At 69.8% G+C, this 56328-nt stretch carries 53 protein-coding genes (2 of these 53 only partly in view); 21 read left to right on the top strand and 32 right to left on the bottom strand.

Annotated elements, in window-relative coordinates; all coding sequences use genetic code 11:
- The 4 genes from hisB to GGR12_RS13145 form a co-directional block, all read right to left on the bottom strand.
- Positions 1-729: the 5' portion of an imidazoleglycerol-phosphate dehydratase HisB gene (gene hisB / locus GGR12_RS13160; RefSeq protein WP_183204833.1), read on the bottom strand. It extends 615 nt beyond the left edge of the window; only the first 729 of its 1344 coding nucleotides appear in the window; its start codon is at positions 727-729; its stop codon lies beyond the left edge, outside the window.
- Positions 730-818: 89 nt separating this feature from the next.
- A complete protein-coding gene (gene hisD / locus GGR12_RS13155; RefSeq protein ID WP_183204832.1) occupies positions 819-2126 on the bottom strand; it encodes a histidinol dehydrogenase in 1308 nt (435 codons plus the stop codon).
- Positions 2126-3007 (bottom strand): ATP phosphoribosyltransferase, encoded by an 882-nt coding sequence (gene hisG / locus GGR12_RS13150; RefSeq protein WP_183204831.1) that lies wholly within the window; start codon positions 3005-3007, stop codon positions 2126-2128. Before hisG ends, hisD begins: the two co-directional genes overlap by 1 nt.
- A gap of 9 nt (positions 3008-3016) precedes the next feature.
- Positions 3017-3328 (bottom strand): YerC/YecD family TrpR-related protein, encoded by a 312-nt coding sequence (locus GGR12_RS13145; protein WP_183204830.1) that lies wholly within the window; start codon positions 3326-3328, stop codon positions 3017-3019.
- Between the two features lie 135 nt (positions 3329-3463).
- On the opposite strand from GGR12_RS13145, the gene GGR12_RS13140 reads away from it, so the two are divergent.
- A complete protein-coding gene (locus GGR12_RS13140; protein ID WP_183204829.1) occupies positions 3464-3832 on the top strand; it encodes a BlaI/MecI/CopY family transcriptional regulator in 369 nt (122 codons plus the stop codon).
- A 2-nt stretch (positions 3833-3834) separates the two neighbouring features.
- Positions 3835-5478, top strand: a complete 1644-nt coding sequence (locus tag GGR12_RS13135) for a M56 family metallopeptidase (RefSeq protein ID WP_183204828.1) — start codon at positions 3835-3837, stop codon at positions 5476-5478.
- A gap of 43 nt (positions 5479-5521) precedes the next feature.
- Here the strand turns inward: GGR12_RS13135 and ileS are convergent, their stop codons facing one another.
- The 8 genes from ileS to GGR12_RS13095 form a co-directional block, all read right to left on the bottom strand.
- Positions 5522-8437, bottom strand: a complete 2916-nt coding sequence (ileS, locus tag GGR12_RS13130; protein WP_183204827.1) for an isoleucine--tRNA ligase — start codon at positions 8435-8437, stop codon at positions 5522-5524.
- 158 nt (positions 8438-8595) lie between these two features.
- Positions 8596-9567: a bifunctional riboflavin kinase/FAD synthetase gene (locus tag GGR12_RS13125; protein WP_183204826.1), complete on the bottom strand. Its 972-nt coding sequence runs from the start codon at positions 9565-9567 to the stop codon at positions 8596-8598.
- A gap of 13 nt (positions 9568-9580) precedes the next feature.
- Complete coding sequence (locus tag GGR12_RS13120) at positions 9581-10042, bottom strand: MaoC family dehydratase (protein WP_183204825.1); 462 nt, start codon at positions 10040-10042, stop codon at positions 9581-9583.
- Between the two features lie 29 nt (positions 10043-10071).
- Positions 10072-10941, bottom strand: a complete 870-nt coding sequence (locus GGR12_RS13115; protein ID WP_183204824.1) for a TIGR01459 family HAD-type hydrolase — start codon at positions 10939-10941, stop codon at positions 10072-10074.
- A complete protein-coding gene (locus GGR12_RS13110; protein WP_183204823.1) occupies positions 10938-11282 on the bottom strand; it encodes a hypothetical protein in 345 nt (114 codons plus the stop codon). The genes GGR12_RS13115 and GGR12_RS13110 overlap by 4 nt, the downstream gene beginning before the upstream one ends.
- 646 nt (positions 11283-11928) lie before the next feature.
- Positions 11929-12276, bottom strand: coding sequence for an endonuclease domain-containing protein (locus GGR12_RS13105; RefSeq protein WP_183204822.1), 348 nt, complete (start codon positions 12274-12276; stop codon positions 11929-11931).
- Positions 12277-12411: 135 nt separating this feature from the next.
- Positions 12412-13170: a 2'-5' RNA ligase family protein gene (locus tag GGR12_RS13100; protein ID WP_183204821.1), complete on the bottom strand. Its 759-nt coding sequence runs from the start codon at positions 13168-13170 to the stop codon at positions 12412-12414.
- Between the two features lie 86 nt (positions 13171-13256).
- Entirely contained in the window at positions 13257-14165 is a 909-nt protein-coding gene (locus GGR12_RS13095; protein WP_183204820.1) for a cation diffusion facilitator family transporter, read from the bottom strand.
- A gap of 154 nt (positions 14166-14319) precedes the next feature.
- Between GGR12_RS13095 and GGR12_RS13090 the strand changes: the two genes are divergently transcribed.
- Positions 14320-17442 (top strand): lamin tail domain-containing protein, encoded by a 3123-nt coding sequence (locus tag GGR12_RS13090; RefSeq protein ID WP_183204819.1) that lies wholly within the window; start codon positions 14320-14322, stop codon positions 17440-17442.
- A gap of 79 nt (positions 17443-17521) precedes the next feature.
- Here the strand turns inward: GGR12_RS13090 and GGR12_RS13085 are convergent, their stop codons facing one another.
- From GGR12_RS13085 to tipF, 3 genes are all read right to left on the bottom strand, one after another.
- Complete coding sequence (locus GGR12_RS13085; RefSeq protein WP_183204818.1) at positions 17522-22507, bottom strand: calcium-binding protein; 4986 nt, start codon at positions 22505-22507, stop codon at positions 17522-17524.
- A gap of 117 nt (positions 22508-22624) precedes the next feature.
- The gene (locus GGR12_RS13080; protein WP_183204817.1) at positions 22625-26446 is read right to left on the bottom strand and encodes a beta strand repeat-containing protein; all 3822 of its coding nucleotides are present in this window, start codon (positions 26444-26446) and stop codon (positions 22625-22627) included.
- A 178-nt stretch (positions 26447-26624) separates the two neighbouring features.
- Complete coding sequence (gene tipF / locus GGR12_RS13075; protein ID WP_183204816.1) at positions 26625-27893, bottom strand: flagella assembly cyclic-di-GMP phosphodiesterase TipF; 1269 nt, start codon at positions 27891-27893, stop codon at positions 26625-26627.
- A gap of 110 nt (positions 27894-28003) precedes the next feature.
- Here tipF and GGR12_RS13070 point away from each other — a divergent pair, with 110 nt between their 5' ends.
- Complete coding sequence (locus GGR12_RS13070; RefSeq protein WP_183204815.1) at positions 28004-28774, top strand: SDR family NAD(P)-dependent oxidoreductase; 771 nt, start codon at positions 28004-28006, stop codon at positions 28772-28774.
- The gene (locus GGR12_RS13065; RefSeq protein ID WP_183204814.1) at positions 28749-29696 is read left to right on the top strand and encodes a lysophospholipid acyltransferase family protein; all 948 of its coding nucleotides are present in this window, start codon (positions 28749-28751) and stop codon (positions 29694-29696) included. The genes GGR12_RS13070 and GGR12_RS13065 overlap by 26 nt, the downstream gene beginning before the upstream one ends.
- Here GGR12_RS13065 and GGR12_RS13060 read toward each other — a convergent pair.
- The 4 genes from GGR12_RS13060 to xseA all read right to left on the bottom strand — a co-directional run bounded on the left by GGR12_RS13060 (position 29669) and on the right by xseA (position 32866).
- Complete coding sequence (locus tag GGR12_RS13060) at positions 29669-30178, bottom strand: response regulator (protein ID WP_183204813.1); 510 nt, start codon at positions 30176-30178, stop codon at positions 29669-29671. The genes GGR12_RS13065 and GGR12_RS13060 overlap by 28 nt on opposite strands.
- 108 nt (positions 30179-30286) lie before the next feature.
- Positions 30287-31117, bottom strand: a complete 831-nt coding sequence (locus GGR12_RS13055; protein WP_246328870.1) for a M23 family metallopeptidase — start codon at positions 31115-31117, stop codon at positions 30287-30289.
- On the bottom strand, positions 31114-31314 hold the full coding sequence (locus GGR12_RS13050; protein WP_183204812.1) for a DUF2093 domain-containing protein: 201 nt from the start codon (positions 31312-31314) through the stop codon (positions 31114-31116). The genes GGR12_RS13055 and GGR12_RS13050 overlap by 4 nt, the downstream gene beginning before the upstream one ends.
- 73 nt (positions 31315-31387) lie before the next feature.
- Complete coding sequence (gene xseA, locus GGR12_RS13045; protein ID WP_183204811.1) at positions 31388-32866, bottom strand: exodeoxyribonuclease VII large subunit; 1479 nt, start codon at positions 32864-32866, stop codon at positions 31388-31390.
- Positions 32867-33056: 190 nt separating this feature from the next.
- On the opposite strand from xseA, the gene GGR12_RS13040 reads away from it, so the two are divergent.
- The 8 genes from GGR12_RS13040 (at position 33057) to GGR12_RS13005 (ending at position 40403) form a co-directional block, all read left to right on the top strand.
- Entirely contained in the window at positions 33057-33626 is a 570-nt protein-coding gene (locus tag GGR12_RS13040; protein ID WP_183204810.1) for a hypothetical protein, read from the top strand.
- 83 nt (positions 33627-33709) lie between these two features.
- A complete protein-coding gene (locus GGR12_RS13035; protein WP_183204809.1) occupies positions 33710-34354 on the top strand; it encodes a glutathione S-transferase family protein in 645 nt (214 codons plus the stop codon).
- A 74-nt stretch (positions 34355-34428) separates the two neighbouring features.
- Positions 34429-35055 (top strand): DUF4129 domain-containing protein, encoded by a 627-nt coding sequence (locus GGR12_RS13030; protein ID WP_183204808.1) that lies wholly within the window; start codon positions 34429-34431, stop codon positions 35053-35055.
- Positions 35052-36275 (top strand): DUF4350 domain-containing protein, encoded by a 1224-nt coding sequence (locus GGR12_RS13025; RefSeq protein ID WP_183204807.1) that lies wholly within the window; start codon positions 35052-35054, stop codon positions 36273-36275. The genes GGR12_RS13030 and GGR12_RS13025 overlap by 4 nt, the downstream gene beginning before the upstream one ends.
- Entirely contained in the window at positions 36262-37218 is a 957-nt protein-coding gene (locus GGR12_RS13020) for an AAA family ATPase (protein WP_183204806.1), read from the top strand. The genes GGR12_RS13025 and GGR12_RS13020 overlap by 14 nt, the downstream gene beginning before the upstream one ends.
- A complete protein-coding gene (locus tag GGR12_RS13015; protein ID WP_183204805.1) occupies positions 37215-38531 on the top strand; it encodes a DUF58 domain-containing protein in 1317 nt (438 codons plus the stop codon). The genes GGR12_RS13020 and GGR12_RS13015 overlap by 4 nt, the downstream gene beginning before the upstream one ends.
- Positions 38528-39532 (top strand): stage II sporulation protein M, encoded by a 1005-nt coding sequence (locus tag GGR12_RS13010; RefSeq protein WP_343053246.1) that lies wholly within the window; start codon positions 38528-38530, stop codon positions 39530-39532. Before GGR12_RS13015 ends, GGR12_RS13010 begins: the two co-directional genes overlap by 4 nt.
- Complete coding sequence (locus GGR12_RS13005) at positions 39522-40403, top strand: RDD family protein (protein ID WP_183204804.1); 882 nt, start codon at positions 39522-39524, stop codon at positions 40401-40403. Before GGR12_RS13010 ends, GGR12_RS13005 begins: the two co-directional genes overlap by 11 nt.
- Before the next feature lie 8 nt (positions 40404-40411).
- On the opposite strand, the gene GGR12_RS13000 is transcribed toward GGR12_RS13005, so the two are convergent.
- Positions 40412-41368 (bottom strand): DUF7847 domain-containing protein, encoded by a 957-nt coding sequence (locus GGR12_RS13000; protein ID WP_183204803.1) that lies wholly within the window; start codon positions 41366-41368, stop codon positions 40412-40414.
- A 179-nt stretch (positions 41369-41547) separates the two neighbouring features.
- On the opposite strand from GGR12_RS13000, the gene GGR12_RS12995 reads away from it, so the two are divergent.
- Together GGR12_RS12995 and GGR12_RS12990 are read left to right on the top strand one after the other, a co-directional pair.
- Positions 41548-42378, top strand: coding sequence for an alpha/beta fold hydrolase (locus GGR12_RS12995; RefSeq protein ID WP_183204802.1), 831 nt, complete (start codon positions 41548-41550; stop codon positions 42376-42378).
- Positions 42375-43949 carry a c-type cytochrome gene (locus GGR12_RS12990; protein WP_183204801.1) on the top strand — a complete coding sequence of 525 codons (1575 nt, stop codon included), beginning with the start codon at positions 42375-42377 and terminating at the stop codon, positions 43947-43949. Before GGR12_RS12995 ends, GGR12_RS12990 begins: the two co-directional genes overlap by 4 nt.
- Position 43950: 1 nt before the next feature.
- Here the strand turns inward: GGR12_RS12990 and GGR12_RS12985 are convergent, their stop codons facing one another.
- The 8 genes from GGR12_RS12985 to GGR12_RS12950 are packed head-to-tail and all read right to left on the bottom strand — an operon-like array spanning position 43951 to position 50097.
- Positions 43951-44919: a nitroreductase family protein gene (locus GGR12_RS12985; RefSeq protein WP_183204800.1), complete on the bottom strand. Its 969-nt coding sequence runs from the start codon at positions 44917-44919 to the stop codon at positions 43951-43953.
- Positions 44919-46034: a GNAT family N-acetyltransferase gene (locus GGR12_RS12980; protein ID WP_183204799.1), complete on the bottom strand. Its 1116-nt coding sequence runs from the start codon at positions 46032-46034 to the stop codon at positions 44919-44921. The genes GGR12_RS12985 and GGR12_RS12980 overlap by 1 nt, the downstream gene beginning before the upstream one ends.
- A complete protein-coding gene (locus GGR12_RS12975; RefSeq protein ID WP_183204798.1) occupies positions 46031-47224 on the bottom strand; it encodes a hypothetical protein in 1194 nt (397 codons plus the stop codon). Before GGR12_RS12975 ends, GGR12_RS12980 begins: the two co-directional genes overlap by 4 nt.
- Positions 47221-48111 (bottom strand): ThiF family adenylyltransferase, encoded by an 891-nt coding sequence (locus GGR12_RS12970; protein ID WP_246328869.1) that lies wholly within the window; start codon positions 48109-48111, stop codon positions 47221-47223. Before GGR12_RS12970 ends, GGR12_RS12975 begins: the two co-directional genes overlap by 4 nt.
- A complete protein-coding gene (locus GGR12_RS12965) occupies positions 48099-49034 on the bottom strand; it encodes a hypothetical protein (RefSeq protein ID WP_183204797.1) in 936 nt (311 codons plus the stop codon). The genes GGR12_RS12970 and GGR12_RS12965 overlap by 13 nt, the downstream gene beginning before the upstream one ends.
- 49 nt (positions 49035-49083) lie before the next feature.
- Positions 49084-49473: a GFA family protein gene (locus GGR12_RS12960; protein WP_183204796.1), complete on the bottom strand. Its 390-nt coding sequence runs from the start codon at positions 49471-49473 to the stop codon at positions 49084-49086.
- A gap of 58 nt (positions 49474-49531) precedes the next feature.
- The gene (locus GGR12_RS12955; RefSeq protein ID WP_183204795.1) at positions 49532-49822 is read right to left on the bottom strand and encodes a type II toxin-antitoxin system mRNA interferase toxin, RelE/StbE family; all 291 of its coding nucleotides are present in this window, start codon (positions 49820-49822) and stop codon (positions 49532-49534) included.
- The gene (locus GGR12_RS12950) at positions 49819-50097 is read right to left on the bottom strand and encodes an antitoxin of toxin-antitoxin stability system (RefSeq protein ID WP_183204794.1); all 279 of its coding nucleotides are present in this window, start codon (positions 50095-50097) and stop codon (positions 49819-49821) included. Before GGR12_RS12950 ends, GGR12_RS12955 begins: the two co-directional genes overlap by 4 nt.
- A 93-nt stretch (positions 50098-50190) precedes the next feature.
- On the opposite strand from GGR12_RS12950, the gene GGR12_RS12945 reads away from it, so the two are divergent.
- The 3 genes from GGR12_RS12945 (at position 50191) to GGR12_RS12935 (ending at position 52063) form a co-directional block, all read left to right on the top strand.
- Positions 50191-50346, top strand: a complete 156-nt coding sequence (locus GGR12_RS12945) for a hypothetical protein (protein WP_183204793.1) — start codon at positions 50191-50193, stop codon at positions 50344-50346.
- Between the two features lie 63 nt (positions 50347-50409).
- Complete coding sequence (gene purD / locus GGR12_RS12940; protein ID WP_183204792.1) at positions 50410-51696, top strand: phosphoribosylamine--glycine ligase; 1287 nt, start codon at positions 50410-50412, stop codon at positions 51694-51696.
- A 19-nt stretch (positions 51697-51715) separates the two neighbouring features.
- Positions 51716-52063 (top strand): hypothetical protein, encoded by a 348-nt coding sequence (locus tag GGR12_RS12935; protein WP_183204791.1) that lies wholly within the window; start codon positions 51716-51718, stop codon positions 52061-52063.
- Positions 52064-52068: 5 nt separating this feature from the next.
- Here GGR12_RS12935 and GGR12_RS12930 read toward each other — a convergent pair whose 3' ends face one another.
- Positions 52069-52737 carry a hypothetical protein gene (locus tag GGR12_RS12930; RefSeq protein WP_183204790.1) on the bottom strand — a complete coding sequence of 223 codons (669 nt, stop codon included), beginning with the start codon at positions 52735-52737 and terminating at the stop codon, positions 52069-52071.
- A gap of 248 nt (positions 52738-52985) precedes the next feature.
- Between GGR12_RS12930 and GGR12_RS12925 the strand changes: the two genes are divergently transcribed.
- Positions 52986-53309 carry a hypothetical protein gene (locus GGR12_RS12925; protein ID WP_221212325.1) on the top strand — a complete coding sequence of 108 codons (324 nt, stop codon included), beginning with the start codon at positions 52986-52988 and terminating at the stop codon, positions 53307-53309.
- Between the two features lie 3 nt (positions 53310-53312).
- Here the strand turns inward: GGR12_RS12925 and GGR12_RS12920 are convergent, their stop codons facing one another.
- On the bottom strand, positions 53313-54314 hold the full coding sequence (locus tag GGR12_RS12920; RefSeq protein WP_183204788.1) for an amidohydrolase family protein: 1002 nt from the start codon (positions 54312-54314) through the stop codon (positions 53313-53315).
- 124 nt (positions 54315-54438) lie between these two features.
- Between GGR12_RS12920 and GGR12_RS12915 the strand changes: the two genes are divergently transcribed.
- Positions 54439-54756, top strand: coding sequence for a hypothetical protein (locus GGR12_RS12915; RefSeq protein ID WP_183204787.1), 318 nt, complete (start codon positions 54439-54441; stop codon positions 54754-54756).
- 7 nt (positions 54757-54763) lie between these two features.
- Here the strand turns inward: GGR12_RS12915 and GGR12_RS12910 are convergent, their stop codons facing one another.
- Entirely contained in the window at positions 54764-55246 is a 483-nt protein-coding gene (locus GGR12_RS12910) for a surface-adhesin E family protein (protein ID WP_183204786.1), read from the bottom strand.
- Between the two features lie 21 nt (positions 55247-55267).
- Entirely contained in the window at positions 55268-55867 is a 600-nt protein-coding gene (locus GGR12_RS12905; protein WP_343053244.1) for a murein L,D-transpeptidase catalytic domain-containing protein, read from the bottom strand.
- A gap of 248 nt (positions 55868-56115) precedes the next feature.
- On the opposite strand from GGR12_RS12905, the gene GGR12_RS12900 reads away from it, so the two are divergent.
- Positions 56116-56328 carry the 5' end (the start) of a metal-dependent hydrolase family protein gene (locus GGR12_RS12900; protein ID WP_183204923.1) on the top strand. 1089 nt of this gene lie beyond the right edge of the window, so 213 of the gene's 1302 nt are visible here — the first part of the coding sequence; its start codon is at positions 56116-56118; its stop codon lies off the right edge, out of view.

Genomic DNA, 56328 nt, shown 5'->3' with positions numbered 1-56328 from the left:
ACGATCGTTGGTCTCGACACTGGAGGCGACAGGCAGGCGAAGGCGATCGCCGGTGCGCTCTGCAGCGATACCGTAGCGCGCCAGAGCCGCGATCACGGCATCCGGATCGGCCGGCCGGGCCATGAGCACCGGTCCGACGCCGGGATCGATCTTCATTTCGCGCGAGAGGGCCTTGATTAGCCGCTCCCGTTCCCGCCGTACGCCGGCGAGGCGCTCGCGCGTCTCGACCAGGCGCGAGGGATCGAGGGCCTGCAGCGCCAGCCGAACCGATGTTTCCGGCATTGCGTAGGGCTCGAGGACGGACGCGATGCGGGCCAGCGTGTCCGGCTGAGCGATGACGGCGCCCACGCGTGCGCCGGCCAGCCCGTACGCCAATGAAAGGCTACGGAGCACGACGAGATTGGGGTGTTCGCTGATCAGTGCGACAGCGGAAGGCGTGTCGCTGAATTCGGCCAAGCCCTCATCCACGACAAGAAGGGAAGGCGAAACCCGGGTCGCCATCTCCATGACCGCGTCCGCAGAGCCCAGCGCGCGAAGGATGATGGCGGCGCGGGCTGCTCCGGCCGGGAGAGGGGAATACAGCTGCGCGAGCGCACGGAAGGGTTCAGCATCCGGAGCATCGACTGACTGGCGGTCGCGGGCGGCGAGACGGAACATCAGTTCGAGGCCATGGGTCAGACCGCGGACCGGAAGCACCTCGTCGACCGGGACGCCGTAGACCTCGGCCATCCGGCCGGCCAAGGCGCGGGGTTCAGAAGGGTAGCGTTCGAGACCGTCCCCGCCGGCGACGAGAGGCGCGAACGGAGCGGGCAGATTTCTCACCGGCCGCCCCTCAGTTCCGCGGCCCGCGCGTGCGCCTCCAGCCCTTCCATTCTGGCCAGCCTCGCAGCGACCGGAGAGAGCGCGGCGGCGCCCGCTTCGGTGACGGTCTGGATCGACATCGAGGTCATGAAGCTGGCTGTGGTGACGCCGCCGGTGCTCCGCGCCGCGCCATCGGTGGGCAAGACGTGGCTGGGCCCCGCCGCGTAATCGCCCAGCGTCTCGGCGGCCCATGGCCCTACGAAGACTGCGCCGGCAGCGGTGATCCGTTCGACCAGTCGGTCGGCGTCAAGCGCCTGAACCGCCAGATGCTCGGGACCATAGAGGTTGGCGATCTCGCAGGCCTCGGTCACGTCGCGCACGCGGATGGCCCGCCCTTCGGCGAGCGAGACCCTGGCGATGTCTGCGCGCGGCAGGGTTTCCAGCTGCTGCTCGATCTCCGTCAATGTAGCGTCGATGAGCCCGCGGCTTTCAGAGACGAGAAGGACCTGCGCGTCGCTGTCGTGTTCAGCCTGGCTCAGTAGATCAGCCGCAACGATCTCGGGATCGGCGTCGCGGTCTGCGATGATCAGAAGCTCTGACGGGCCCGCCGGCATATCGACCGCCGGCCCGCCGGGGATCGCCGTTGCCTGTCGCTTGGCTTCGGCCACCCATGCGTTCCCAGGACCGAACAGCTTGTCGACCGGTTCAATCTCGCCATCGTCGAATGCGGCGCCGAACGTCAGCGCGGCGATGGCCTGCGCTCCGCCGATCAGCCACAGCGCGTCCAGGCCGGCTTCCGCGGCGGCGACGATCATTGCGGGATGCGGCTCGCCATCCTTTGAGGGCGGGGTGACTGCGATGCGTCGCGACACGCCGGCCACTGCCGCGGGGATCGCCAACATCAGCAATGAGGAAAAGAGCGGCGCCGTGCCGCCCGGGACGTAGAGGCCGGCAGACGCCAGCGGTCGCCACGCCAGTCGCGATCGCACGCCAAGGGTGGTTTCAATGAACGGCGAGTCCGCCGGCCGCGTCGCCTCGTGGAAGATCCGGACGTTCTCCGCGGCGATCCTCAGCGCCCGGGTCGCCGCCGGGGGGAGGGCGGCTCGAGCGGCGGCTTCACTTTCAGCAGTGATAGCGATGCGCCGAGGCGGAGCGCCGTCCAGCTTCAGGCTCCACTCCACGACGGCAGCGCCGCCGCGAGCCTGGATGTCCTCGAAGATGGTGCGCACGCCGTCTGTGACCAGGGGATCGCTTCGACGAGCCGGGCGGGCGAGGGCGGCCTTGCGGCCTGCGGGGTCAAGCGAAGACCAATCGATCCGCTGCATCACATCATCTTTTCAATAGGGAGGACCAGAATGGCCGAGGCGCCGACCGCCTTGAGCCGTTCGAGGGTTTCCCAGAACACGGCCTCCTGGCAGACCGCGTGGACGGCGACGGCGTCGTCCCGTCCGGACAGGGGCATGACTGTGGGGGCACCTGCGCCGGGCAGGATCGCTGTGATCTGTTCCAGCGCCGACCGCGGGGCGTTCAGCATCACATATTTGGCCCCTTGCGAGGCGACCACGCCGGCCATCCGTTCGACGATGCTGTCGAGCAGTTCGGCCAGCGCGGGCTCCGGCGCGACCGGAGAGCGGATCAGCACGGCCTGGGAATCCAACACCGTCTCTCTTGCCGCGAGGCCATTGGCCTCCAGCGTGGCTCCGGTCGATACGAGATCGCAAATGGCGTGGGCAAGCTTCAGGCGCGGTGCGACTTCAACGGCTCCGCGCATGGTGATGATGTCGGCCTTGACGCCGTGGTCGTCGAGATACCTGCGCAGGACCCGTGGATAGGAGGTGGCGATGCGCCGTCCTTCCAGCGAGCGGGGGCCGTCGTAGTCCAGCGTCGGCGGGACGGCGATCTTCAGGGTGCAGCGGCCGAAGCTCAACGGCATCAGCACCTCGGCGACCGGTCCGCCATTGCGGCCTTCCTCCAGGACATTCTCTCCGACGATGCCGAGATCGCAGACTCCGTCCGCGACAAAGGTCGGAATGTCGTCGTCGCGGACCCGCAGCAGGTCGATCGGATAGTTCTCGACGCGGTACAGAAGGTCGTTGTTACCCTTGACCACGCGCAGCCCGGCGTCACGCACCAGATCGAGGCTGCGTTCGGCGAGGCGACCGGACTTCTGGATGGCGATACGCAGCCGCCCCTGAACAGTACTCATTGTTTCAACTCAGCCTTTCAGGCGGTCCAGCACGAGGCGATATCCCTGGTGCGGCATCTCTTTCAGAAAGCGCGCAACGCGAACGACGGTGGTCGGGCTGGCCTGGGCCTCCGCCGCGATTTCGCGATATGACTTGCCGCCGGCGTCCAGCAGGCGGGCGACCTCCCAGCGCTCCGCGAAGGCGCGAACCTCGGCCGGGGTGCAGAGGTCGGCCAGAAAGGCGTCGACCTCCTCGCGCGTCTTGAGGGACAGCAGGGCGTCGTAGAGGGCGACGCGGCTGAGGCCATGGGCGGCGGCGTTGCGGGGGAGAGGTCCGGTCATGGCGTTCCACTATGCTGTTACAATGGACCGCGCAATAGGTTGGCCACGCCTTACGCCGAGTTCACCCACGCGCCTCAATCCGGACGCAATCCGCTACAAGTGTAGCGCTACAAATGTAGCGGACGGATCGGCGCCATGATCGAGACATTGCCCAGACGCGAACGCGAGGTGTTCGAGGTCCTGTGCCGGATCGAGGAAGGCACGACCGGCGCTGTCCGCGCGGCGCTTGTCGACCCCCTGAGCGACTCTGCCGTCCGCACCCTGCTGACCCGTCTGGAAGCCAAGCGGCTTGTGAGCCGCCGGTCGGATGAGGGCGGCAATGTCTATCGACCCGTGCCGCGGCCGGAAGCGTTGGCCACCGGTGCTTTGCGCCGTCTGGTCGATACGTTCTTCGCCGGCTCTCCCGCGACCGCGGCGACCGCTCTGCTGGGCCTGACGCAGCAGTTGAAGCCAGAAGAGATCGACGCCCTGCAGCGGGCGATCGATCAGGCGAGGGAGCGTTGAGCATGGCCGCTCTCATTCTGTCCCTTCTGGTCAAATCCGGATTGGTTGCGGGAGGCGCGCTTCTAGTGGCGGCGCTTCCGGTGTTCCGATCGGCGCGTGAGCGGGTCGATGTCCTGCGCACCGCGGTTTGCATTCTGGTCGCGCTGCCCCTGTTCATGGCGTTCGGTCCTGCGCTGACGATGAATCTGCTCCCGGCGGAGCCGGCGATCGTCGCGGTGAATGACGCGGCTCTCTGGGCCGGCGATCTGGGACCGGTGGCCGGCGTATCGGTCTCGACCTCGATCCTGACGCCGTCGGCGACGGCGATCGCCGCATGGGTCTGGAGCATCGGCGTCCTGGTCGTGCTGGGGCGGTTCGCCTACGGCGTCTGGATGTTGCGGCGGTGGACCCGGAGCGGGCGTCCCGTGACGGCTCTGGCGTGGACCTCGGCGCTGGAGCGCCTCGCGCCGTCGCGGCGTCCGCGCCTGGTGTCCTCGACCTCGATCTCGTCGCCCCTGAGCTGGGGCCTGCCTCCCGGCGTGGTGCTGATCGATGAGGCGTGCCTGTTGCGGCCCGAGGCGGCCCGGCCGGTGCTGGCGCATGAGCTGGCCCACGTCCGACGTCGCGACTGGCTGTTCCTGGGTCTGTCCCGCGTCGCTCTGGCCCTGTTCTGGTTCAATCCGCTCGTCTGGGCGCTGCATGCGGCCCTGATCGCCCGAACCGAGGACGCCGCCGATGCGGCGGCGCTTCGGGAGGTCGATCCGCCGACCTACGCCCGCACTCTCGTCAATCTGGCCGCCGGCTACGGCAATCCCGCCGCCGTCGGCATCGCCGGTCCCGCCAAAAATCTCGCAAGAAGGATTACCCGCATCATGAAGAGCCCTCGTTCGAACGCGTCACGGCCGCTGGTCATGGCCCTCACTGTCGGCGGACTGATCGCCATCGCCACGCCGTTGGCGGCGATCGAGCTGGCGCCGCGTCTGCAGGATCTGGAAGCGCCGGCTCCGGCTGCGCCGCCGGCCCCGCCTTCGCCCGTGACGGCGTTCGCGCCGGAAGCGCCGCCCGCTCCGCCGGCTCCGCCCGCCTGGGCTCCGGAAGCGCCCGAGGCGCCCGAGCCGCCGCAGGCTCTGGAGGCTCCCGAGGCTCCGGAAGCGCCAGAGGCTCCCGAGGTCCATCGGACGTTCTATGTGAGCGGAATGGACGCCGCGGAAGGCCGCCGGATCGCGGCCGAGGCCCGCGCCGTGGCGGCGCAGGCCCGGATCGAGGCCGCTGCCGCCCGCGAGGAAGCCGCTGCGGCCCGTGTCGCGGCCAGGGCCCAGGCGGCCGACGCCCAGGTCCGGGCGCAGGCCGCTCGCGCCGAGGCGGATCGGGCCCGGGAGCAGGCCCGGATCGCGCGGCAGCAGGCCGTGCGGGAGATGGCCAACGCCCGGGTCGAGATGGCCCGGGGCGCGGACCAGATGGTCGCCGGGGCGCAGCAGATGCGCGCCGAGGCGGTGCGGCTGCAGGATCCGGCCTACCGCGCCCGCCAGATCGAGAGAGCTCGCGAACGGGGCGATGACGTCACCGACGCGGAACTGCAGGCCCTGTCCCGGCGCCTGCCGGGGCAGGCCGACCAGCTGGAGGCCCAGGCCCGACAACTAAGGGCCCGGTCCGAAGGCCAACTTTAAGCCTGGGAACTACGCCCCGCCGGTTTCGCCGGCGGGGCTTTTTTCATGCCCGGGCGGCGTCCCAGAAGCGGACGGCGTCGGCGTCGCGGGCGCTGAGCTCGGGATAGGCGGCGTCGGAGCCGACGTCCGGCACGCGCCGCCAGGAGCGGGCGCATTTCGGATACTCGGCCAGGCCGACCACGACCGAGACGGCGTCGCCGCCGGTCTTCAGCTCGGCGCCCGAGGTGCGGAAGATCTCGGCGGCGTCGAGGCCGTCGAAGGGGGCGAAGGCTTCGGCCGGACCCGTGACGACCGGCCAGGCGTCCAGCGCCCCGCCGATGATCTTGTCGCGGCGGGCGGCTTCCAGCGCTTCGTTGACGACCTCGAGCACGGTCTGGATGCCGGCCCAGCGTTCGGCCTCAGCCGGGTTCAGCCACTCGTCCGGCGTCGCCGGGATGACGCGGGCGCAGTTGGTGCCGGCGTCGGGGAAGCGGGTGACCCAGGCTTCTTCCATGGTGAAGGGCGTCAGCGGGGCGAGCCAGGCGGTGAGTCGCATGAAGACCTCGTCCATCACCGTGCGGGCGGCGCGGCGGCGGATCGAGTCGGGGCGGTCGCAGTAGAGGCTGTCCTTGCGGACGTCGAAATAGAGGGCCGACAGGTCGCCCGAGCAAAACTCGAGCACCGGGCGGACGACGTCCTGGAAGCGGTAGTCAGCGTAGGCCTCGCGGACCTGGCCATCGAGCTCGTGCAGGCGGTGGAGGATGAATTTCTCCAGCGGCGGCATCTGGTCGTACGGCAGGCGTTCGGCCTCGTCGAAGCCGGCGACGGCGCCCAGCAGGTAGCGGACGGTGTTCCGCAGCTTGCGATAGGCGTCGACGGTGGTCTGGAGGATCTGCTTACCGATGCGCTGATCCTCGGCGTAGTCCACCAGAGCGACCCAGAGGCGCAGGATGTCGGCGCCCGACTCCTTGATGACGACAGCCGGATCGGTGGTGTTGCCCTTGGACTTGGACATCTTTTCCCCGTTCTCATCCTGGGTGAACCCATGGGTGAGGACGGCGTCGTAGGGGGCGCGGCCGCGGGTGCCGGAGCCTTCGAGCAGGTTGGACTGGAACCAGCCGCGGTGCTGGTCGGAGCCTTCCAGGTAGAGGTCGGCGGGCCAGTGCGAGGGGCGGTCGCCCTTGTAGCCGTGGGCCGGATCGCGCGGTTCAAGGGTGAAGGCGTGGGTGCAGCCGGAGTCGAACCAGACGTCGAGGATGTCCTCGATCTTCTCGTAGCGATCGGTGTCGTGCGTGCCGAGGAAGTCGGCGTCGGGGCGCGTGAACCAGGCGTCGGCGCCGCCCTCGGCGATGGCCGCGGTGATGCGGGCGTCGACCTCGGCGTCGATCAGGGGCTGGCCGGTCTGTTTATCGACGAACATGGCGAGGGGCGTGCCCCAGGCGCGCTGGCGGCTGATGAGCCAGTCGGGACGCGACTCGACCATCGAGCGGATGCGGTTCTTGCCGGCGGCCGGGTGGAAGGCGGTTTCGTCGATCGAGGCCAGGGCCCGTTCGCGCAGGGTGCCGTCGTCGTCGAGCGGCGCATCCATGCGGATGAACCATTGCGGCGTGTTGCGGAAGATGACCGGGGCCTTGGAGCGCCAGCTGTGCGGGTAGGAGTGCTCGGTGCGGCCGCGGGCCAGCAGGTTGCCGGCCTCGATCAGCTTCTCGGTCACGGCGCTGTTGGCGGGGCCGAACTTGCCGGTCTTCTTGCCCTCGGTCTCGATGACCTTGAGGCCGGCGAAGAGCGGGACGTGGTCGTAGTAGGCGCCGTCGGGATCGACGGTGTCCGGCACCTCGTGATGGCCGTGGGCCTTCCAGACCTCGAAGTCGTCGGCGCCGTGGCCCGGCGCCGTGTGCACGAAGCCGGCGCCGGCGTCGTCGGTGACGTGGTCGCCGGCGAGCAGGGGCACGGAGAAGCCGTAGCCGGGCGAGAGCGAGGCCAGCGGGTGGGCGCACTCGAGGCCCGACGGGTTCATGTCGTCGACGCGGTTCCAGGCGGCGATCTTCGCGGCCTTGAAGACGTCCTCGGCCAGCTTGTCGGCGAGGATCAGGCGGTCGCCCGGTTTGGCCCAGGGCTCGAACTCGAGGCCTTCCTCCATCGCCGTCACCTCATAGAGGCCGTAGGCGATTTCCGGGCCGTAGGAGATGGCGCGGTTGGCGGGGATGGTCCACGGCGTGGTGGTCCAGATGACGATCGACGGGGTCGAGTGGCGGAAGGAGAGCAGGTCGTCGGGATGGTCGTCGGTGGCGCCGGTGACCGGGAATTTGACCCAGATCATCGGGCTGACGTGATCGTGGTACTCGATCTCGGCGTCGGCCAGGGCGGTGCGTTCGACCGGCGACCACATGACGGGCTTGGAGCCGCGGTAGAGCTGGCCGGAGGTCTTGAACTTGTGGAACTCGCGGACGATCGCGGCCTCGGTGGTGAAGTCCATCGTGGCGTAGCGCTGGTCCCAGTCGCCGGTGACGCCGAGGCGTTTGAACTGTTCGCGCTGCACGTCGATCCAGCCGGCGGCGTATTCGCGGCAGGCCTGGCGGAACTCGGCCTTGGAGACCTCGTCCTTGCGCTTGCCCTGGGCGCGGTAGCGTTCCTCGATCTTCCACTCGATCGGCAGGCCGTGGCAGTCCCAGCCGGGGACGTAGTCGACGTCGTAGCCGAGCAGGAAGCGCGAGCGGACGACGAAGTCCTTCAGCGTCTTGTTCAGGGCGTGGCCGATGTGGATGTCGCCGTTGGCGTAGGGCGGGCCGTCGTGGAGGACGTAGAGCGGGGCGTTCTGCGACTGCCGTTCGGCGCGCAGGGTGGCGTAGAGGTCGCCCCACTGTTCGAGGATCAGGGGTTCCTTCTGGGGCAGGCCGCCGCGCATGGGGAAGGGCGTCTCCGGGAGGAAGACGGTCTCGCGGTAGTCGCGGCCAGAGGGGGTGTCGGAGGCGTGAGCCATGAAGTCGTGTCTCGTCGTGTGTGATCGTTCGCGCTGTTTTTTCGCCCTATCGCGCTTCGCGCTACTTGAGGGCGGTCGACTTCCCGGCGAGCACGGGGCCAGAGCCCTGCGGCGCTACGCCGGGCGGCTAATCGAAATCAGGCGAAATACGCGGACGGTCATGGCGCCACCGGTCTAGCAGCCGCGGCGGCGGCGCGCCACTGACGAAGCGTTGCGCGGGCGGCGTCGGCGTCGGCGTCGATCTGGACCTTGAGGGCGTCGAGGCCGTCGAACTTCAGCTCGCCGCGCAGGAAGGCGACCAGTTCGGTCTCGATCGTCTGGCCGTAGAGGTCGCCGGAGAAGTCGAAGAGCCAGACCTCGAGCAGGGGCTCGTCGGTGCGGAACATCGGGCGGACGCCGAGGTTGGCGACTCCGTCGAAGGTCCGGCCGTCGGGCAGGCGGACGCGGACGGCGTAGACCCCGTAGGCGGGGCGCATGTAGTCGCCCATGGCGACGTTGGCGGTGGGAACGCCGATCGTGCGGCCGCGCTTGTCGCCGTGGACGACCTCGCCGGCGATGGCGAAGGGACGGCCGAGGATGGCGGCGGCGCGGGCCATGTCGCCGGCGTGGAGCGCCTCGCGCACAGCCGACGACGAGAGTTTCAGGCCGTCGGGGTCGTCGACGCGGTCGGCGACGGAGACGGTGAAGCCGAGGGTTTCGCCGTAGCGGCGCAGGGCCTCGGGCGAGCCGGTGCGGCCCTTGCCGAAGGTGAAGTCGAAGCCGACGGCGGCATGTTTGATCCCGAGACCCTCGGCGAGGACGTCGCGGGCGAAGCCTTCGTCGGTCATGGCGGCCATGTCGGCGCCGAAGGGCAGGAGGTAGAGGCGGTCGACGCCCAGCGGGGCGAGGGCGGTCGCCATCTGGTCGGCGGTCATCAGCCGGAAGGGCGCGGCGTCGCGCTGGAACCAGCGGCGCGGATGGGGATCGAAGCTGACGACGGCGAGCGGGACGCCGAGGCGTTCGGCGGCGGCGCGGGCGTCGGCGATGACCGCCTGGTGGCCGCGATGGACGCCGTCGAAGGCGCCGATGGCGACCGCGGCGCCCTTCAGGGCCTCGGGCAGGTCACGCCAGTCGCGGACGATTTCGACCAAGGCGTCGCCCGCCTCAGCGGCTGGAGGGCTTGCGGCGGCGGGGCACGCGGACCACGGCGATGCCGTCCATGATCAGCTTGCCCTCGACGAAGCCTTCGCAGTTCAGTTCGGCGCGGGCGCTTTCCTGATCGACCGACAGGACGGTGATGCGGATGACGACGTCGTCGCCGATGCGGACCGGGAAATGGAAGGCCAGGGTCTGCGAGACGTAGATCGAGCCGGCGCCGGGCAGGATGGTGCCGACCACGGCCGAGCCGAAGGAGGCCGACAGCAGGCCGTGGGCGATGCGCCCGCGATAGGCGGTCTTCGAGGCGAAGGCTTCATCCAGGTGCACCGGGTTGAAGTCGTCGGACGCCTCGGCGAACTGCTGGATGCGTTCCTCGGAGACGTGGATGACCTTCTCGGCGGCCATGCCTGCGTGAAGCTCCTCCAGGATGTAGCCGCCGGAGGGATGTTGCGTGACAAGTTCGAACATGCGCGCGGCTTAGCCTGATTTGACGCTGCTCACCACGCCAGATCGAGCGTGGCGTAGCGGGCGTAGGTGGTTTCGGCCTTGAGCAGGTCGAAGGCGCGGGCCGGGTCGAGCTTGCCGTCGTCGCCGCGGGCGGCGTCGCCGTGGATGCCCTGGGCGACGAAGAGGCAGTCGAGGCCCTGTTTGTTGGCGCCGAGAACGTCGGTGACGACGCCGTCGCCGATGCACAGGACGCGCGAGCGGTCGACGACGCGGCCCAGCAGGGCGGCGGCCTCGTGCAGGGCCAGATCGTAGATCGGGCCGTAGGGCTTGCCGGCCATGGTGACGCGGCCGCCGAGGCTTTCGTACAGGTCGGCCAGGGCGCCGCCGCAGTAGATCAGGCGGTCGCCGCGCTGCACGACGCGGTCGGGGTTGGCGCAGATCAGTTCGAGATCGCGGGCGGCGCCGGCGGCGAGGCGCTCGCGATAGTCCTCGGGTCCCTCGATCTCGTCGTCGACCGGGCCTGTGACGGAGATGAAGGCGGCGGATTCGGCGCTGGCGGCGACGTCGAGGCCGAGGCCCTCATACAGCGGCCAGTCGCGGTCGGGGCCGATGATCCAGGCCGGGCCGGGGGCGCGTTTGGCCAGTTCGGCGCGGGTGGCGTCGCCCGAGGTGACGAAGGCGCGCCAGCTGTCGCGCGGCACGCCGAGACGATCCAGCTGGGCGACGACGTCGTGCGACGGGCGCGGCGAGTTGGAGATCAGGACGACGTGCCCCGCCTCGCGGTTGAAGCGCGCCAGGGCCTCGCAGGCGTCGGGCCAGCTTTCACGGCCGTTATGGATCACGCCCCAGACGTCGCAGAGCAGGATGTCGTAGTCGCCGGCGATGTCGCCGAGACCGGTCAGGGCGTGAGGGAGGGTCATGGGGGGCTGATAGCGGGTTCGGGCGCGGGGGTGAAGGGATCGGACGCGGCCTCTTCGTCTTCCTGGGCCGCGATTTCGGCCGCCAGGGCGTCGAGGCGTTTGAGCAAATCCTGTCGCAGGGCCTCCTCGCCGGCGGCGTCGAGGCGGTCGTCTTCGAAGGCGGCGGCGGGCAGTCGGTCGGCCATGCGGTGGTAGCTGTCGGCGAGGGCGGCGAGCGCGCGGGCGTCGGCGTAACGGCCCTCGCGCATGGCGATGGCGGAGTCGGTAGTGGCCTGGCGGGCGAGGGCGGCGGGGTCGGTGGTGGCCTGGATCAGGGATGCGGGCGGGACCTTGTTCTTCATGGTGTTTCTCTCCGGATTGAAGGCATGCGAAAGCGCCGCTTCGGGTGAAGCGGGTCGGGGAAGGCGCGGGGCGTCCGGGCCTCGCCCGGAATGCTTTGTGTTTTACCGTTTCGACGAGGTGGACGCCCCGCGTGGTCGTTGGCTTCACGCGCTCTCCGGCTGGCGGCTCTTGTCGGGCCTTACCGGATCATCCGCCGCCGCCATTGCTGACGGAGGCGCTGGTGGGACATAGGCTGAGCCAGCGGTCCGCACCGAAGCGCGTGGCGAGCAAGCAGGCAGCATCCATCGCTGCCCGACGAGGACCCCCGGACTACCCTTCGCCCGGGCTTCATCGCTCAACCACAGCCCGCCGTCGTCGAGGCGTTGGATCCGACGCCTTCCCCATCGACGGGATGGGAGGATTATGGCGGAGGCGGATACCTCGCTACGTAGAGGGAATTTTGGTGCGGGAAGTCAGAGGGTTGGCGAAAAGAGTTCGGGAATAGCCAGCAGGATTTCCTTCTCCCGATGGGAGAAGGTGGCCGGGCGGAGCCCGGTCGGATGAGGGTCGGCTCATGCCGATCAGCTGACAGACGACCCTCACCCTTTCGCGCAAGGACGACGGCTGCGCCGCCGTGCGCTCAAGCCCTCTCCCATCGGGAGAGGGTTATCGGGTGGCGGCGTGGCGGCGGATGGCGGCGATCAACGCCTCGGGATGGTCGAGCACCGCCTTGTTCGTGAAGCGGAGAACCGTCCAGCCGAGCCCCTCGATCTGTTGCTGGCGCAGGTGATCCCGAAGCGCCACTTCGTCGAGAGCATGGATGCCGCCGTCCAATTCTATGACGAGCCGCAGTCGGTCGCAGGCGAAGTCGGCGTACCAGCGGCCGATGGGATGCTGGCGGCGGAATTTGTGGCCGTCGATACGACCGCCGCGGAGGCGTTCCCAGACGCGTTGTTCGGCGAGCCCGGAAGACTGGCGAAGGTCGCGGGCGCGGGTTGTGCGAGGCGCGGACATGGTGTGAGGAATACAACTGAACGCTGTATTTCGCCAGACGACCCTCACCCTTTCAGGCTTCGCGCTGCCCTTCGGGTCGCGCAAGGACGACGGCTTCGCCGCCGTGCGCTCAAGCCCTCTCCCATCGGGAGAGGGCTACACCTCCGCCAGGCTCCAGAGGCGGGCCGCGGGGGCGCCGAAGCGGCCGAGGTGGAAGATGGCGGCGTCGGCGATGCTGAAGTCGAAGGGGCGGAAGCGTTCGGCCTCGATGACGTCGACGGCGGCCTCCGGGGCGACGCCGACGACGACGGGGGCGGCGAAGTTTCCGTCGGAGGCGTCGGGGACGAAGGTCTCGACGCGGCGGATGGCGTCGGGATTGGCGGTGTCGGTGCCGTCGGGGGCGAAGGCGCCGGCGTCGCCGCCCTTGATGGTGAAGGGCTCGACGATGCGGGCGATCTGCTGGTGCATGCGGCGCAGGGCGGGCGACACCTCGACCGTGTAGGACAGGACGTCGAGATTGGCCCACGGCTGCGACTGGAAGCCCGTGGCGCGGAGCCGGAGGGCGCGGGGGCGCTCAAGCCGGAAGACGTCGGCGACGGCGACGGACAGGGCCTGGACATCGGCGCGGTGGACGAAGCGCTGCAGCAGGGTGATGTGCGGGCGATGCGCCTCGTCGAGGGCGAAGCCGTCGGGCCAGGCCTCGCGCAGGCGGGCGTTGACGGTGGCGGCGCGGTCGATGAGGGCGGCGTCGGGCAGCAGCAGCACGTCGACGGCGAGGAGGTCGCTGCGAGCCGCGCGCTTCGGGCCGGGCTCGGACGGGCCGCAGCCGGCGCTCCAGGCGACGAGGGGCGCGGCGCCGGCCGCGAGGACCAGACGCCGGCGCGTGAGGCGGTCCGGCGGAACGGCGGTTTTCATCACACCCGGACTATGGCGGCGCGGCGCGGGCGGCCATCGGGAGGCAGCCCTGGGGCGGTCGCGGAAAACCCTGATGGGGGACGGCGTCAGACCCAGCGGCGGTCGGCGGTGAACTCGACCGTCAGCCAGAAGCCGGGGGCCATGCCGAGGGCGTCGGAGATCTCGGCGCGGATGGCGTCGAGCTGGCCGAACGACAGGGTCGTGGCGTCGGAGGGGGCGAGCAGGGCGATCTCGATGAACAGCTGGCGGCCGGTGCGGGCGATGTGGGTGGCGGGCTCGAAGCCGTGGCGGGCGGCGACGACGCGGGCGACCTCGCGGACATGGTCGCTGAGATCGGACGGGGCGATCTGCAGGATGTCGCGGGCCGAGCGCCACAGGGTCAGGAAGGGGAAGGGCATGAGGGTGAGGGAGACGATCAGCAGGACGACCGGGTCGGCGTAGGGGGCCAGATGGGCGGCCGGGGAGTCCCGGAGCGCGCCGCCGATGACGAAGCCGGCGCACAGCGCGGCGCTGAGACAGGCGCCCATCAGCCAGGCGCGGGCGTCGATCTTGAGGATCTGGGAGCTGAGGCCGGCGGCGGAGCGGCGGATGTAGAGCCACATGACCAGGCCGATGACGGCCATGGCCCCCGAGAACAGGGCCCCTGGGCCGAAGTCGATGAGGCGGCCGCCGGCGCGCAGGCCGGCCAGGCTGTCGGCGAAGGCGTAGGCGCAGGCCATGGCCAGGACCGCGCCGTTGACCAGGCCGATGAGCGGCTCGAGGTGCCAGTAGCCGAACTGGAAACGGTCGTCGTCGCCGCGCGAGATCAGGCGGGTGATGATCAGGGCCAGCCAGGTCATGCCGACGTCGGCGAGGCTGTAGAAGCCGTCGAAGGTGATGGCGCTGGAGCCCGACCAGAGGCCGAAGGCGACGGTGACCACGCCCATGACGGCGACGGCCGCGATGGAGACCTTGAGCAGCCGCTGTTCCCGGGCCGTGTCGGCGCTGGCGTTCATGCGCGAAGGTCAGGCCGAAACGCGGCCGCGGGCCATCCGGTGAAACCCCGAAGCCTTGCAGTGGCGGGGTCCGCGTGACATCAGTCGCCACAAAGTTAATCCGTCGGGGGGCGGACGGCTGATCCCCTGCACGCGCCTGAAGGGGATCCCCGCCATGCCTGTCGTCATCAGTGAATTCCAGACCGCCGGTCCGGGCATGAGCACGGACGAATTCATCGAGATCACCAACACGGGGACGGCTCCGGTCGACATCAGCGGCTGGAAACTGGTCTACCGGAGCGGCTCGGGCGTCTCGGACGTTTCGATCCATACCTTCCCGCCGGGGACCATCATCCCGGCGGGCGGGCACTTCCTCGGAGTCGGGACCGGCTATGTCGGTCCGGTCGCCGGCGACTTCGTCAACATCACCACCTTCTCGTCCACGAGCGGCGGCTTCGGCCTGCGCGAAGCCGGCGGGCTGCTGGTCGACTCCGTAGCCTACGGTCCGGCGACGAACATCTTCATCGAGGGGACGACCGCCACGGCGCCGCTTCAGGGGCAGAGCCTGGAGCGTCGGCTGGACGGCTCCCAGGACACCGACAACAACAGCGTCGACTTCGTGGCCCGGAGCAGTCCGACCCCGCAGAACGCCGCGTCTCCGGTGCAGGTCTTCAACGCCGTCCCGACCGGCGGCGTCACGATCATCGGGGCCCTTGCCGAGGACGAGATCCTGACGGCCGACGCCTCGGCCCTGGCGGACGCGGACGGCCTGGGGACGCTGCACTATCAGTGGCAGCGCGAGGCCGGCTTCGGCTGGTTCAATGTGGGCGCCGACGAGGCGACCTATACGCTGGGCGACAACGACGTGGGGACGGTCATCCGCGTGGTGGTCACCTACACCGACGGCCATGGCGTGCTGGAGAGCGTCACGAGCGATCCCACGACCGCGATCGTCAACATGAACGACGACCCGACCGGCGGGGTGACGATCCTCGGGGCCGCGGAAGAGGACGTCGCCCTGCTGGTCGACGCCGCGACCCTGGCGGACGTGGATGGGCTGGGGACGCTGCATTACCAGTGGCAGCGCGATGACGGCGCGGGCTTCGTCGATGTCGGCTCCGATACGGGGAACTATACGCCGGGCGACATCGACGTCGGGACGACCATCCGGGTGGTGGTCAGCTACACCGACGGCTACGGCAACGTGGAGAGCGTCACGAGCGCCGCGACGGGCCCGATCGTCGGCGTCGACGATGCGGCCATCGCCGTGCCGGACGCCGTGTCGACCCTGGAAAACGGGACGATCAGCGGCGATGTCTTCGCCTACAACGGCCAGGGCGAAGACACCGATGCGGAGGGCGACGCCTTCACCGTCACCGAGGTCAACGGCTCCGCGGCTGCCGTGGGGACGGAGATCACCCTGCCGTCCGGAGCGCTGCTGACGCTGAACGCCGACGGGACGTTCGAGTATGATCCGAACGGGGCCTTAGACCACGCGCCGGCCGCGGTATCCGGCGCGACGCCGCTGACGGACAGCTTCACCTACACCGTGACGGGCGGCGCGACGGCGACGGTCACGGTGACCATCGACGGCGTCGACAACGACGACATCCTGGTCGGCACGGCCGGCGACGACGCGCTGTTCGGCGGCAACGGCGACGACGCGCTGCAGGGCGGGGCGGGCAACGACAGCATCGACGGCGGCGACGGCGTCGACCGCGTGACCTACAGCATGGCGACGTCCGGCGTGACGGTGGGCCTGAACAACGGGGTCGCGAGCAACGACGGCAGCGGCGGCTCCGACACGCTGACCAATATCGAGAACGTCTCGGGCTCGTCCTTCAACGATCTGCTGATCGGATCGGCGGGGGACAATACGCTGACCGGGGGCGACGGCGCGGACGTGCTGATCGGTCTGGACGGCGACGACTATCTGAGCGGCGGCCAGGGCGCGGCCAACCAGATGCAGGGCGGGCGGGGCGACGACACCTATTTCGTCGCCGCCAACGACACCGTGGTGGAGTTCTTCGACGAGGGCGAGGACACGATCCTGACCAGCCGCGCCGCCTATACGCTGCGGGCCAATTTCGAGAATCTGGCCTACCTCGGCGCCGGCAGCTTCCGCGGCACGGGCAATGAGGAGGACAACATCCTGATCGGCGGGTCCGGGGCGGACGTGCTGATCGGCCTGGCCGGGAACGACACCCTGAACGGCGACGCCGGGATCGACACGGTCGACTATTCGTCGGCGTGGGACTGGGTGACCGTGGACCTGGCGAGCGGCGAGGCCGTGGACGACGGCGAGGGCTATTCCGACATCCTGATCGGGCTCGAGAACGTCATCGGTTCGGCCTGGGACGACGAGATCTTCGGCGACGGGAACGGCAACGTCCTGAGCGGCGGCGACGGCGACGACATGCTGGGCGGTCGCGGCGGCGTGGACGTGCTGCGCGGCGGCGCGGGCTATGACGTCGCCGACTATCGCGACGCGGCGGGCGGCGTGCTGGTCAAGCTGGCGGCCGGCGCGGCGGTCAATGACGGCGACGGGGCTTCGGACGTGCTGGTCAGCATCGAGGACGTCATCGGCAGCGACTTCAACGACACCCTGATCGGCGACGCCGGGAGCAACATCCTGGACGGCGGTCTGGGCCGCGACGTGCTGATCGGTCTGGACGGGAACGACATCCTGATCGGCGGCGACGGCGAGGCCAACCAGCTGCAGGGCGGGCGCGGCGACGACCTGTATGTGATCTCGGCCAACGACACCGCCATCGAGCTGGCGGGCGAGGGCCACGACGCGGTCGAGACGACGCTGAACCGCTATGTGCTGCGGGCCAATTTCGAGGACGTGGCCTTCTTCGGCAGCGGCGACTTCGTCGGTATCGGCAATGACGAGGACAACATCATCATCGGCGGCGACGGCGACGACACCCTGACCGGCGGCAAGGGCGACGATGTGTTGGTCGGCAGCTTCGACATGGGCTGCGGCTGCGGCGGAGGCGGCGGGACCGACACGGTGGTGCTGTCCGGCGCGTTCGCGGACTATGAGATCGAGGACATGGGCGACGGGACCTGGACGGTGCTGGACCTGATCGCCGACCGGGACGGTTACGACCTGCTGGTCAACATCGACCAGATCCGGTTCGCCGACGGCTTCGTGCTGGAGCTGGTCGCCGAAAGCGCGCCGCTGCTGGTGGACAAGGGCGAGGCGCAGACCCTGCCCGCCGGGGCGTGGGACGGCTTCTACATGGCCGACGGCTGGGCGCGGGCGCACGACGACGGCGGCTGGCTGTTCTGACGGCGTCAGGCGCGGTCTGAAAAAGGAAGGCCCCGGTCGCGAGACCGGGGCCTTTGTCTTTGCGGCAGGACGGTCCGGCTCAGGCCAGCCAGGGGTCCATGTCGCCGGCGTGGCCGAAGGGCGCGTGCGCGCCGAGGGCCTGCATCCAGATGTCGTGGAGCGCCGGGAGGGCGTGCGACGCCGGGAACAGGCGGTCGGCGAGGGCGCCGTCGCCGGAGGCTTCGAAGGCGTCGTCGGCCGGCAGCGGCGAGACGAGGGGGCCTGCGTCCTTGGCGGACAGCTCCTGGGCCGCCACGGCGCCGTAGGTCAGCACCGTCTTCGTGTTGCCGGTCATGAAGCGCAGGGACTCGATGCTCTCGACGTAGATCGAGCCGTCGCGACCGGCGACGGTATCGACGATGCGCCAGCCGGCGCCCTCGGCGGTGACGGTGTATTGGGCCTTGGTTCCGCGGACCTGGACCTCGTCATAGCCGGAGCCGCCGAACAGACGGTCGGAACCGCCCATCCCTTTCAGGATGTCGTCGCCGACGCCGCCGGTGATGGTGTTGTTCCCGGCGTTGCCCGTGCCGTAGAACTTGTTGAAGCCGACATAGAACATGTCCTCGACGTTGGCCGCCATGACGTGAGCCCCGACGTGGGCCTCAATCACGTCGTGACCCTGACCCGCCAGTTCGACGATCGTGTCGTAGGCGTCGAGGATGTAGGTGTCGTCGCCGAGCCCGCCCTGCAGCTGGTTGGCCAGACCCTGGCCGCCGGCGAGGATGTCGTTCCCCGCGAAGCCCAGCAGGGTGTCCGCGCCCAGACCGCCGCTGAGGCGGTCGCCGAGGGTTCCGCCCACCAGGGTGTCGTTGAAGGCCGAGCCGAGGATGGCCTCGATCGAGGTGTAGGTGTCGGTGGCGCCGTCGCCGTCGTTGACGGCGCGCATGACGTCGAGGCGCGCATGCACCCCGGCCGCGGCCTGGCTGTAGTCCGCCGTATCGACGCCCGCGCCGCCGACGAGACTGTCGACGCCGCCACGGCCGCGGAGGAGGTCGTCGCCCGCGCCGCCGGTCATGACGTTGTTGAGGGCGTTGCCGGTGCCGGAGAAGTTTCCGGTTCCGCCGAAGACCAGGTTCTCGACATTGGCGGCGAGGTTGTAGGCGTTGATGCGGGCCTCGACCGTATCCGTGCCCTCGCCCGCGACCTCGACGACGGTGTCGGCGGTCTCGAGGATGTAGCGATCGTCGCCGAGCCCGCCCTGGAGCTGGTTGCCGGCCCCGGCGCCGCCCCACAGGACGTCGTTTCCACCCTGGCCGAGAAGGGTGTCCGATCCCAGGCCGCCGCGCAGGACGTTGACGTTGCCGTCGCCGACCAGGGTGTCGTTGAAGGCCGAGCCGGTCGCGTTCTCGATCGAGGTGAGGTTGTCGTACGAGTCGTCGCCGTCGCTGTGCGTGACGTTTGCGCTGAGCTGTACGTACACGCGGGCCGCCGCGGTGGAGTAGTCGACGGTGTCGATGCCCGCTCCGCCGTTGAGGGCGTCGAGGCCGGCGCCGCCGGCGAGGATGTCGTCACCGTCGCCGCCGTTGAGCGCATCGGCGCCGCCGAGGCCGAACAGGGTGTCGGGGGAGGCGCCGCCTGTCATGGTCTCCGCAGCCGAACTTCCGACCTGGAAGCCCGACGGCAGTCCGGCCAGCGGAATATTCACGCCGTTGAAGCGCAGACGCTCGATGCCGGTCAGGACGTCGGTCCCGTCCGGACCGGTGACGGTGACGACGGCCCCGTTGACGGAGACCGTATGCGGACCGTTCCCGAAGACGGCCGTATCGACGCCCGCGCCGCCGTCGAGGATGTCGTCGCCCGCGGCGCCGGTGATCACGTCGTCGCCGTCGCCGCCCGTGATCTCGTCCCGACCGGCGAAGCCCGTGAGGGTGTCGGCGTTCGGCGTGCCGGTCACCTGCATCGGCAGGGGCAGACCGAGACGGTCGTAGAGGCCGTCGCTGAACCGCAGGCGTTCCACATTGGTCAGGAGATCGACCCCGTCGGGGCCGGTGACCTGCAGGGCGCCGCCCGCGAGCGTGACGAGCGTGTAGGCCGAGCGGAGGCCCGTGAACACGGCCGTATCGACGCCCGCGCCGCCGTCGATCGTGTCGGCCCCGGCGCCGCCGGTCAGGAGGTCGTCGCCCGCGTCGCCCGCGATCTCATCCGCGCCGGCGCCGCCGGTCAGGGTGTCGGCGTTCGACGTGCCGGTCAGCTGCATCGGCAGGGGCAGGCCCTGCATGTTGTAGAGGCCGTCGCTGAACTGCAGGCGTTCCACGGTGGTCAGGACATCGACCCCGTCGGGGCCGGTGACCTGCAGGGCGCCGCCCGCGAGCGTGACGAGCGTGTAGGCCGAGCGGAGACCCGTGAACACGACCGTATCGACGCCCGCGCCGCCGTCGATCGTGTCGGCTCCTGCGCCGCCGGTCAGGAGGTCGTCGCCGGCGTCGCCGAAGAGCTGGTCGTTGTCCGTCCCGCCCCGCAGCGTATCTGCGCCGTCGCCGCCGTGGACCTGATCCTGGCCGGCGCCGGCGTCGATCACGTCGTCGCCCGCGGCCCCGTGGAGTTGATCGGCCAGGCCGTAGCTCGCGCCTCCGACCGTATCGGCGGCGGCCGTGCCGGCGAAGTAGACGCCCCCTCCAACGAGACGGACGCCGTCGGCGAACTGCAGCCGCTCGACGTTGGTCAGTTCGTCGGAGCCGTCGCCCGGTCCGCCGATGTAGGTGACGCCGTTTTCGGTCGCGAAGAAGTAGGCGGAGGCATTGCCGCTGTAGACCGCCGTGTCGATGCCGGCGCCGCCGTCGATGACGTCGTTGCCGGCCCCGCCGGAGATGATGTCGTCGCCGCCGAGGCCCTGGAGGTTGTCCCAGCCGGTGGTGCCGGTCAGCGTGTCGGCGCCCGCGGTGCCCGTGAACCGGGTGACCTCGCGGGTTCCGTCGATCAGGAACATGCCGTCGTTGAACTGAAGACGCTCGACGTCCAGCAGGGAGACTGCGGCCGCTGAACTGCTGCTATAGCCGATCAGGACAGTGCCGTTCGGACCCGCGGTGATCGTGTAGTCGGAGCGCCGGCCGTCGATGACCACCGTGTCCCGTCCGGACCCGCCGTGGAGGTTCGAGGCGTGTGCCGCGATCAGGATGTCGTCGCCGGCGCCGCCGAGAAGATAGGCGCCCTCTGCAAGGATATCGTCGCCGTCGTTGCCCATGATCACGCCGGCCGAGAAGCGGTTGCCGGTGATGACGTCGTTGAAGGCGGTGCCCGCCACGTCCTCGATGCCGTAGAACTCGTCGCGGCCCTCTCCGGTGTCGTTGACGACGCCTTCGAAGCGCATGTCGACGGTGACGCCCCGCGTCATGCCGCTGAAGTCCACGAGGTCGCCGGCCCGGATGACGACGCCGTTCACATAGGAGGCGTAGCCTTCGCCGCCCGTGCCGCCGTAGTAGAAGTCGTCGCCCTCGCCGCCGATGAGGATGTCGCGGCCCACGTCTCCGTTGAGGGCGTCGTCTCCCGCCCCGCCGATCAGCACGTCGGCGCCGTCTCCGCCCTCGAGCTGATCGTCGCCGCCGCCGCCGGACAGCACGTCGTCTCCGACGAGACCGAAGATGAAATCGTTGCCGTTGGAGCCGGTCAGGGTGTCGACCGCCGCCGTACCCTGGATCATGCGGCCGGGCGTGACGTGCGGATCAGCGCCGAAGTCGGAGGAGTCGAAGGCGGCGACCGTCGTATTCTGGAAGGTGATGAAATTGGTCCAGCCGTGGGCCGTGCCCTGGCCGTCGCGGTCGAGCTGGAACAGGACGTTGGCGCCGTCCTGGACGAGGCGGGCGTAGCCGAGGCTGAACATGGTGAGATGCGACGCGTCGAGCAGCGCATCTTCCCAGAAGAAGTATCCCCAGCTGAGGGAGTCCTCGGCGGTGTAGTCGGTGATGGTGATGTTGGGCGCCGCGCCCTGACCCCAGTTCGCGAAAATGATGTTGTCGGCGCCGGCGCCGGTGGTGATCGTCATCCGGCCGGCCATGCCCGGTTCAATGCGATCGTTGCCCGCGCCGCCGTTGAGCACCGCCGACGCCAGGCCGCCGCCGGCCACCAGCTCGTCGTCGCCGTCGTCGCCGAACAGCTGAACGTTGTCCGTGGGCAGGACGCCCCAGCGGATCAGACGCAGACTGTCGTTGCCGGCGCCGCCGCGCAGGATGTCGTTGCCGTTGGCGCCGTCGGGCTCGGACAGGCTGTCGTTGCCGGAGCCGCCCTCCATGACGTCGTCGCCGCGACCGCCGTTGAGCATGTCGTCGCCGGCGCCGCCTTCAATGCGGTCGTCGCCGTCATCGCCGTTCAGGAAGTCGTTCCCGCCGAGGCCGAGGAGGATGTCCTGGCCGGCGGTGCCCCGGATGGATTCGCCATTGTCCGTGCCGGTGAAGGTCTGGCCGGGCATGGGGGCGCCGGTGGGGTCGATGCCGCCGAGGTTCCAGGCGGTGATGGCGCTGACCTGGACGTTCTGCAGGATGACGAAGGCGACCGCGGGCCGGGAACCGGTGCCGTCGTAGTCCAGCATGAGAACGGCGTCGGCGCCGGACTGGACGAATTTGAGGTGGCCCGTGGCGAAGGGGTTGTCGCCGTTCCAGCCCTCGAACCATTCGCTGAGAGCGGCGACGCCGAGGCGGTCGCCGTTGGCGCCGACGGTGAAGTCGGTGACCCGCACGACGCCGCCCCAGGTCGGGTTGCACTCGCTCAGGGAAATGAGGTCCGACCCCGCGCCGGTGATGATGCGGGTCTCGGTCTGCGCGCCGGCGAAGCGGAACAGGTCGGCGCCCGCGCCGCCGTCGAGGGTGGCCGTGCCGCCGTTGGCGCCGCCGAAATAGTAGATCTGGTCATTGCCTTCGCCGCCCTCGAGGACGACCGGCTGCGCGGGCATGGATTCGTGCCGGTAGAGGTACAGGATGTCGTCGCCGCCCAGGCCGCGCAGGATGTCGCGCCCGCCGAGCGAGTCCGAGATTTCGTCCGCCTGGGCCGTCCCGGTCAGGGTTTCGGACGCGGTCGTCCCGTTGATGGTCGGCATGGAATCCCCCCGCAAAGCAACTGCCGCGCAGTTGGCATGCAAGGTGCTGACTGTCCAGAGGTTTCCCCGGGAATGGGCCGCGTCGGGCCCCGGTCGTGACCAGGGCCCCTGACGTCGTCAGGCCAGCCAGGGATCCAGGTCGCCCGGATGGACGAAATCGGCGTGCCAGGGATGCGGCGCGCCCGCCTCGTGGAAGACGTCCGTCAGCGGGAGCAGACGGTCGGTCGGGAGCGGCCGGACATCGAACAGGGTGTCGGTCTTCGGAGCGGGGGCGGCGGCGTCGCCCGTCGTCGGGAGCACGAAGGCGTCGTCGATGAAGGCCTTCGCGCTGACGGCTTCGGCGGCGGCGACGCCATAGGTCAGCACGGTTTTGGTGTTGCCGGTCAGGAAGCGCAGGCTCTCGATGCTTTCGACGTAGATCGAGCCGTCGCGGCCGGCGACGGTGTCGACGATGCGCCAGCCCGCGCCCTCTGCGGTGACCGTGTACTGGGCCTTGGCGCCGCGCACCTGGACCTCGTCGAGACCGGCGCCGCCGAACAGACGGTCCGAGCCGCCCATGCCCTTGAGGATGTCGTCGCCGATGCCGCCGGTGATGGTGTTGGCGCCCGCGTTGCCCGTTCCGTAGAACTTGTTGAAGCCGACGTAGAACATGTCCTCGACGTTCGCCGCCATGACGTGGGCGCCGACGTGGGCCTCGATGACATCGTGGCCCTGACCGGCGATCTCGACGATGCTGTCGTAGGCGTCGAGGATGTAGGTGTCGTCGCCGAGGCCGCCCTGCAACTGGTTGGCGAGACCCTGGCCACCGGCGAGGATGTCGTTGCCGGCGAAGCCGAGCAGGGTGTCCGCGCCGAGCCCGCCGCTGAGGCGGTCGCCGAGGGTTCCGCCGACGAGGGTGTCGTTGAAGGCGGAGCCGAGGATGGCCTCGATGCCGGTGAAGGTATCGGTGGACCCGTCGCCGTCGTTGACGGCGCGCATGGTGTCGAGGCGGGCGTGGATGCCCGCTGCGGCCTGGCTGTAGTCCGCCGTGTCGATGCCCGCGCCGCCCTGCAGCACATCCACGCCGCCGCGGCCGCGGAGCAGGTCGTCGCCGCCGCCGCCGGTCATGACGTTGTTGAGCGCATTGCCGGTGCCGGAGAAGTTTCCGGCGCCGGCGTAGATCAGGTTCTCGACGTTGTTGGCGAGGTTGTAGGCGCTGATGTGGGCCTCGATGGTGTCATTGCCTTCGCCCGCCACCTCGATGACGGAGTCGAGGGCTTCGAGGACATAGAGGTCGTCGCCGAGCCCACCTTGCAGGGTGTTGGAGGCGCCGGTTCCGCCGCCGAGGACGTCAGCGCCGCCGAGGCCGAGCAGGATGTCCGAACCGAGCCCGCCGAGCAGGATGTTGGTGCGGGCGTCGCCGATGAGGGTGTCGGCGAAGTTCGAGCCGCGCAGGTGTTCGATGCTGACGAAGGTGTCGGTTCCGCCGTCGCCGTCGTTGGTCGCGCGCTGCGAGTCGATGCGTGCGGTGACGCCGGATGCAGCCAGGGCGTAGACGGCGGTGTCGGACCCCTCTCCGCCGTCGAGGATGTCGACGCCCGCGCCGCCGGAGAGGTAGTCGGAGCCTGCCAGGCCGTTGAGCATATCGGCGCCGGCGAGGCCGAACAGGCCGTCGGTCGCGGCGGTTCCGGTGAGCGTCTCGGCGGCGGTCGAGCCGATGACGTTGGAGAGCTGGAGCGCGGCGACGGCGATTTCGTCCGCGCCGAAGCGCAGGCGCTCGATGTTGGTCAGCACGTCGCGACCGTCGGGGTTGAGCACGGTGACGACGCCCCCGGCGATCGTGACCGTGGCCGGGGCCCGGGAGAAGACGGCGGTGTCGACGCCCGCGCCGCCGTCGATGGTGTCGTCTCCGAGCGCGCCGGTGATGAGGTCGTCGCCCGCGCCGGCCGTGATGGCGTTGGCTCCGGCGGTGCCCATGATGACGTCGGCGCCGGCCGTGCCTTCGATGGCCATGGGCATGGGCGCGCCCGTCATGTCGAACAGGCCGTCGGTGAAGCGCAGCAGCTCGACGCCGTTCACGACGTTGACGTCATCCATACGGCCCACGGTCCAGCCATTGGGACCCAGATAGATGTCGTAGTCCGCGCGGGCGCGATCGAAGATCGCGGTATCGACGCCCGCGCCGCCGTCGAGGATGTCGTCGCCCGCGCCGCCGGTCAGGACGTCGTCTCCGGCGTTGCCGATCAGGGTGTCGGCGCCGCCCGTGCCGACAATGCGGTTGTTCAGGGCGTTGCCGGTCCCGGTGCGTCCTGAGACCGTGATCCAGTGTGAGTTGAAGACCGTGTCGGCGGCGCTCCAGTTGAGGAACAGGTTCTCCACATTGGCGGGCAGCGTAAAGGAGCCCTGGGACCAGTAGAGGGTGTCGATACCCGCCCCGGCCGCCTCGGTGATGCGAGCCACGTTGAGATAGCGGTCGTCGCCGGCCCCGCCGTCGGCGTCCTCGACATTGAACAGCCAGTCCGCGCCCGCGCCGCCGAAGCCCTGGTTGGAGCCCGAGCCGCCGTCGATGACGTCGTCGCCGGCGCCGCCGTCGAGCACGTCGTTCTCCGTTCCGCCTTCAAGACGGTCATCGCCGTCGTCGCCGTAGAGCTTGTCGGAGCCGGCGCCGCCCTGAATGAGGTCAGCCCCGGCGCCGCCGCGCAGGGTGTCGCCGGCGTTCCCGCCGATGATGGTGTCGGCCGCGGCCGTGCCGGCGCTGACGATCGCCATCTCGGACACGTGCACCCCGACGCCGTTGATCATCAGCATCTCGACGCCGGTGAGGACGTCCGTGCCGAAGGGGGCGCCGGTGACGGTCACGTGGACGCCGTCGTAGGTGTATTTCGCCGTGCTGGAGCTCGAGTTGTAGATGGCGACGTCGAAGCCCGCGCCGCCCTCGATCCGGTCGTCGCCCGCGCCGCCCTCGAACTGGTTGTTTCCGGCGTCGCCGGTCAGAACGTCGTTGAAGGCCGAGCCGATCAGGCCCTCGATGCTGTCGAAGGTGTCGACGCCGGTCGCCCCGGTCGCATGGGCGCCCTCGCCCAGGCTGACCGTGACGCCGCTGGTCGCCCGACGGTAGGCGGCCATGTCGATCCCTTCGCCGCCCTTGAGAATGTCGTCGCCGCCGCCGCCTTCCAGCCGGTCATCGCCGGAATCGCCGCTGAGGGTGTTGGCGACGGACGACCCGTAGAAGTCATCATGTCCGATGCCGCCGACCAGGCCCTCGATGCTGACGAGAACGACGCTGGAGGTTCCGGACTTCTGCCGGGTGGTCAGCCCGAGGTCGATCGCCAAGCCTTCGGTGAAGCCGAGGACGGCGGTGTCGAAGCCGGCGCCCCCATCCATGTTCGGGCCGCTGAGGACGTCATCGCCGGCGTCGCCGTAGAGGAAGTCACCGCCCGACAGGACGTCGTCGCCACCGCCGCCATGGTAGGTGCGCACGCCGCTGCTGGCACCGCCGGTGGTGATCGTGTCGTTCCGCGAGCCGCCATAGATGGTGGCGGCGTAGCGGCCGACCTTGATGACCTCGATGTTGCTGAAGTGAGCGCCCGCGCCCACCGCGTCATCGAGATAGATGACGCCGGCGCCGAGGGCGAAGTCGAGGTTGACGGTGTCATGGCCGGCGCCTCCGTCCAGGGTGACGCCCGTGATTTCGTTGAGGAGGACGGTGAACGCGTCGTAGCCGTCTTCGCCGAAGGCCGTGTCGCCGGCGCCGACCACGAGCTCATCCGACCCGGCGCCGCCGTACAGGGTGTCGATCCCTGCGTCGCCGTTGAGGATGTCGTTTCCGGCGTCACCGTAAAGAACGTCGTTGCCGGCGTCGCCGCTGATGCTGTCGGGCCCGCCGCCGCCGCGGATGGTGTCGTCCCCGGTCGTGCCCTTGAGCGCCTCGCCCGCATCGGTTCCGTTGATGATCGGCATTGTCTCTTCCTCGAACGATACGCGAGGCAGACACGCCCGGCAGCTTCGGAGGCGCGGTCTTTATGGAAGGTCAGGCGACAGGCAAGCCGCCGCGGGACGGCGATTTCCAGCTACGCTTTCAGTGAGCCGCGAACCGTTGCGGGAAGGGCACGATATGGCGCTGTGAAGCTTACCTTACCTAGCCGAACCGGCGGCGCTGTTCGGCGCTGCGGAGGGTCGAGCGGAGGAATTCGGCGGGCGGGTCGGTTTCGGCCAGCACCTGCTCCTTGATGGCGCGGGGTTCGCCGAAGAGGTGGCCCTGGCCGACGGAGATGTCGAGTTCGAGGATGTCGACGATCTGGCGCTCGGTCTCGCACTTCTCGGCGATGACCTCGATGCCGTAGCGGCGGGTCAGGGCGGCGAAGTCGGCGGCCTGGATGTCGCGCAAGCTCGGGATGGCCGGACCGGCGTCGAGGTCGAGGAGCTGTTCGATCAGCAGGTCGGCGGAGACCTTGAGGAATTTCACGTCCGAGCGCTGAAGGTCGGCGAAGTCGAGATCCAGCGTCTGGACCTTGTCGATGGAGAAGCGGAAGCCGAGGTCGGCCAGCTTGGCCATGTTGCGGGCCTCGACCGCGCCGCGGGCGTCGAAGACGGCCTGGCCGAGCTCGAAGATCAGGGCCTGGTTGAGGTCGCGGTTCTCGTTCAGGAACTCGAGGAACTGCGGGAAGAAGGTCTCGTCGCCGAGCGAGGAGAGGGCGACGTTGCAGAAGACCCCGACCTTGCGGTCCTGGCGGGCCAGGCGGCGGACGATCTGGGCGCAGCGGAACAGCAGCAGGTTGTCGATGGCGGGAACCAGGCCCTCGCCCTCGGCGACGGAGAGGTATTCGGCCGGCATCATGATGCGGTCGTCGGCGGCGCGCAGGCGGGTGAAGCTTTCGTAGAAGACGGTGCGGCGCTGCGGCAGGGAGACGATGGGCTGCAGGTAGAGGTCGACGCGGTTCTCGGCGAGGGCCTCGTGGATGGTGGCGAGCAGGACGTTCGACTGCTGGCGGTGGCGGGCCTCGAACGGGCTGGCGGGCGCCGGCTGCTGCATGCGCTCGTCGAGGGACTCGCTCATCTGCTGGATGAGGGATTCCAGCATGCGGACTTCGCCCGACAGCTGCTCGGTCGAGGTGAGGGCGCCGGCCTCGATGGCCTGGGCCAGTTCGGTGAGGGCGCCTTGCGTCGACTCCATGGCGTCGGCGAGGAGGCGGTGCGCCTCGCGGACCTGGTCGATTTCCTTCTTGAGGGCGGCGCGCTGGGCGCGGCCGACGATCAGGACATGGGCCGCGATCAGCAGGCCGGCGGTGGCGATGCCGGCGGCGATGCCCGCTCCTCCGCCCAGGCCGGCGCGCCACAGGAAGGCGCCCACGGTCATGGACAGGAACAGGTAGCCGAAGAACAGGAAGCCGTTGGTCAGCGCGCGCATTGAAACGGAGGTACCCCGCCATCCCCGGATGGAATCGCCCGAGTATCGGGGTATCAGAGCAAAACGCCTAGGGTTCCGGCAGGAATCCCCCAACGCTTTCGAGGTTAACGATGGAATTGTTCGATCTGAGCGGCAAGGTCGCGGTCATTACGGGCTCCTCGCGGGGCATCGGCAAGGCGATCGCCGAGCGGCTGGCCGAGCACGGCGCGAAGGTGGTGATCTCGTCGCGCAAGGCGGGGCCTTGCGACGAGGCAGCAGCGGAGATCAATGCGAAATACGGCGCCGGCCGCGCCATGGCGGTTCCGGCCAACATCGCGTCGAAGGAAGATCTGCAGCGGCTGGTGGACGAGACCAACGCCGCCTGGGGCCGGATCGACATCCTGGTCTGCAACGCGGCCAGCAATCCCTACGCCGGGCCGATGGCGGGGATCAGCGACGAGCAGTTCGAGAAGATCCTGCAGAATAACGTGATCTCGAACCACTGGCTGATCCAGATGGTCAGCCCGCAGATGCTGGAGCGGAAGGACGGGTCGGTGATCATCGTGTCGTCGATCGGCGGGCTTCGCGGGAACGCGTTGATCGGCGCCTACAACATCTCCAAGGCCGCCGACATGCAGCTGGCGCGCAACCTGGCGGTCGAGTGGGGGCCGTCGAACGTGCGGGTGAACACCATCGCGCCGGGCCTGGTGCAGACCGATTTCGCCAAATACCTGTGGGAGAACCCGGAGCTGCTGAAGCAGGTGACGGAGCCGGCGCCGCTGAAGCGGATCGGCCAGCCGGACGAGATCGCGGGCGCGGCCGTTTATCTGGCGTCGCCGGCTTCAGCCTATATGACGGGCCAGACGCTGGTCGTGGATGGCGGGATCACCATTGCCTGGTGACGACAAGAACAGGGTGAGCTTCGGCCGCGAGCTGGGCTGGCGGCTGGAGTCGGCGGCGTTCGCCGGCTTCATCGGCCTGATGCGGCTGCTGGGGCTGGAGCGGGCGTCGGCGCTGGGCGGCTGGCTGCTGAAGACGCTGGGGCCGAAGGTCAGCACCCAGAAGACGGTGATGCGCAATCTGCGGATCGCCTTTCCGGAGATGAGCCAGGCCGAGCGCGAGGCGCTGGCGACAGCGCAGTGGGAGCAGACGGGCCGGACGTTCGCCGAGACGGCGGTGATGGACCAGCTGACGCCGGCGTCGGGGCGGATCGACATCGTCGGTCTGGAGCGGCTGCACGCCATTCGCGACAGCGGCAGGCCGGTGGTGCTGGTGTCCGGGCACATGGCCAATATCGAGGTGATGGCGGCGGTGATCATGGCCGCAGGCGTGCCGTGCCAGGTGACCTATCGCGCGGCCAACAACCCCTATGTCGACAAGCAGATCCGGGACGCGCGGGCGCGCTACGGGGTCAAGTTGTTCGCGCCGAAGGGCGGGGACGGGGCGCGGGAGCTGCTGGCCGGGATGGCGCGCGGCGAGTCCGTGGCGTTGATGAACGACCAGAAGTTCAACGAGGGGCCGGAGGTGATCTTCTTCGGCCAGCCCGTGAACGCCGCGCCGGGGCCGAGCAGGCTGGCGCTACGCTTCGGGACGGTGGTGCAGCCGATGTCGGTGGTGCGCCTGCCGGGGGTGCGCTTCCGGGTGACGGCGCACGAGCCGATCGAGCTGCAGAACACCGGCGACCGGCAGGGCGACATCGCCCGCGGGGTTCAGGCGATCACGACCTTCATCGAGGAGCGGGTGCGGGAGCATCCGGTGGACTGGTTCTGGGTCCACAAGCGCTGGCCGGACAAGGTCTATGCGGCGCTGGAGCCGCGCGACTGATCCGAGGCGCGGCGCATCGGGCCCTCGTAGTTGGGGTCCTGGTTGCGGCGGCGGTCGGGGCCGAAATAGCCGTCGGTCTTCACATAGGCGCGGGGGCGGACGATCACGGCCTGGATGCGGTCGAGGATGGCCTTGGCCGTGATCGGCTTGACCACGAACTCGTTCACCCCGGCGTCGCGGGCGGCGTAGACGCGCTCGCGGCCCGAATGGCCGGTCATCATGATGATCGGCAGATAGGGGTTGGCGCTGTCCGGGCTGTTGCGGACCAGGCGGGTGAACTCGACCCCGTCCAGCGGGAACATCTTGAAGTCGACGATGGCCAGGTCGATCGGGTGCTCGCGCAGGACGTCGAGGGCCGCGGCGCCGTCGCCCGCCTCGCGCACCTGGCGGATGCCGGCGGAGTGGAGGACGGCGGTGGCGATGGTCCGCATGTGCGGATTGTCGTCGACCAGCAGGACCTGAAGGGCGGAGAGGGAGGCCATGTGCGGGTCGGCGATCAGCAGTTCGAGTGAGCCCCGATCTATTCGCTGAAAGGGTTACCGGTCTGTGACCGATCAACGATCACCCAGCGCGTAAACGACTACGCACGCTCAGGTTTTCTTGACGAGAAGAGACGGGTCAAGGTTGCGGTCGCGCCATTTCATGCGCCAGCAGAGGTGCGGGCCCGTGGCGCGGCCGGTCATGCCGACCCGGCCGATGGTCTGGCCGCGCAGGACGTCCTGGCCGGCGATGACGTCCAGTTCCGACTGGTGCAGGCAGGCGGTGATCAGGCCCTGGCCGTGGTCGATGAGGACCAGGCCGCCCTCGAAATGCAGCGCGGGTTCGGCGAGGGTGACGCGACCGGCGGCCGGGGCGCGGATCGGCGTGCCCTGCGGCGCGGCGAGGTCGATGCCGTAGTGCGGCCGGGCCGGCGTGCCGTTCAGGACCCTCTGGGCGCCCCAGCGGCTGGTGACCCGGAACTGCTCCAGCGGCCAGTCGAAGCCGTCGCGGAAGCTGTCGGCGTCGACACGGCTGGCGAAGCCCTCGGTCTTGAGGAGGACTTCCCGGCGGATGCGCTCCAGCAGGGCGGGGTCGGAGGGCTCTACGGTGGCGGGCGGCAGGCCGTCGACGCGGGTGGAGGGGAAGTCTCCGGGGGCGACGTCCAGCACGCGGCGGGCGGAGCGGTCGCCGGAGCGGGCGACGATCTCGACGCTGGAGGGGCTGTCGCGGTCGAAGCCGACGATGAAGACGCCGTCGGCGGAGGCGGCGGTCAGGGACTCGCCGTCGACGAAGACCAGGGCGCGGGGCCAGGTGCGGCCGATGGCGTGACCGCCCTGGACGAAGCGGCCGGTGAGGTCGAGTTCGGCGTCCTGCGCGCGGGCTGAACCCGCGGCGAGCAGGGCGGCGGTTCCGGCGAGGAGGCTCCGCCGGTGTGGCCTCAAGGGACCTGGCCCAGCCGCTGGAAGGCCTCGGTGGGACCGGCGTAGGCTTCCTGGAGGCGGGCGGACCAGTAGCGCAGCGCCTCGATCGGGATGGCCTTGCCGGTGACGGCGCAGGTGACGACGCGGCCGGGCTTCAGCACGGCGAATTCGCCGTCGCCGTAATGGAGGAGGGCCAGGTCGGAGCGCGTGTCGGGCATGAACCGCAATCTACCGTAGCCGCAGCGGGGCCGCCAAGACCCGGGCGTCTCACAAGACGTGTCCGCGCGTCTCTCAGAACAGGTCGCCCTGGCCGGGCGGCGGGGCCTTGGGCTTCGCTGCGGGCGGAGCGGGACGGGGGCGGGGCGCTGGCGCGTCGCCGCCGCCGTCGATGTGCGCGCCGCGGGCGCCGTCGGTGAAGATGAGGCGGACGGCCTGACCGTCCTGGAGGGCGGCGGCCGAGGCGATCATGAGGCCGGCTTCGCCCTCGACGCGGGCGAAGCCGGGCTTGGGGGTTTTCGGGTTGAGGCTGGCGAGGGCGCGGGCGAGGGCGGCGAGGCGGGTCTCGTCACGTTCGAGATGACGCTTCATCGCCGGGGCGAAACGGTCGGCGTAGGCCGTCAGCCGGTCATGGCGGCGCTCGATGGCCCGCCTGAGCAGGCCGTCGGACAGCCGGGCCGAGATGGCGGTGAACTGGCGCTCGTGCACGGCCGTGTTGCGGTGGAGCGCGGAGCCGAGGCGGCTGCCGGCGTGGTCGAGGCGCTGTTGCGGCAGGGCCAGCAGGTCCTCGGGGCGGGCGGGCAGGCCGCGGGCGGCGGCGCGCAGGCGGGTGCGGCGATCCTCGAGGATGCGGCCGCCGGCGCGGGCGAGGCGGCGCTCGAAATCGGCGACGGCGTACTGCAGGTCGGCCAGCACGGGGGTGGCGATCTCGGCGGCGCCGGTCGGCGTGGGCGCGCGGCGGTCGGAGACGAAGTCGATCAGGGTGGTGTCAGTCTCGTGCCCGACGGCCGAGATGATCGGGATGGAGGCGGCGGCGATGGTGCGGGCCAGGCCCTCGTCGTTGAAGCACCACAGATCCTCGACCGAGCCGCCGCCGCGGGCGACGATGACCACGTCGGGGCGCGGGATGGGGCCGTCCGGGCGCATCGCATCGAAGCCGCGGATGGCGTTGGAGACCTGGCCGCAGGCGGCGTCGCCCTGGACCACGACCGGCCAGACGATGACGCGGCAGGGCCAGCGCTCGGCGATGCGGTGCAGGATGTCGCGGATGACCGCGCCGGTCGGGCTGGTGATGACGCCGACGACGGCGGGGAAGGTCGGGATGGGGCGTTTGCGGTCCGGCTGGAACAGGCCCTCGCCGGCCAGTTTCGTCTTCAGCCGCTCCAGCTGGGCCAGCAGGGCGCCGGCGCCGGCGGCCTCCATGGTCTCGATGACGATCTGGTACGACGAGCGGGCCGGATAGGAGGTGATCTTGCCGGTGACGATGACCTCGAGGCCCGACTCGGGCCGCACGCCGAGGCCGCGCACCGAGCCCTTCCAGACCACGCCGTCGATGGCGGACTTGTCGTCCTTGAGCGTCAGATAGACGTGGCCCGAGGCGTGGTGGTTCACCTTCGATATCTCGCCGCGCAGGCGGACATGGCTGAACCGGTCCTCGAGCGTGCGCTTCAGCGCGAACGACAGCTCGGAGATCGACAGGGGCGGATTGTTGTCCCGGGGCGGTGCGGGCGGTTCGTCCGCGGGGCCTTCAAAGACGTAGGAGTCGTCACTCATCGGAACAGCGTAGCGGGCCGGGGCGGCGGCGGGAATGGGGGAGGGCAAGGACTAGCGGTCGTCCGCCTTGAGCTTGCCGAGGTGGTCGCGGACAAGTCCGCCGATTGGCCCGGTGTCATCCGTGGCCAGGCAGTCAGCCCTTTCGTGATCCCCCCGTTCGGCTAAGGTTGATGATAACGGGGGTACGCGAATGGACATGTTTGAGTATGTGATGGTGTTGGTGTCCATCATCGTCGGCCTGGCGATGACGCATCTGCTCCAGGGCCTGGTCGAGATCGCCCAGCGGCCAAAACGTATGAAGATCGCCTCCATCCACCTTGTGTGGGTGATCTACATGGTGATCACCGTCGCCTTCTGGTGGTGGTGGCAATTCAAGCTTCAGTTGCTGCCGGTCTGGACCTTTCAGGCCTATCTGTTCGTGCTCGGCTACGCTGTCATCCTCTACATCCTGGCGACGCTTCTGTTCCCGAAGGTTCTGGATCCCGACCTCGATCTGGACGCCTTCTTCTACGACAGCAGGGGGTGGTTTTTCGGGTTTAACGCGCTCTATTTCGTAGTCGATTTGCTGGACAGCCGGCTGAAGGGCGCCGAGCACTTCGCCAGCCTCGGCCTCGAATACGTCGTCACCACGATGCTCTCCGCGGTGCTGTGCCTCGGCGGAATGAAGATCCGGAATCCCGCATACCACTGGGGTGTCGCTCTCTTCATCTTGCTCTACCAGACCGCCTGGGCATTCCGGCAGTTTGGAACCATGGGGTAACACTCTCGTCTGTCCGCCGTGTCAGCCTGCCACCGTCGCCAGGCACCGATCACGGCTGCTCTGGCCGGCAACGGAGTTCTCTCATGTCCGACCTCGTCCTCACCACCTTCGACTGGGTGCCCGATCTGCCCCGCGGCTATGTGCGCGATCTGCGGATCCGGTGGGCGCTGGAGGAGGCGGGGCTGGCGTATCGGGTGGAGAGCACGCCGTTCCGGGAGCGGTCGGGCGAGCATTTCGCGCACCAGCCGTTCGGCCAGGCGCCGTGGCTGACCGACGGCGAGCTGTCGATCTTCGAGAGCGGGGCGATCCTGCTGCACCTGGGCGAGAAGAGCGAGGCGCTGCTGCCGACCGATCCGCAAGCGCGCAGCGAGGCGATCGAATGGCTGTTCGCGGCGCTGAACTCGGTCGAAATGGCGAGCCTGCCGTGGTCGTTGCTGAACTTCTCCGGCGCGGGGCGCGATACGGCGGAGTGGCGGCTGTTCGACGACTTCCTGATGAAGCACCGGCTGAAGCATCTGGAGCCGGTGCTGGCGGAGCGGGAGTGGCTGGCGGGGACGTTCTCGGTGGCGGACATCCTGATGGCGGACGTGCTGCGGCTGGTCGACCGGTTCGGCGGGCTGGCGGACTATCCGGCCTGTCGAGAGTACATGGCGCGAGCGACGGCGCGGCCCGCGTTCGCCAAGGCGTACGCGGACCAGATGACCCATTTTGCGGCGGCTGACGGGTGAGGTTCCGCGGCCGCGGTTGACTCGCCTGGCCCCGCCGGTATGGCTGGCGCGTGGGTGGGGGCGTAGTTTCAGTGATGCAGGAGCGGGCTTCGCCCACAGACGATGCGCTGGCCCAGGCGCATGCGCGATTGCTGGCGGACGACTCCCTGCAGTTCGATCGCGCGGGCTTCGATCCGCCTGAAATTCCGGCGTGGTTCGGCTGGATCGGCGAGTTTCTGAGAGCGATCGCGCCGGTGCTGAACTGGGTGTTCTGGATCGGCCTGGCGCTGATCGTCGGCCTGATCGTTTTCGGCATCGGACGCGAGGTCCTGCGCCTGCGGGCGCCGCGGCCGAAGGCGGAGAAGCCGAAGGCCGCAGCGACGGCGGAGTGGCGGCCGGACGCCCGCGCCGCACGCGATCTGCTGGCCGAGGCCGACGCCCTGGCGGCGCAGGGGCAGTACGCCGAGGCGACGCACCTGCTGCTGCTGCGCAGCGTGGAAGACATCGAGAAGCTTCAGCCGCGGGCCGTGCGCGTGTCGCTGACGACGCGGGAGATCGCCCAGCTAAAGGCGCTGCCGGAGGCCGCGCGTCCGGCCTTCGCGCGGATCGGCTGGCATGTGGAGCGCAGCCTGTTCGGCCATGCGCAGGCGGGGCCTGAGGACTTCGCCGAATGCCGCCAGGCCTATGAGGCCTTCGCCCTGCCTGCGGGCGCGCGCGCATGAGCCGGGCGAAAGGCGGGGAGGGCGGCTTTTCGGCCCTGACGATCGCGGTGATCCTGATCGTCGGCGTGGTGGCGCTGGCGGGGATCGGCGTGCTGTCGGCCTATGCGCCGGAGCTGAAGTCCGGAAACGACGGGAAGGCGCATCCGCTGTCGCGGGCATCGGTCGGCTTCGGGGCGCTGCCCCGCCTGCTGGGCGATCTGGGCGTGCCGGTGGTGATGAGCCGCGGCCCGCTGACCGAGGCGTCGGAGGGCGGCCTGCTGGTGCTGACGCCGACGATGGAGACGAACCCGGAGCAGATCGAGGACTTCGATCACCTCGGGCCGACCCTGATCGTCCTGCCCAAATGGTCGGCGGCGCCGCATCCGAAACAGTCCGGCTGGGTCAGCACCGGCGGCACCCTGCCGGCCGAGGCGGCGCTGCAGCCGCTGCCCGACGGACTGGGCGAGGCGACCGGCCTGGCCGAGCGCCAGGAGCGGAGCACGGTGAGGCTGCGCCGGCCGAACGGAGCGCCCTTCGGCGCGCCGGTGCAGGTCGACTCGCTGCGGACGCTGCAGGGCGGCGGGTGGATCCCCGTCGTCTTGGATGAGCGGGGCGGGATCGTGCTGGGCATGGACCCGACGTCGCACGTCTATGTGCTGGCCGATCCGGACCTGATCAACACCCAGGGTCTGAAGACGCTGGCGGGGGCGCGTACGGCGGTCGAGCTGCTGGCGATCGTGCGGGCCGACGGCATGCCGGTGATCTTCGATCTGACGCTGCACGGCTTCCAGCGGACCCGCAGCCTGCTGCGCCTGATGCTGGAGCCGCCGCTGCTGGGGATGACGCTGGCGCTGGTCGCGCTGGCGCTGCTGGGCGGATACCAGGCGGCGGTGCGCTTCGGCCCGGCCCGCGTGACCGGCCCGGTGTTCGCCGCGGGCAAGCGCGGCCTGGCGGACAATACCGCCGCCCTGGTGCGCATCGCCCGGCGCGAGCCGCATATGGCGGCGCCCTACGCCCTCATCGTCCGGGCGATCGTCGCGAGAGCGATCGGCGCGCCGCGCGGGCTGAGCGACGAGGCGCTGGACGAATTCCTCGACCGCGTCAGCCGGATCTCCGGCACGCAGGACACCTATTCCGCCCTGGCCGCCGAGGCCCGGGACGTCAAAACCCCCGGCGACCTTTTGCGCGTCGCCGGGGCCCTTCATCGCTGGAACCAGGAGCTGACCCGTGCACGTCAATGAGGTGAAGGAGATCGCCGGACGCGTTCGCGCCGAGATCGCCAGGGCGGTCGTCGGCCAGGACGCCGCCGTGGACCTGCTGCTGACGGCGCTGTTCGCGGGCGGGCACGTGCTGCTGGAGGGCCCGCCGGGGACCGCCAAGACGCTGCTGGCGCAGAGCTTCGCCAAGGCGGTGGGGATGGACTACGGTCGGATCCAGTTCACGCCGGACCTGATGCCGGGCGACATCATCGGTTCGAACCTGTTCAACTTCCAGACGTCCAGCTTCACCCTGACGCGCGGGCCGATCTTCTGCGAAGTGCTGCTGGCCGACGAGATCAACCGGACGCCGCCGAAGACCCAGGCCGCGCTGCTGGAGGCGATGCAGGAGCGTCAGATCACGATCGACGGCGAGGCCCACCGGCTGAGCCCGCAGTTCACCGTGATCGCGACCCAGAACCCGATCGAGCAGCAGGGCACCTATCCGCTGCCGGAGGCCCAGCTGGACCGGTTCCTGTTCAAGCATGTGGTGGACTATCCCTCGCTGGAGCAGGAACACGCGATCATCGCGGCCCACGGCGGACGCGTCGGGCAGATGCATCCGGACGCGCTGGGCGTCTCGGTCGCGGCCGATGCGGCGACCGTGCGCGCGGCCGTCGAGGCCGTGGCTGACGTGCGGCTGACCGAGGAGGTCGTGGGCTATATCGCCGGCCTGGTCCGCGCCACGCGCGCCTCGGCCGACATCGAGACGGGCGCGTCGCCGCGCGCCGGCGCCATGCTGGCCGTCGCCGCCCGGGCCCGCGCCGCGCTGGACGGCCGCGACTATGTGATCCCCGACGACGTGAAGACGCTGGCGATCCCGGCGCTGCGCCACCGCCTGGTTCTGTCGCCCGCCGCGGAGATCGAGGGCCGACGGGTCGAGCAGGTGCTGGCCGGGCTGGTCGATCAGGTGGCGGCGCCCCGGTGATCTATCCGACGCGACGGGCGGTGATGGTGATGGCGGCGGGCGTGCCCGTCGCCCTGCTCGTCGGCGTGCTGACGGAGGCTGGCTGGCTGGCCGGGCCGGTGTGGATCGGCTGCGTGCTGCTGCTCGTCGCGCTGGACGCCCTGTCGGCCGGATCGCGCAGGGGCCTGCGCCTGGATGAGCCGGACCCGGTGCGGGCGGCGGTCGGGCGGCCCGGCCTGATCGAACTGACGCTGCGCTTCGCGGCGAAGGGGCCCACGCCCAGGGCGGTCGAGGCCGCCCTGTCGGCCGAGGTCCGGCTGCGTCTCGACGATGCGCGGAGCCATGCGGCGGTGACGGACCGGACCGCCGGCGTCGCCTTCGCCTTCACGCCGGACCGGCGGGGGATGGCGAGCCTGGGCGAGCTGTGGGTGCGCTGGAGCGGGCCGATGGGGCTGGCGTGGAAGCAGAAGGTCTTCAGCCTGGGCGTCGACGCGCCGGTGCGGACCGACCTGCAGGGCGTGCGCGACGAGGCCATGCGGATGTTCGCCCGCGACGCCCTGTTCGGGGCCAAGACCCAGCTGGACATGGGCGAGGGGGCCGAGTTCCAGGGGCTGCGCGACTTCCAGCCGGGCATGGACCGGCGCTCGATCGACTGGAAGCAGTCGGCGCGGCACTCGGCGCTGCTGGCCAAGGAGTTCCGGACCGAGCGCAACCACAACATCATCATGGCGCTGGACGCCGGACGGGCGGCCTGCGAGCCGGTCGCGGGGATGCCGCGGATCGACCGCTTCATCCACGCCGCGCTGCTGCTGTCGTACGCCTGCCTGCGCTCGGGGGACCGGGCCGGGCTGTTCGCCTTCGATTCCCAGCCGCGTCTGTCGACCGGGGCGGTGGGCGGGATGGATGCGTTCCGCACGCTGCAGACCGTCGCCGGCCGGATCGACTATTCGACGAACGAGACCAACTACACCCTGGCGCTGGCCACCCTCGCCGGGGAGCTGCAGCGCCGCTCGCTGATCGTGGTGTTCACCGACTTCACCGATTCAACCGCGGCCGAGCTGATGATCGAGTCGCTCGGCCGGCTGCTGCGGCGGCACCTGGTGCTGTACGTGCTGCTGCGCGACGAGGAGCTGGAGACGCTGACCGCCGCGGCGCCGGAGACCGCGGAGGACGTGTCGCGGGCGGTAGTGGCCGGAGCCCTGTTGCGGGAGCGCGAGACGGTGGTCAGCCGGCTGCGCCGCATGGGGGCGCACATCGTCGACGTCCCGGCGCAGAACATGGGGCCGGCGGTGGTCAACGCCTATCTGGACCTTAAGCGGAGAGACCTGCTGTGAGCGCGTCCGGTCTGTTGAAGAGCCAACGCTTCCGCCAGGCGCGGGAGGACGACTGGCGGCGCCTCGAGCGGCTGATGGACAAGGCCGAAAAAGGGGCCATGGCCAAGCTGACCGACGCCGAGATTCTGGCGGTCCCGGTGCTGTACCGGTCGACGCTGTCGGCCTTGTCGGTGGCGCGGGAGACGTCGCTGGACCAGGGGCTGATCGACTATCTGGAGACGCTGTCGGCCCGCGCTTATTTCTTCGTCTATGGCTCGCGCTCGACTCTGCAGGACCGGCTGACCGGCTTCTTCAGCGTGGAGTGGCCCGCGGCCGTGCGCGGTCTGTGGCGGGAGACGCTGATCTCCGCCGGGCTGATGCTGTTCGGGGCGCTGGTGGCCGGGTGGCTGGTGACGATCGAGCCGGAGTGGTTCTACGCCTTCGTGCCCGGTGAGCTGGCCGGCGGGCGCGATCCTGCGGCCTCGACCGCGACCCTGCGCGCGACCCTGGACGGGACCGCGGACGCCGAAGGGCTGTCGACCTTCGCCGCCTTCCTGTTCACGCATAACGCCCAGGTGGCGCTGCTGGCCTTCGCGCTGGGGTTCGCCCTGTGCCTGCCGACGGCGCTGCTGGTGCTCTACAACGGCGCGACCGTCGGCGCCTTCGTCGCCCTGTTCGCCAGCCGCGGGCTGGGGGTGGAGGCCGGTGGCTGGCTGCTGATCCACGGCGTCACCGAGCTGTTCGCCGTCATCCTGGCGGGCGCCGCGGGGCTGCACATCGGCTGGTCCGTGGCCTTCCCGGGCCAGAGACGTCGTCTGGATGCGGCGTCCGAGGCGGGCCGGACGGCCGGCGTGGCCATGGCCGGGGTGGTCGTCATGCTGCTGGCGGCGGGTCTGCTGGAAGGCTTCGGCCGGCAGCTGATCACCGACACCTTCGCCCGCTACGGCGTGGCCGCCGTGACCGGCCTGGTCTGGGCGCTCTATTTCTACGCCCCGCGCCGGGAGGCGGTTCATGGCCACTGACATCGCCCGGGGCAATCCGACCGAGCGGGCGTTCGTGACGCCCGAGGGCGTCGACCTGCGTCTGAACATCGGGGACGCGGGGCAGAGGGCCGCGGCCTTCCTGCTGGACGCCTCCATCATCATCGGGGTGCTGATCGCCCTGAGCCTGGTGCTGGCCCTGACCGGGGTCGGAGCGGTCGGCGCCGCGGGCAAGGCGGGCGTCGAGGTGATCGCAGTCCTGTGGCTGGCGGCCTTCTTCTTCCTGCGGAATTTCTACTTCACCGCCTTCGAGCTGTCGGCCGCGGCGGCGACGCCGGGCAAGCGGATGATGGGTCTGCGGGTCGCCGCGCGCGACGGGGGGCGGCTGAAGGCGGAGGCGATCTTCACGCGCAACGCCATGCGCGAGCTGGAGGTGTTCCTGCCGCTGTCGATCATGGGCGCCCGCGCGGCCGAGGGCGGGGTGGACGCCTGGATCTATGTTCTGAGCTTCGCCTGGGCCGGGATCTTCGTGTTCTTCCCGCTGTTCAACAAGGACCGGCTGCGGGTCGGCGACCTGGTCGGCGGCACCTGGGTGGTGCGCACGCCGCGCCGCAAGTTGACGCGCGACATGGCCGATGACGGGGCGGGGCGCCGGGCGATCTACGACTTCACGACGGCGCAGCTCGACGCCTACGGCGCGAAGGAGCTTCATGTGCTGGAGACGATCCTGCGCGACAGCGACCGCAAGACCCTGCGCGACGTGGCCGAGCGGATCTCCGGCAAGATCGGCTGGACGCGCGACCCGCACGAGACGGATCGCGCCTTCCTGAGCGCCTACTACGCCGCCCTGCGCGAGCGGCTGGAGCAGAAACTGCTGATGGGCGTCAGACGTCGCGACAAGCACGACGTCTGACGGGAGCCTCAGTCGAAGACCGACAGCAGTTCGTTGGATCCGACGCCTTCCTTGGCGGTGCGCAGTTCGTAGTACAGCGCGGCGACGCCGGCCGAGGCGACGACGCCGGAGACGACGTTCACCAGCGGCCCGGTGATGATGTCCACCAGCAGGTTCGACGAGCCGCCAGTGAAGGTTCCGCCGGCCGCGATGCTGAGCCCGCCGACGGCGAAGCCGATGACCCACGACAGGACGAAGTAGATCATGAGAAGTCCGAACACCGGCCAACGGTGACCGCGCGTCAGATCGCGGCTGCGCTGCAGGCTTTCGAACACGCCGCGCTTCTCGACGACCACGGACGGCGCCGCAACCACCCAGAGGACGGCCAGGATCAGGCCGGGCACGATCAGCAGGATCATGCCAAGCCCCGTGCCGAGGCCGGCGATGATCGCCAGGCCCAGCAGCGGGAGCATCATGCGCACGCCGGCGTCGAAGGCGTCGCCGAAGGCGGTCTTCTTGCCGTGGAAGCCGTTCACCGCCGCCTTCACGACCATGCCTTGCAGCACGTAGATGCCGACCAGGGACAGCACCGAGCCGACGATCACGAGCAGGACGTTCGTCGGCGACGAGGCGGTCAGGGCCGAGCCGCCGCCGAGGACGGTGAGCGTGCTGGGCAGGCCGACCAGGATGACGGCGGCGCCGAAGAAGACGGCGGCGTTGTCGCCGATGGACTTGAAGGTGCGCTGGATGACCCGGCCCAGATCGAATTGGCCGTGGCTGATCTGCTCGGTCACGATCGTCGGGTGGATGGCGTCGATCTCCAGCGCCTGCCGGTCCGCGCCCGTCGAAAACTCGACACGCTGGCCGCGTTCAAGCGGCGACAACGACCGGACGGCGGCCGCCGTGAACCGGTAAACGGCGCCGTCGATCCCGAGGATCGAGCCTTCGCCCGCCGCCTCGTCGAAACTCAATACTTCGCCCCGCAAACTTCCCTCCCTTGGATGCGCGCTTGTCCGGGGCTTTTAGGGCGGGCCCGGGCGGGGCGCCAGCGTGGTTCGGGCGCCCCCGCGATAGCGCGTTGCAGCGTGTCACAAATGTCCTGGGCGCGGTCCGCGGGCGGTGACGACTTCAGCTTTTGTCAGCACCGACGCGCTAAGGCGGGAGCGTGGACGCGGGCAGGATCAAACTCCTCAACGGCCTGACGACGCGGGTGATGGACACCGGCGGCGACAAGCCCGTCGTGGTGCTGATTCACGGCCTGGCCAATTCGATCGAGATCTGGAGCCGGGTGACGCCGCGGCTGGCGGCGCCGTTCCGGGTGGTGGCGTTCGATCTGCCCGGGTTCGGCGAGGCGGATCGACCCGACGCTGCCTACGATTCAGACTTCTTCGTCGAACAGCTGACGGCGCTGCTGGACACGCTGGGGATCGACCGCGCGCATCTGGTCGGAAGCTCGCTGGGGGCGAGCGTGACCGTGCGTTTCTCGGGAGAGAACCTCGGGCGGATAGACCGGGCGGTGCTGGCGGCGCCGGGCGGTTTCGGGGGCGGGACGCATCCGCTGATGCGCATTCCGGCCTTGCCGGTGATCGGGACGTGGCTGGGGCGGCCGACGCCCGCCAACAACCGGCTCACGCTGCGTCTGGCGATCCATGACCAGCGCAAGGTCACGCCGGAGCTGGTCGAGCTGACCAACCGCTACGCGCGGACGGCCGGAAGCGAGCGGTCGTTCGTGCGGTCGCTGCAGACCGGCGTCGGCCTGTCGGGCGTGAAAGGCCGGGAGGGGTTCGAGCGTCTGGCGCGGCGTTTCGAGCGGCCGACGCTGGTGGTCTGGGGGCGGCAGGATCGGGTCTTTCCGGCGTCACAGAGCGACCGCGCCATGGCGCTGCTGCCGCAGGCGGAGCGACTCCTGATCGACGATTGCGGGCATTATCCGCACTGGGAACAGCCGGACGTCTTCGCGACGGCGGTCGAACGGTTCCTCGGAGGCGAAAGATGAAGGCGCGTCTGGCCCTGGTCGGATTGCTTCTGCTGACGGCGTCCGCGCCGGCTGCTGATCTGCCGGAGAGCGGGGCGGAGATCTTCGCCCACCATGACTTCGGGGCGGTGAATTTCGGCGCGCTGGATACGGTCGCGGTGCCGTGGAAGCTGGCCGCCGCGGCGCTGGTGCTGGACGATCCCGAGGGCGGCGGCGTCAGCCAGGCGCATCTCAAGGCGCGGCTGCAGAGCTTCGGCTTTCTGTGGCCGGAGCGGATCGAGGGCGCCGATGGAACGGTCGTTCCGGGTACGGATCATCCGCTGGGCGTCAGCGTCGGCGAAGTCACGCCGGGGTGGCCGCCGGTCAAGGTGACGGTGGCGAACCTGGGCTGTGCCTCGTGCCATGCCGGACCGACCTACGCCGTCGATGGCGCGCCCCTGCCGGAGACCGCGTGGCTGGGAGCGCCGAACACCAGCCTGGATCTGGAAGCCTATACGCGGGCGGTGACGGCCGCCCTGAAGCGCCGGATCGAGGCGCCGGACGAACTGCTGCAGGCGGTGCGGACGCTGTTTCCCCGGACCAGCAAATGGGAAATGGCCAGTCTGCGCTGGGCGGTCATTCCGACGGCGCGACGCCGGCTGGCGGACATTCCGGACGATGGAAGCCCGCTGCCCTTCCCCAACGGGGCGCCGGGTCTGACGAACGGGGTGGCCGCGCTGAAGCTGCAGGCCCATGCGTCGCTGAATGAGGTGGAGGCGGGCTTCACCTCCATCCCGGATCTGGCCGACCGCACCTTCCGGACGGCGCTGCTGTACGACGGGGTCTATGCGCCGCGGGGCGAGCCGCGCTGGCGGCCGATGGGGCGCGAGGATCTGACGCCGGCGCACCGGGACCGGCTGGCGGCCGTCACCAGCATCTTCACCGTGCCGAGCATGGGCAACTCCCGCGCCAACGCCCATCGCCAGATCGAGGCGACGGAGCGGGTCTTCGCCTGGCTGGAGACGCGACGGCCCCAGGCCTTCCCCGGTCCGGTCGATCGGGCGAGCGCGGCGCGCGGCGCGGACGTCTATGCGCGCAGTTGCGCGTCCTGCCACGGGACCTATGCCGGCCCGGCGCACCAGCCGCGCCTCGAACGGTTTCCGAACTGGCATGGCCGGGTGGGGTCCGATCCGGCGCGGGCGTCGGCCTTCACCCTGGAGCTGACGCGATACGCCGGGGCGGGCGACTATGGCGCGGCGATCGATCCGCAGGTGACCGGCGACTACGCCGCGACGGTGCTGTCCGGGCTCTGGGCCACGGCGCCCTATATGCACAACGGCTCGGTGCCGACGCTGGCGCAGTTCATGTTGCTGGAGCCCCGTTCGGAACGCTTCCTCGTCGGCGGCCACCGGCTGGACTTCAGGGCGGTCGGCGTCGCGGGCGAGCAGGCGGGCGAGGTTCGGGTCTATCCGGCGGGGTACAGGCCCTGGTCGAGGCCGGCGATCTACGACACGCGGCAGCCGGGACGCTCCAACCAGGGCCACGAAGCCCAGTTCGAGGGGCTGACCGTCGCCGAGCGATGGGACCTGATTGAATACCTGAAGGGGCTCTAGCTCAGACGATCAGGGTGTCGAGCGCCAGCCGGGGCTTGGGCGGCAGGGTGCGGGCGGGGGCGACGCCCAGCCGGAAGGCGGTGATCAGGCGGCGGTCGGACGGGATGCCGAAGTCGCGTTGAACGGCGTCGCGGGCCTGAGGGTCGTCCGCCAGCACGGCCATGGGCGAGCCGGACAGGTCGACGCGGGTGAACTCCAGCCAGACGCGATGGAAGCGCCGGCCGGTGTCGAACGGGTCTTCGTCCGCGGGGCGGTGGAACAGGGCGATGGCGGCGGCGCTGCGCACCACCGGAGCCTCGGCGACCACGCTTCCAGCGAGGCCGACGCCGGCGAGGGCCTCGAACACGCCGGGGCGCAGGACCAGGCCGGCGGCCGCCGCCTCGATGGCTGACATCTCCATGGCCTCGGCGTTGAGGCCGTCGAGCGACCAGTTCGGATGGCGCCGGGACAGGCGCATCCAGGACACGAGTTCGGCGCGATAGGGCGCGTTGCGGAACCAGCGCAGGCTTGCCGCATCGTACAGCGTCGCCAGGGCGGCGATGCGGTCCGGAGCCTCGACCACGGTCAGGTCGTCGGCCGGGGCCAGGCGGGCGACCGAGGCCTTGCCTGCCTCTGCGTCCTCGAACCGCCCGCGATACGTGCGCCGCTGCAGGGCGAAGGGGGCCAACGGGTCGGGCCGTCTTCCGGCTTCGAGGGCGAGGCCGGCTACGCCGTCGCCGTCGCGATGAACCGTGACGGCGAGGCCCCGTTCGGAGGCGGCGAGGCAGAAGCCCTCCACAGCGGCGCCGTGGCTGACGCCGAGGTCGCGGCCGTCGGGATCTCCGACGGTCAGACGGCGGGCGGGGTCCTCCAGCACCTGGACCGTGCCGTCGGGCAAAAGGCGCCAGCGGGTGGGCTGGGTGTTGTGCACGCTCGGGGCCAGGCTGGCGTCGGCGACGAGGGCGCGGAAGAGGTCGGGATCGAGCGCCATCACAGGCCTTTGCGGAACAGATGGAGGCGCTGCAACCGCGTGGCGCCCAGTTTCTCCATCTGACGCAGAGAGGCGGTGTTTTCGTCCGCGATCCAGGTCACGCCGCAGCGCCGGTAGCCGCCGGCGAAGAGCGCCTTCACCACCCGGTGCAGCATGGCGCCGTTCAGGCCCCGGCCGTGCAGGGCGCGCCGGACCGAATAGAAGATGATGACCGCGCGACGCCGGCGCAGGCGTTCGCGCAGGAAGTGGATCAGGGTCATCAGGCCGACGCGGCCCCGCGTCGCCTTCTGGAAGGGATTGAGGTCGGGGATGCAGATCACGACGCCGGCGGGCTCGCCCTTGTAGTGGGCGACGCAGGCGATGCGGGGATCGACGATCCACATCATCTCGCCGGCCTGGAAGTCGAACTCGGCGGGGCTGAGGGGAACGAACATCGGGTTGTCGCTGAAGCCGTCGTTGAGGCATTGGCGCGCCTCCTCGAAGCGGGCCTTGAACTCGCCGCGGGTGATGGGCTTCCACGTCCAGTCCGGGTCCGACAGGACGGCGCGCTGGCGGTCCCCGAGCAGGGCGTCGGCGGTCCGGGCGCCGACCTCGAACTCGAACGTCGACATGGGGAAGACGGCTTCGTAGCCGCAGGTCTGCAGCAGGCGCGGCAGGTGCGGCGCGCCCCAGACCATGTCGGTGTAGGGCTGGTTTTCGAAGCCCTCGGTCAGCACGCCGGCCTGCTGCATGGCGGTGAGGTTGAAGGACCCGACCAGTTCGTCGCAGCCCTGGTCGCGGGCGAAGGATTCGGCGGCGTCGAACAGGGCCCGGGCCGTGTCGACATCGTCCTCGCAATCGAAATAGCCGAACTGGCAGCGGCGCGTGCCGTGACGCGTGTTCGACGCCGGATGGGTATGGGCCGTCACCCGGCCGACGGGGCGGCCGTCGCGCCAGGCGGTGAAGAAGGTCAGCTTCCCGCCGCCGTCGCGCATCAGGGGATTGCGGGCGGGGTCCAGATAGCGCTCCAGGTCGGCGCGCATCGGCGTCACATAGGGGCTGTCCGGCGGGTAGATCTCGAATGGAACCCGGAAGAACTCGTCCAGGTCCCCCTCGCGCAGCTCCACCGGGGTCATCCGGCTTTCTCCGCCGTGAGGCGCGCCATTTTGAAGGCGAGGCCGAGATCGACCTCGACGTCGGTTTCGCGCAGCAGGTCCGGCAGACGCACCAGGCCGATCCGGATCGGCGAGCGGCTGAGAAGGCCGATATGGGTCGCGTCGGTGCGCGCCAGCAGTTCGAGCAGCGGCTCGCGGCCGGTGTCGCCGATCGCGCCGTCGCCGGCCTGCAGGGCGGCGGCGCTCCACAGCGGGCGCTGCTCCAGGGTCGCCGCCGTGTCCTCGGGGCGGTAGTCGGCGAGGTCCGGACCGGCCAGCACGGTGAGGTCCTTCAGCATCGGCTCTTCGGTCAGGGCGGACAGGAAGGCGCCGAGCGAGCCGGTGTCCGCCGATCCGAGGCGCTGGCGCAGGCTGTTGCGCCGGCCGGCGGCGCCGAAGGGCTGGATGCGGACGACCAGGGTCATGGTGATAAGCGCCGCGCCGACGAGGGCGAACAACCGGACCTGTTCATCGAGGGACCCGATATCGAGCCCTTCGATCAGGCCGCAGGTCAAGGCGAGGGTCGTGCCCACGATCAGGCCGACGTCGATCCAGGCGTCGCGGGCGTGGCTGATGCCGTTCGACTGGGCCAGCAGGGCGATCATGAGGGCGGCGATCGGGCTGAACCCGACCGGCGAGGCCATGACGTCGGAGAAGTCCGTGACGATCAGCGGAATGACGATGGCCAGGCCGATGGCGAGGCGACGCACGGCGCCGTTCTCGGCCCGGGACAGGGATGTTCGGTCGCGGGTCCACAGCAGGATCAGGACGGCGACCAGCGACAGGATAATGGTGGCTCCGAGCCCCATCCGGGCGGTGAAGGTGAGATGGGTGGCCGTGAACAGGGCGATGGCCATGCCGACGACGGAGGCCGCGAGGACCGCCACCTTCATCAGGCTGGGGGCGTGGCGCCGCAGGAGCCCCTCGGCCACGAGCAGGGCGGCGAAGGGCGCCAGCGCGATGATGACGAAGGTTGCATATTCGAAGATCGGCAGACCCGTCCGGATCGCCAGGCTGCGCGCGCCGTAGAACAGCGACATGACGCCGAACAGGAAGACCAGTCGGGGCGTCAGCGGCCCGCCCGAGCGGCGCACGACGAGGGCGAGGACGTAGGCCATCAGGCCCGCGGCCGCGAACCCGTCGAGCAGCATCTGGGTCTCGGCCCGGATCATGCGGCGCCCTTCAGCAGCCGGGCCATGAAGGCCCGGACGACCGCGCCCTTGATCAGGGCGAAGGGCGCCCAGACGGGACGTTCGGTCCGGCCGGCGAAGGCGTTCAGGAACCAGCCCCGGCAATCGGTGGCGGAGCGCCTGCCCATCAGCAGCCACAGCGCCTCGTAGGCCATCAGGCAACCCGTCGAGATGACCATGGGTGCGAACGACATCCGTTTGGCCGTGCCCGCGGCGAGCGCGGCCGCCGCCTCGAGATCGACGTGACGGGCCGACGAGGAGTGGGTCATCACATACTCCAGCTCCTTCATGAAGCTGGCCTGCAGGTCTTCAGGGCGGATCGCGTCCAGCGCCTTGTGGCGGGTCGGATAGCCGAGACGCTCTTCCGGGCGGGGATCGGTCGGCCGCACCACGATCACCGAGGGGAGGGGAGAGGCGTAGGCGTCGATCACCGTGGCGCCTGCGACCTTGGCGGCGCGGTACAGGGCGACGCCGGCGGCGATGTCGTCGGTGCCGTTGACGATGACCGGATAGCGGGCGGCGAGGTCGGCGAGCCGGTCGGTCCACTCGGCGCCGAGACGCTCGATCCGGACGTCGGGATTGATCCGCAGCGCCGCTTCGCAGGCGGCCTCGGCCTTGTCCCGGCCCACCGTGTCGGTGAAGGCGAAGACCTGGCGGTTCATATTGGAGGTCTCGAAGACGTCGATGTCGCAGATCGCGAAACGACCGACCCCGGCCCGGACGAGCGCGAGGAAGCAGGCGCCGCCCATGCCGCCGACGCCGGCGACGAACACCGCGCCGTCGCGCAGCGCGGCCTGCTCGGCCGCGGTGACGAAGCCGAGATTGCGGGTGGTGAATTCGGCGTAGTCGAAGGCGGTCATGTCTTCCATGCGCGCAGGCTTCCCCAGGGTTGGGTGTGATCGAGCCAGTGGACCAGCGGCAGCAGGGCGGCCTGGGCCATGAGCAGGGCGAAGCCGCCCAGCAGGCCGGCGACGCTGTCCGCCGGGGCGACCTTGCCCAGATACCGGCCGGCGGCGGCCATATCGATCTGGCCGATCTGCAGCAGATCGTCGCCGCGCCCGTAGTCCAACTCAGCGGCGCAGAGGGCGTTGTAGGCGGCGTCGCGGTGCGGGGCGGCCTGATCGAACGACTTCTTCAGCTCGTCGGAGCCGCCGGTGTAGGCGTCGGTGATGACGAAGCGCTCGGCGTCGAAGCCAGCGCTGTCGCCGACGCCGAAGGCGTGCCGCCATCGCTGCATGATCTGCCGGGCCAGCCGTTCGTGGTGGAAGGACCGCCGCGCCGCGGGCTTGCCGGGAAAGACGTCGGAGAAGGTTTCGGCGACCATGCCGACGACGGCGGGCACCTGGGTGACGCTGGAGATCCACACCGGCCGGCACTGGCGCCGGATGAACAGCAGGACGCAGGTCAGGCCGTAGAGGGTCGCGGACAGGCCGCTGCCGCGCACGTCCGGACGAACCATGACGAGGCCGAGGTGCAGGACCTCCACCGGGCGGCCGCCGAGCTGCGCGTCCAGAATGGCCAGGGCGTTGAAGGCCACCGGGCGACCGGTGCGCTTTTCATAGACGACCGTCAGAACGGTGCGGGAGAGCGTTTCGGGGTCTCCGGACAGGACGCCGTAGGCGAGTTCGCGGTCGCCCAGCACGCTGCGCGCGACCGAACGGACATCCTCGACCAGGGCGGCGAGCTCGGCGGGCGCGAGGGCGAGGCCCGGCCGTTCGACGATCCGCGAGCGCAGGCCCGGTCCGGCGCCGAGCGACGTATCCAGCAAGCGCATCGCCGCAGGCTTGCTCATGGTTGATCACCCCGTTGAAACGCCACCGTAGGAGGCGCGACCTTCCCTTTTATGAATTGCGGCCCGGGGGCGCGCGATCGCGCTCGTAGCAGTTTGCCAGCGGGAACGGCGGTAGCCAGGCCTCGCGGCGGACGGTCCAGAGTTCGTAGGCCGGAATCAACTGGTTCGGGGCGTCGAGGGCGCCGAGGCTGACCTCGATCTCGTCACCGGTGCGCGAGAAGACAGAGGAGCCGCAGCGGGGGCAGAAATGGCGGCCGGCATGGTCGCCGGTCTCGCCGGTGATGGTCACGGCGTCCTCGGGGAAGATCGCGAAGGCGGAAAACAGGGAACCGTGGTGCTTGCGGCAGTCGAGGCAGTGGCAGAGGCCGACGCGGTCGGGCGGGCCCGAGGCCTTGATGCGGACGGCGGCGCACAGGCAGCCGCCGGTGAATGGGGTCATGGCGTCACCTCCATCTCAGCGCCATCCCCGGGCCTGTCCGGGGACGACGGGTGAAAGGTCAGTCCTCAGCCCTCGTCGGCGGCCATTGCCGTGCGGCATGGACGAGGGCCAGGATCCATACCGTACCGTCCGCGACAGCGTAGACCACCCGGTAGCTCTCGTGCGGGATCAGTTCACGGGTGCCAGGGACGACGCCGGGGCGGCCCGACTCCGGAAAATCCGCCAGAGCCGCGACCGCGTCGCTGAACAGCTCGTCCATGCGGATGGCGGCCCGAGGATTGTCGGTCGAGATGTGCAGCCAGATGTCGTCGCGGTCGCGAACAGCTTCGGGTGTCCAGACTATCTTCACGCCGGGCGGTCCGCCTTGCGCCGTCGGGCGGCGAACTCCGCCTCGACCTCATCGTTCGGGCGACCCTGGCCGGCCTGCATGGACGTCCGTGCGAGCGCGACCTTCTCATGCAGGAAGGCGTCATAGGTCCGGGAGTCCTGCTGGCGCTGCACATATTCACGCATCAGCTCGCGCACGACCTGGGAGGCCGGGCGATGGCTGGCTTCGGCCTCGGCCATGAAGGCGTCGCGAAGTTCCGGTTCCAGCTTGAGCGTGAAGACGGCTTCCTTGGGCACGGCGGCCTCCTGCAGCGATGTTGGAACGACGTATATACGAATTTCATACGCATGGTGAGCGGAACAGCGCGGCCGTTCGGCCGTTGGCCTTGAATGGCCGATCCGCCCGACACCGATCCGGACGATATGGACCCGCGGGAACGGGATCTGGAGCGGCGCAGCGACATGCCGGCGGTGAGCCCGTGGGTGGTGGTCGGAGGGCTGCTGATGCTTGGCGCACTGGCCTATGCGGTGGCGGCGATGGCGTGATCCTGACGTCGATAACGACGTCAGCGACTTGACCGGCTTCGCAGGTGCGGTCATTGCGCGGTCATGAATATCCTGCTGGTCGGATCAGGCGGGCGCGAGCACGCCCTGGCGTGGAAGATCGCCCAATCCCCGCTGGTGAAGCGGCTGGTCATCGCGCCCGGCAATCCGGGCATGGAGAAGCTGGGCGAACTGCGGGCCATCAAGGTCACGGAGGCCGACCAGCTGGCGGCCCTCGCGCGCGAGATGCGGGCCGACCTGGTGGTCGTGGGTCCGGAGAGCGCGCTGGAGAAGGGGCTGGCCGACCGACTGAACGCCGCGGGCATCCCGTGCTTCGGCCCGACGGCCAAGGCGGCGCAGCTGGAGACCTCCAAGGCCTTCTCCAAGGCCTTCATGGAGCGGCACGAGATTCCGACCGCCGGTTTCGGCGTCTATGAGCGGCTGCACGAGGCGCGGCAGGCGCTGTCGGTGTTCAAACCACCCTATGTGATCAAGGCCGACGGCCTGGCGGCGGGCAAGGGCGTGGCCATCGCCCCGACCAAGCGCGACGCCGAACGCGAGATCGAATGGATGCTGGGCGGCCGCTTCGGCCAGGCCGGGGCGCGGGTCGTGATCGAGGAGTTCATGGCCGGCGAGGAGGGCTCGCTGTTCGCCCTGTGCGACGGCCAGCGCGCCGTGCTGCTGGGCGGGGCGCAGGACCACAAGCGCGCCTATGACGGCGACCTGGGCCCCAACACGGGCGGCATGGGCAGCTATTCGCCCGCGCCGGTGTTCACGCCGGAGCTGGTCGAGGCCGCCGAGCGGCTGGTGGTGCAGCCGACGATCGCCGGGATGGCGCGCGAGGGCATGCCCTATCGCGGCGTGCTGTACGCCGGGCTGATGTCGACCGACGAAGGTCCCAAGGTGGTCGAGTTCAACGCCCGCTTCGGCGATCCGGAATGCCAGGTGCTGATGATGCGGCTGGCCGGGGACATCGTGCCGATCCTGCTGGCTTGCGCGCGGGGCGACCTGACGCGCGTGGCGATGCCGGAATTCCGGGCCGAGACGGTGATCTGCGTGGTCATGGCCGCCCAGGGTTATCCCGACAGCCCGGTCGAGGGCTCCATCATCCGGGGCGCCGAGCAGGACTTCGGCCCGAACGTGAAGGTCTTCCACGCCGGCACGCGCCGCCAGGAGGACGGCCAGCTGGTCGCCGCCGGCGGCCGGGTGCTGAACATCTGCGCCCGCGGCAAGGACATCGCCCAGGCGCGCGAGCGGGCCTACGCCGCCATCAAGAAAATCGACTGGCCCGGCGGCTTCAACCGCACGGACATCGGCTGGCGCGCGCTGGAGCGGGAAACGGGCGGCCAGTGAGCTGCCAACGGGGCAAGACGTGACCGGCTGGGTTTTCGTCATACCTGTCCCGGTGTTGCTGACCTACTGGGGCGCCATGATCTACGCGGCGCGCCGACTGCCGGCGGAACGCCGGAGGGTGGGAGACCTGCGCCCCGTGCCGCAAGGCCTGGGTTCGCCCGGCTGGTGGGCGATCATTCTGTTCGAGAAGACGGACGGGTTCCGGCCGCAGACGCGGCGGGCGTTCACAGTGGCCCGGTGGGCCTTGTTCCTGCTGCCGATCGCAATGTTCGCCATGATGCTGCTGGCGACGCTGATGTCGCGGTCTGACGGGGAAGCGGCGCGGGAGCGGAGCGCTGCGCCTGCAGTGGCGGCCACGTCGGTGTAGCGCTTTCAGTTCATTCGCTTGAAGGCGGCGACGCTGACAGAGATCGCGAACAGCGTACTCAAGACATTGACGACCAGGCTGACCGTGATGGCGCCGACGGACATCAGCGTGAGTTCGGTCGAGTCCGGTCGGAAGTCGGTCCGGGCAATCACGCCGAATATTATCGCCGTCAGGAGGAGCGCCCCACGCATTCCAGCGCTTCGCCGGAACGCTTCACGGGGGCCGATGAAACGTGGCGAGACCGCCTGAAGCAGCGGCCAGGGGTAGAGCAGGGGCGTGATCGCGAGCGATGCAAGCAGCAGCATGATGCCTGCGAAGGTGAAATACCCATTGTCGAAGTACCTGCCCGCAAGGATCAACGCGAAGCCCGCTGTCGCCGGGAGCGCCGTAAGCGCGGTGGTTCCGAGGTACGCTCCGAAGCCCCGAAGCGACTTCGGCGCATCGATCAGCCGCATCGACGTCAGATAAGATACGGCAAGGGCGCCGATCATGAGGATCAGCCCAAGCCCCAGCACGACAGGATCGCGTCCGCCGCCGTTAAGTCGGACGACGAATATGAAGACCTCGATCGCCGCCGAAAGCGAGATGATCGCCGCTATCGCCTCGCGTGGCATTTTGCGGAATTCGTCACCGACAAGATTGGTCAGCTCGTTGAAGGTCGTGGGCACGGTCATGCCGAAGGATGTCCCGGGCATCCGGGTCATGTCCAGGCCATTGGCCGCCCCACCAATCAAGTGATCGAACCGCCCCGGGTTTCGTGAACGCGCCGCTAAGCACGATTGCACCTATGCAGGTGGGCGCCCGCAAGGTTTTCTCTGTCTGACAGCCGGCCGCCGGGGCCGCTTCTGGAGCAGGGTTGATGTTCGGTTTGCGCAGGACGAGGCAGGCCGCGCGCCGGGAGCCGGAATGCGGGTGGACCGCCGTGCTCGACGACAACCTGATCCGGGTCAGGGACGAACAGGGCCGGCTTCAGTTCGTCGGGACCCGCGACCTCAGCGCCGTGGTCGTCGAGACCAATGACAGCGGCCCGTGGGGCCTGGACGTGTGGTGGCTGTTGTTCGGCGCCGGCGATCAGCTGGTCTGCACCTTTCCGCAGGGCGCGGCCGGAGAGCCGGCGCTGCTGGAATACCTCATGGCCCTGCCAGGCTTCGACTATGACCAACTGAGCAGGGCGATGCGGTCGACGGCGAACGACCGCTTTCCTGTCTGGCACGCCGGAAGCGTGAGGTTGCTTGAGCTGCCGTGAGGCTCAATCCGCGTGGTCGGCGGCGATCTGGTCGTCGGTGAGGCGCAGGAAGCGGGCGGCGTTGTTGTAGAAGATGTCGCGCTTCTGGCTCTCGTTGAGGAAGGGCGCGGTTTCGACGGCCTCGATCGCCTCGGCGACGGCGCCCGGCCAGATCATCTGGTCCGAGCCGAACATGATGCGTTTCTCGAAGCCGGCGTCGACCATGCGCTTGAGCTGGTCGTGGAACTGGGCGCGCGGGAAGGCCCAGTTATTGCAGGAAATATCGACGTGAAGGTTCGGGTAGGTGAACATCATGGCGATCATCTCGTCGACCAGCGGCGAGGCGTAGTGCATCACATAGATGCGTAGTTTCGGGTGCTTCTGCAGCACCTCTTCCAGCTGGAAGGGCGTGGTCAGGCGGGCGCGGTAGGTGTCGTAGCCCGGGAAGCGCGCGGCGCCCGGAGGCCCCTCGCCGAGGTGGATGCCGACCGGGATGTCCAGCGCCTCGGCGAGGGCGAAATAGGGCTCGAACTGCGGATCGGAGGCGTCGACGCCGCGGTACTGGGTTCCGATCTCGGCGAAAACCTGGAAGGCGTCGGTCTGGAACAGACGGCGGTACTCGTCAGGCGTCTCGCGGCGTTCGCCGGCGAACTGGATGGCGGGAATGATCCGCGCCGGATCGGCCGCGCGCCAGGCGGTGACGTCGGCCAGGGCGCCGGACGTCACGGCGCGGCGGATATTCAGGCGACGGAGCTCGGCGAGAGAGTCGCGCATCAGCGCCTCGTCCGTCTGCGGCGACAGGAGCGGGTCGGCGCAGGGGCTGACGAACATCGACGGATTGACGTCGGCCCGGGGATCGACGGCCGGGAAGGTCGGCTCGCCGTCGCCGGGACAGGCCGGGACGCCCGCAGCGAAATCCAGTTTGAAGGCATGCAGGTGCATGTCGATGATCGGCTTGCCGGGAGACTGGGCGTGGGCCGGAAAGGCCAGGGCGAGGCCGAGGGCGGCCGGTATCCATGCGCGCATCGCATCCCCCTTCTTTGGAAGCGAAAGCGTATGGGCGGGCCACGGCTTCGGCAAGCGTCGTTATCCGGCGCCTTCCGCCCGCTTCGCGCGTTGTGCAGACGGAGTGTTTCGAGAGGAGGTTCGCGTGGCGATGTCTCTCATCCTGGCGGGGCTGGGCGCCGCGGCCGCCATGGGCCCGGCGGATACGCCGGGACCGTCGAACGGAGCGTGCGAACAGCGGCTGCATCAGGCGGCGCTGGCGCAAGGCGTGGCGGTGCGGCCCGGCGAGCGGGTGGTCAGCGATCGTGAAGGACGGCTGAGGCGCGATCTGACGCCCGGCGAGGTGCGGCTGTACTATCTGGTCGACAGGCGGATCGACGGCTGTCCTGTGCCTGTGGCGTCGTCGGCGCCATTGCCGGAGGCCAACCGGGCGGTGGGTCGCAATCTGGCGACGGGCCGTTGAGGGCCGCCTAACGCGTTTCCGTGACCGAGGCTGCGAAGGCCTGGTGGGTCGGGAAACCGGGGCCGACGAAGGGGCGGTCGGTGCAGACCATGGCGGCGATGGCTGCGCCGCCGGAGCCCGGACCGTAGGGCGCGGGCGCCTCGGCCGGGACGAAGCCGGCGATGCCGGCGCCCGAGGCCGCGTGCATGGCGAACCAGAGCGGACGGGCGAGGGCCTTGTCGCAATCCAGTTCCATGCGGACCAGGCTGTACGATCCCGGCATGTCCGGCAGCGGTTCGGAGATACGGGCCACCCAGACCTTGCGGACCGGACCTTCGCGCGTGACGCTGGCGACGTCGATGCCGGCGGTGCTGTCCTCAGCGTCCCAGATGGTGCGCCAGTCGCCTTGCGCGGGCGGATTGATGCGTTCTTCCGGCGCCACGGGGCGGACCGTGATCAGGGGAGGAGCGTCCTGGGCCGCAAGCGCGACGGCGAAGAGGAGGCCGATCATCGGAAGCTCCGGTGCGTCGCCTTACGCCCAGGCGAAGAGCAGGCGGCCTTCGCCCATGCGCTCGCGCAGGCGGGGCAGGTCGTGGTGGGCGACCGAGAAGCAGCCGTAGGAGCGGCCCAGCTTGCCCTCGCGGGCGAGGAAGGACGGGTCGGCGTAGTCGGCGCCGTGGATGATGATGGCGCGCTCGCGGGCGCGATTGTTCGAGTACTCCAGCCCGTCGAGCAGGACGTTGGGGCCCTGCTGGGCGCCGAAGCTGGCGCCGGCGGTGGCGAAGGCGCCGACCGAGGACATGTGGCTGTCAGGCGTGTTGCCGAACTCGCGGGCGTAGCCGGAGTGCGCCGGGTCGGAACCGCGGCCGTGGCAGGTGCGCATCAGGGTGATGGCGCCGCCCTCGAGATCGACCTCGTAGAGGCGTTCCTCGCCGGAGTATTTGGTGAAGTCGACCAGGTACATGCGGTCGCGCTTGGTGATCTTGTGCGTATGGATGTCCAGCGCGGCCACGGCGCGCTCCATCAGTTCCTTGCGGACCTGGCCGCGCGGATCCAGCAGGCGGGTCGAGTTCAGCTCGGCCGTGATGACCTCGGGCGCCTGGGGGGCGAGCGTGATCCTCGGCGTGCTCACCGGAGCCGCCAAAGGCGCCAACGTGGCCTGCTGGGTGGCGGCGGAGGTTGCACAACCCGACAGGATCGCCGCACCGCCCAGAATGAAACCACGTCTTGCTAACCGCATGCGACGCCCCTCGCACGTTCACAGGAAGCGACGAGTTGTTTCAAAACATGTCCGGCGAGGCAACCTGAGCCTTGGCGAAGAGCCCCGGACGCGTATGGTGCAGCCCTCGCTTTGGGAGGGATACCGTGAAGTCGATTACGATGACGCTGGCGGCGCTGGCCGCATGTGTGGCCACAAGCGTTGCTGCGCAAACCCCCTCGTCGCCTCCCGGTTCGCCCGAGGCGGGAACGACGTTCGTGCAAGTGGGGCGGCTTCTGGCCGACCCGCAAACCGGCGTTGTGCAGCGCGATAAAACTCTCGTGATCGAAGGGAACCGGGTCGTCGAAATCCGCGACGGCTTCGTCGGAGAGGGC

The sequence above is a fragment of the Brevundimonas lenta genome, assembly GCF_014196335.1.
Classification (GTDB): domain Bacteria; phylum Pseudomonadota; class Alphaproteobacteria; order Caulobacterales; family Caulobacteraceae; genus Brevundimonas; species Brevundimonas lenta.
The sequence above is the reverse complement of the archived record's forward strand: the minus strand, read 5'-3'. Positions and strand labels throughout refer to the sequence as shown.

Coding starts and splice junctions, on each gene's coding strand:
- hisD (WP_183204832.1), bottom strand. CDS start 2,126: ATGCAGCGGATCGATTGGTCTTCGCTTGACCCCGCAGGCCGCAAGGCC.
- hisG (WP_183204831.1), bottom strand. CDS start 3,007: ATGAGTACTGTTCAGGGGCGGCTGCGTATCGCCATCCAGAAGTCCGGT.
- GGR12_RS13145 (WP_183204830.1), bottom strand. CDS start 3,328: ATGACCGGACCTCTCCCCCGCAACGCCGCCGCCCATGGCCTCAGCCGC.
- GGR12_RS13140 (WP_183204829.1), top strand. CDS start 3,464: ATGATCGAGACATTGCCCAGACGCGAACGCGAGGTGTTCGAGGTCCTG.
- GGR12_RS13135 (WP_183204828.1), top strand. CDS start 3,835: ATGGCCGCTCTCATTCTGTCCCTTCTGGTCAAATCCGGATTGGTTGCG.
- ileS (WP_183204827.1), bottom strand. CDS start 8,437: ATGGCTCACGCCTCCGACACCCCCTCTGGCCGCGACTACCGCGAGACC.
- GGR12_RS13120 (WP_183204825.1), bottom strand. CDS start 10,042: ATGTTCGAACTTGTCACGCAACATCCCTCCGGCGGCTACATCCTGGAG.
- GGR12_RS13115 (WP_183204824.1), bottom strand. CDS start 10,941: ATGACCCTCCCTCACGCCCTGACCGGTCTCGGCGACATCGCCGGCGAC.
- GGR12_RS13110 (WP_183204823.1), bottom strand. CDS start 11,282: ATGAAGAACAAGGTCCCGCCCGCATCCCTGATCCAGGCCACCACCGAC.
- GGR12_RS13105 (WP_183204822.1), bottom strand. CDS start 12,276: ATGTCCGCGCCTCGCACAACCCGCGCCCGCGACCTTCGCCAGTCTTCC.
- GGR12_RS13100 (WP_183204821.1), bottom strand. CDS start 13,170: ATGAAAACCGCCGTTCCGCCGGACCGCCTCACGCGCCGGCGTCTGGTC.
- GGR12_RS13095 (WP_183204820.1), bottom strand. CDS start 14,165: ATGAACGCCAGCGCCGACACGGCCCGGGAACAGCGGCTGCTCAAGGTC.
- GGR12_RS13090 (WP_183204819.1), top strand. CDS start 14,320: ATGCCTGTCGTCATCAGTGAATTCCAGACCGCCGGTCCGGGCATGAGC.
- GGR12_RS13085 (WP_183204818.1), bottom strand. CDS start 22,507: ATGCCGACCATCAACGGGACGACCGCGTCCGAAACCCTGACCGGGACG.
- GGR12_RS13080 (WP_183204817.1), bottom strand. CDS start 26,446: ATGCCGATCATCAACGGAACCGATGCGGGCGAGGCGCTCAAGGGCACG.
- tipF (WP_183204816.1), bottom strand. CDS start 27,893: ATGCGCGCGCTGACCAACGGCTTCCTGTTCTTCGGCTACCTGTTCCTG.
- GGR12_RS13070 (WP_183204815.1), top strand. CDS start 28,004: ATGGAATTGTTCGATCTGAGCGGCAAGGTCGCGGTCATTACGGGCTCC.
- GGR12_RS13065 (WP_183204814.1), top strand. CDS start 28,749: ATGGCGGGATCACCATTGCCTGGTGACGACAAGAACAGGGTGAGCTTC.
- GGR12_RS13060 (WP_183204813.1), bottom strand. CDS start 30,178: ATGGCCTCCCTCTCCGCCCTTCAGGTCCTGCTGGTCGACGACAATCCG.
- GGR12_RS13050 (WP_183204812.1), bottom strand. CDS start 31,314: ATGCCCGACACGCGCTCCGACCTGGCCCTCCTCCATTACGGCGACGGC.
- xseA (WP_183204811.1), bottom strand. CDS start 32,866: ATGAGTGACGACTCCTACGTCTTTGAAGGCCCCGCGGACGAACCGCCC.
- GGR12_RS13040 (WP_183204810.1), top strand. CDS start 33,057: ATGGACATGTTTGAGTATGTGATGGTGTTGGTGTCCATCATCGTCGGC.
- GGR12_RS13035 (WP_183204809.1), top strand. CDS start 33,710: ATGTCCGACCTCGTCCTCACCACCTTCGACTGGGTGCCCGATCTGCCC.
- GGR12_RS13030 (WP_183204808.1), top strand. CDS start 34,429: ATGCAGGAGCGGGCTTCGCCCACAGACGATGCGCTGGCCCAGGCGCAT.
- GGR12_RS13025 (WP_183204807.1), top strand. CDS start 35,052: ATGAGCCGGGCGAAAGGCGGGGAGGGCGGCTTTTCGGCCCTGACGATC.
- GGR12_RS13005 (WP_183204804.1), top strand. CDS start 39,522: ATGGCCACTGACATCGCCCGGGGCAATCCGACCGAGCGGGCGTTCGTG.
- GGR12_RS12990 (WP_183204801.1), top strand. CDS start 42,375: ATGAAGGCGCGTCTGGCCCTGGTCGGATTGCTTCTGCTGACGGCGTCC.
- GGR12_RS12985 (WP_183204800.1), bottom strand. CDS start 44,919: ATGGCGCTCGATCCCGACCTCTTCCGCGCCCTCGTCGCCGACGCCAGC.
- GGR12_RS12980 (WP_183204799.1), bottom strand. CDS start 46,034: ATGACCCCGGTGGAGCTGCGCGAGGGGGACCTGGACGAGTTCTTCCGG.
- GGR12_RS12975 (WP_183204798.1), bottom strand. CDS start 47,224: ATGATCCGGGCCGAGACCCAGATGCTGCTCGACGGGTTCGCGGCCGCG.
- GGR12_RS12970 (WP_246328869.1), bottom strand. CDS start 48,111: ATGGAAGACATGACCGCCTTCGACTACGCCGAATTCACCACCCGCAAT.
- GGR12_RS12965 (WP_183204797.1), bottom strand. CDS start 49,034: ATGAGCAAGCCTGCGGCGATGCGCTTGCTGGATACGTCGCTCGGCGCC.
- GGR12_RS12960 (WP_183204796.1), bottom strand. CDS start 49,473: ATGACCCCATTCACCGGCGGCTGCCTGTGCGCCGCCGTCCGCATCAAG.
- GGR12_RS12945 (WP_183204793.1), top strand. CDS start 50,191: ATGGCCGATCCGCCCGACACCGATCCGGACGATATGGACCCGCGGGAA.
- purD (WP_183204792.1), top strand. CDS start 50,410: ATGAATATCCTGCTGGTCGGATCAGGCGGGCGCGAGCACGCCCTGGCG.
- GGR12_RS12930 (WP_183204790.1), bottom strand. CDS start 52,737: ATGACCGTGCCCACGACCTTCAACGAGCTGACCAATCTTGTCGGTGAC.
- GGR12_RS12920 (WP_183204788.1), bottom strand. CDS start 54,314: ATGCGCGCATGGATACCGGCCGCCCTCGGCCTCGCCCTGGCCTTTCCG.
- GGR12_RS12910 (WP_183204786.1), bottom strand. CDS start 55,246: ATGATCGGCCTCCTCTTCGCCGTCGCGCTTGCGGCCCAGGACGCTCCT.